The organism is Oryzihumus sp. (assembly GCF_036391795.1).
GTDB lineage: Bacteria > Actinomycetota > Actinomycetes > Actinomycetales > Dermatophilaceae > Oryzihumus.
On sequence record NZ_DASVZH010000137.1, the window covers coordinates 1 to 42,293 of the forward strand.

The 42,293-nt window shown below is 72.5% G+C and carries 48 protein-coding genes; 33 read left to right on the top strand and 15 right to left on the bottom strand.

Translation table 11 applies throughout. The annotated features are described in order from the left end of the window. On the bottom strand, positions 1-647 hold a 647-nt coding region (locus VF825_RS07810), incomplete at its 3' end, for an alcohol dehydrogenase catalytic domain-containing protein (protein ID WP_331111891.1). 44 nt (positions 648-691) lie between these two features. Here VF825_RS07810 and VF825_RS07815 point away from each other — a divergent pair. After that, positions 692-1,084 (top strand): hypothetical protein, encoded by a 393-nt coding sequence (locus VF825_RS07815; protein WP_331111893.1) that lies wholly within the window; start codon positions 692-694, stop codon positions 1,082-1,084. 51 nt (positions 1,085-1,135) lie between these two features. Continuing rightward, positions 1,136-1,843 carry a class I SAM-dependent methyltransferase gene (locus tag VF825_RS07820; RefSeq protein WP_331111895.1) on the top strand — a complete coding sequence of 236 codons (708 nt, stop codon included), beginning with the start codon at positions 1,136-1,138 and terminating at the stop codon, positions 1,841-1,843. 13 nt (positions 1,844-1,856) lie between these two features. Here the strand turns inward: VF825_RS07820 and VF825_RS07825 are convergent, their stop codons facing one another. Then, positions 1,857-2,252 carry a VOC family protein gene (locus VF825_RS07825; RefSeq protein ID WP_331111897.1) on the bottom strand — a complete coding sequence of 132 codons (396 nt, stop codon included), beginning with the start codon at positions 2,250-2,252 and terminating at the stop codon, positions 1,857-1,859. Positions 2,253-2,323: 71 nt separating this feature from the next. Next, on the bottom strand, positions 2,324-3,004 hold the full coding sequence (locus tag VF825_RS07830) for a TIGR02206 family membrane protein (RefSeq protein WP_331111899.1): 681 nt from the start codon (positions 3,002-3,004) through the stop codon (positions 2,324-2,326). A gap of 174 nt (positions 3,005-3,178) precedes the next feature. On the opposite strand from VF825_RS07830, the gene VF825_RS07835 reads away from it, so the two are divergent. From VF825_RS07835 to VF825_RS07850, 4 genes are all read left to right on the top strand, one after another. Beyond that, complete coding sequence (locus tag VF825_RS07835) at positions 3,179-3,820, top strand: CDP-alcohol phosphatidyltransferase family protein (RefSeq protein WP_331111901.1); 642 nt, start codon at positions 3,179-3,181, stop codon at positions 3,818-3,820. Then, positions 3,817-4,710, top strand: coding sequence for a phosphatidate cytidylyltransferase (locus VF825_RS07840; protein ID WP_331111903.1), 894 nt, complete (start codon positions 3,817-3,819; stop codon positions 4,708-4,710). Before VF825_RS07835 ends, VF825_RS07840 begins: the two co-directional genes overlap by 4 nt. Further along, positions 4,704-5,933 (top strand): lysophospholipid acyltransferase family protein, encoded by a 1,230-nt coding sequence (locus VF825_RS07845; RefSeq protein ID WP_331111905.1) that lies wholly within the window; start codon positions 4,704-4,706, stop codon positions 5,931-5,933. The genes VF825_RS07840 and VF825_RS07845 overlap by 7 nt, the downstream gene beginning before the upstream one ends. Positions 5,934-6,051: 118 nt before the next feature. Continuing rightward, positions 6,052-6,546 (top strand): DUF427 domain-containing protein, encoded by a 495-nt coding sequence (locus VF825_RS07850; protein WP_331111907.1) that lies wholly within the window; start codon positions 6,052-6,054, stop codon positions 6,544-6,546. 6 nt (positions 6,547-6,552) lie between these two features. Here the strand turns inward: VF825_RS07850 and VF825_RS07855 are convergent, their stop codons facing one another. From VF825_RS07855 to VF825_RS07870, 4 genes are all read right to left on the bottom strand, one after another. Next, positions 6,553-7,281 (bottom strand): VIT family protein, encoded by a 729-nt coding sequence (locus tag VF825_RS07855; RefSeq protein WP_331111909.1) that lies wholly within the window; start codon positions 7,279-7,281, stop codon positions 6,553-6,555. A gap of 45 nt (positions 7,282-7,326) precedes the next feature. After that, positions 7,327-7,632: a 4a-hydroxytetrahydrobiopterin dehydratase gene (locus VF825_RS07860; protein WP_331111911.1), complete on the bottom strand. Its 306-nt coding sequence runs from the start codon at positions 7,630-7,632 to the stop codon at positions 7,327-7,329. Positions 7,633-7,703: 71 nt separating this feature from the next. Continuing rightward, positions 7,704-9,197: a hypothetical protein gene (locus tag VF825_RS07865; RefSeq protein WP_331111913.1), complete on the bottom strand. Its 1,494-nt coding sequence runs from the start codon at positions 9,195-9,197 to the stop codon at positions 7,704-7,706. Then, positions 9,194-9,505, bottom strand: a complete 312-nt coding sequence (locus VF825_RS07870) for a hypothetical protein (RefSeq protein WP_331111915.1) — start codon at positions 9,503-9,505, stop codon at positions 9,194-9,196. Before VF825_RS07870 ends, VF825_RS07865 begins: the two co-directional genes overlap by 4 nt. Positions 9,506-9,623: 118 nt before the next feature. Here VF825_RS07870 and VF825_RS07875 point away from each other — a divergent pair, with 118 nt between their 5' ends. From VF825_RS07875 to VF825_RS07920, 10 genes are all read left to right on the top strand, one after another. Then, positions 9,624-10,049: a (deoxy)nucleoside triphosphate pyrophosphohydrolase gene (locus tag VF825_RS07875; RefSeq protein ID WP_331111917.1), complete on the top strand. Its 426-nt coding sequence runs from the start codon at positions 9,624-9,626 to the stop codon at positions 10,047-10,049. 60 nt (positions 10,050-10,109) lie between these two features. After that, on the top strand, positions 10,110-11,990 hold the full coding sequence (gene typA / locus VF825_RS07880; RefSeq protein ID WP_331111919.1) for a translational GTPase TypA: 1,881 nt from the start codon (positions 10,110-10,112) through the stop codon (positions 11,988-11,990). Between the two features lie 243 nt (positions 11,991-12,233). Continuing rightward, on the top strand, positions 12,234-13,250 hold the full coding sequence (locus VF825_RS07885) for an ABC transporter permease (protein ID WP_331111921.1): 1,017 nt from the start codon (positions 12,234-12,236) through the stop codon (positions 13,248-13,250). 125 nt (positions 13,251-13,375) lie between these two features. Further along, a complete protein-coding gene (locus VF825_RS07890; protein WP_331111923.1) occupies positions 13,376-15,109 on the top strand; it encodes an ABC transporter substrate-binding protein in 1,734 nt (577 codons plus the stop codon). A gap of 161 nt (positions 15,110-15,270) precedes the next feature. Beyond that, positions 15,271-16,284 carry an ABC transporter permease gene (locus VF825_RS07895; protein WP_331111925.1) on the top strand — a complete coding sequence of 338 codons (1,014 nt, stop codon included), beginning with the start codon at positions 15,271-15,273 and terminating at the stop codon, positions 16,282-16,284. Between the two features lie 12 nt (positions 16,285-16,296). Then, positions 16,297-17,334, top strand: coding sequence for an ABC transporter ATP-binding protein (locus VF825_RS07900; protein WP_331111927.1), 1,038 nt, complete (start codon positions 16,297-16,299; stop codon positions 17,332-17,334). 12 nt (positions 17,335-17,346) lie between these two features. After that, positions 17,347-18,396 carry an oligopeptide/dipeptide ABC transporter ATP-binding protein gene (locus tag VF825_RS07905; protein WP_331111929.1) on the top strand — a complete coding sequence of 350 codons (1,050 nt, stop codon included), beginning with the start codon at positions 17,347-17,349 and terminating at the stop codon, positions 18,394-18,396. Next, the gene (mshB, locus tag VF825_RS07910) at positions 18,396-19,298 is read left to right on the top strand and encodes an N-acetyl-1-D-myo-inositol-2-amino-2-deoxy-alpha-D-glucopyranoside deacetylase (RefSeq protein ID WP_331111931.1); all 903 of its coding nucleotides are present in this window, start codon (positions 18,396-18,398) and stop codon (positions 19,296-19,298) included. The genes VF825_RS07905 and mshB overlap by 1 nt, the downstream gene beginning before the upstream one ends. Then, a complete protein-coding gene (locus tag VF825_RS07915) occupies positions 19,295-19,798 on the top strand; it encodes a flavin reductase family protein (RefSeq protein WP_331111933.1) in 504 nt (167 codons plus the stop codon). Before mshB ends, VF825_RS07915 begins: the two co-directional genes overlap by 4 nt. Before the next feature lie 17 nt (positions 19,799-19,815). Then, complete coding sequence (locus VF825_RS07920; RefSeq protein ID WP_331111935.1) at positions 19,816-21,498, top strand: VanW family protein; 1,683 nt, start codon at positions 19,816-19,818, stop codon at positions 21,496-21,498. An 11-nt stretch (positions 21,499-21,509) separates the two neighbouring features. On the opposite strand, the gene VF825_RS07925 is transcribed toward VF825_RS07920, so the two are convergent. Continuing rightward, positions 21,510-22,496 carry a GNAT family N-acetyltransferase gene (locus VF825_RS07925; protein ID WP_331111937.1) on the bottom strand — a complete coding sequence of 329 codons (987 nt, stop codon included), beginning with the start codon at positions 22,494-22,496 and terminating at the stop codon, positions 21,510-21,512. A 106-nt stretch (positions 22,497-22,602) separates the two neighbouring features. Between VF825_RS07925 and fdxA the strand changes: the two genes are divergently transcribed. From fdxA to VF825_RS07940, 3 genes are all read left to right on the top strand, one after another. Further along, on the top strand, positions 22,603-22,929 hold the full coding sequence (gene fdxA / locus VF825_RS07930) for a ferredoxin (protein ID WP_331111939.1): 327 nt from the start codon (positions 22,603-22,605) through the stop codon (positions 22,927-22,929). A 92-nt stretch (positions 22,930-23,021) separates the two neighbouring features. Continuing rightward, the gene (gene dapC / locus VF825_RS07935) at positions 23,022-24,128 is read left to right on the top strand and encodes a succinyldiaminopimelate transaminase (protein ID WP_331111941.1); all 1,107 of its coding nucleotides are present in this window, start codon (positions 23,022-23,024) and stop codon (positions 24,126-24,128) included. Positions 24,129-24,228: 100 nt separating this feature from the next. After that, positions 24,229-25,524 (top strand): citrate synthase, encoded by a 1,296-nt coding sequence (locus VF825_RS07940; protein ID WP_331111943.1) that lies wholly within the window; start codon positions 24,229-24,231, stop codon positions 25,522-25,524. Positions 25,525-25,645: 121 nt separating this feature from the next. On the opposite strand, the gene VF825_RS07945 is transcribed toward VF825_RS07940, so the two are convergent. From VF825_RS07945 to dapD, 3 genes are all read right to left on the bottom strand, one after another. Beyond that, complete coding sequence (locus VF825_RS07945; protein WP_331111946.1) at positions 25,646-26,806, bottom strand: alpha/beta hydrolase; 1,161 nt, start codon at positions 26,804-26,806, stop codon at positions 25,646-25,648. A gap of 79 nt (positions 26,807-26,885) precedes the next feature. After that, complete coding sequence (locus tag VF825_RS07950) at positions 26,886-27,743, bottom strand: hypothetical protein (RefSeq protein ID WP_331111948.1); 858 nt, start codon at positions 27,741-27,743, stop codon at positions 26,886-26,888. 16 nt (positions 27,744-27,759) lie between these two features. Next, positions 27,760-28,698, bottom strand: a complete 939-nt coding sequence (gene dapD, locus VF825_RS07955) for a 2,3,4,5-tetrahydropyridine-2,6-dicarboxylate N-succinyltransferase (RefSeq protein WP_331111951.1) — start codon at positions 28,696-28,698, stop codon at positions 27,760-27,762. 60 nt (positions 28,699-28,758) lie between these two features. Here dapD and dapE point away from each other — a divergent pair, with 60 nt between their 5' ends. From dapE to VF825_RS07970, 3 genes are read left to right on the top strand one after another with little or no spacing between them, the layout of a single operon-like run. Then, a complete protein-coding gene (gene dapE / locus VF825_RS07960; protein WP_331111953.1) occupies positions 28,759-29,823 on the top strand; it encodes a succinyl-diaminopimelate desuccinylase in 1,065 nt (354 codons plus the stop codon). Between the two features lie 22 nt (positions 29,824-29,845). Next, entirely contained in the window at positions 29,846-30,598 is a 753-nt protein-coding gene (locus tag VF825_RS07965) for a TIGR00730 family Rossman fold protein (RefSeq protein ID WP_331111955.1), read from the top strand. Positions 30,599-30,652: 54 nt separating this feature from the next. Further along, a complete protein-coding gene (locus VF825_RS07970; RefSeq protein WP_141789281.1) occupies positions 30,653-30,892 on the top strand; it encodes a hypothetical protein in 240 nt (79 codons plus the stop codon). Positions 30,893-30,938: 46 nt separating this feature from the next. On the opposite strand, the gene folP is transcribed toward VF825_RS07970, so the two are convergent. Next, positions 30,939-31,829, bottom strand: coding sequence for a dihydropteroate synthase (folP, locus tag VF825_RS07975; RefSeq protein WP_331111958.1), 891 nt, complete (start codon positions 31,827-31,829; stop codon positions 30,939-30,941). A 14-nt stretch (positions 31,830-31,843) separates the two neighbouring features. Here folP and VF825_RS07980 point away from each other — a divergent pair, with 14 nt between their 5' ends. The 5 genes from VF825_RS07980 to VF825_RS08000 are packed head-to-tail and all read left to right on the top strand — an operon-like array spanning position 31,844 to position 35,598. Beyond that, positions 31,844-32,137, top strand: coding sequence for a DivIVA domain-containing protein (locus tag VF825_RS07980; RefSeq protein WP_331111960.1), 294 nt, complete (start codon positions 31,844-31,846; stop codon positions 32,135-32,137). 30 nt (positions 32,138-32,167) lie between these two features. Continuing rightward, positions 32,168-32,632 carry an SRPBCC family protein gene (locus tag VF825_RS07985; protein WP_331111962.1) on the top strand — a complete coding sequence of 155 codons (465 nt, stop codon included), beginning with the start codon at positions 32,168-32,170 and terminating at the stop codon, positions 32,630-32,632. After that, complete coding sequence (locus tag VF825_RS07990; protein WP_331111964.1) at positions 32,622-33,203, top strand: DNA-3-methyladenine glycosylase I; 582 nt, start codon at positions 32,622-32,624, stop codon at positions 33,201-33,203. The genes VF825_RS07985 and VF825_RS07990 overlap by 11 nt, the downstream gene beginning before the upstream one ends. Further along, a complete protein-coding gene (locus tag VF825_RS07995; RefSeq protein WP_331111966.1) occupies positions 33,200-34,381 on the top strand; it encodes a hypothetical protein in 1,182 nt (393 codons plus the stop codon). The genes VF825_RS07990 and VF825_RS07995 overlap by 4 nt, the downstream gene beginning before the upstream one ends. Beyond that, positions 34,378-35,598 carry a hypothetical protein gene (locus VF825_RS08000; protein ID WP_331111968.1) on the top strand — a complete coding sequence of 407 codons (1,221 nt, stop codon included), beginning with the start codon at positions 34,378-34,380 and terminating at the stop codon, positions 35,596-35,598. Before VF825_RS07995 ends, VF825_RS08000 begins: the two co-directional genes overlap by 4 nt. Before the next feature lie 41 nt (positions 35,599-35,639). Here the strand turns inward: VF825_RS08000 and VF825_RS08005 are convergent, their stop codons facing one another. Both VF825_RS08005 and VF825_RS08010 read right to left on the bottom strand, forming a co-directional pair. Continuing rightward, positions 35,640-36,467, bottom strand: coding sequence for an enoyl-CoA hydratase/isomerase family protein (locus VF825_RS08005; protein WP_331111970.1), 828 nt, complete (start codon positions 36,465-36,467; stop codon positions 35,640-35,642). An 8-nt stretch (positions 36,468-36,475) separates the two neighbouring features. Next, on the bottom strand, positions 36,476-37,273 hold the full coding sequence (locus tag VF825_RS08010; protein ID WP_331111972.1) for a PaaX family transcriptional regulator C-terminal domain-containing protein: 798 nt from the start codon (positions 37,271-37,273) through the stop codon (positions 36,476-36,478). 144 nt (positions 37,274-37,417) lie between these two features. On the opposite strand from VF825_RS08010, the gene VF825_RS08015 reads away from it, so the two are divergent. From VF825_RS08015 to VF825_RS08030, 4 genes are all read left to right on the top strand, one after another. Then, positions 37,418-37,591 (top strand): DUF3117 domain-containing protein, encoded by a 174-nt coding sequence (locus VF825_RS08015; RefSeq protein WP_141789273.1) that lies wholly within the window; start codon positions 37,418-37,420, stop codon positions 37,589-37,591. Between the two features lie 98 nt (positions 37,592-37,689). Beyond that, on the top strand, positions 37,690-39,201 hold the full coding sequence (locus VF825_RS08020; protein WP_331111975.1) for a leucyl aminopeptidase family protein: 1,512 nt from the start codon (positions 37,690-37,692) through the stop codon (positions 39,199-39,201). Beyond that, positions 39,198-39,554 carry a hypothetical protein gene (locus VF825_RS08025; protein ID WP_331111977.1) on the top strand — a complete coding sequence of 119 codons (357 nt, stop codon included), beginning with the start codon at positions 39,198-39,200 and terminating at the stop codon, positions 39,552-39,554. Before VF825_RS08020 ends, VF825_RS08025 begins: the two co-directional genes overlap by 4 nt. Before the next feature lie 37 nt (positions 39,555-39,591). Beyond that, positions 39,592-40,539 carry a phosphotransferase family protein gene (locus VF825_RS08030; RefSeq protein ID WP_331111979.1) on the top strand — a complete coding sequence of 316 codons (948 nt, stop codon included), beginning with the start codon at positions 39,592-39,594 and terminating at the stop codon, positions 40,537-40,539. 14 nt (positions 40,540-40,553) lie between these two features. Here VF825_RS08030 and VF825_RS08035 read toward each other — a convergent pair whose 3' ends face one another. Continuing rightward, entirely contained in the window at positions 40,554-41,186 is a 633-nt protein-coding gene (locus VF825_RS08035; RefSeq protein ID WP_331111982.1) for an O-methyltransferase, read from the bottom strand. A gap of 172 nt (positions 41,187-41,358) precedes the next feature. Between VF825_RS08035 and sigE the strand changes: the two genes are divergently transcribed. Both sigE and VF825_RS08045 read left to right on the top strand, forming a co-directional pair. Then, the gene (gene sigE / locus VF825_RS08040) at positions 41,359-42,051 is read left to right on the top strand and encodes an RNA polymerase sigma factor SigE (RefSeq protein WP_331111985.1); all 693 of its coding nucleotides are present in this window, start codon (positions 41,359-41,361) and stop codon (positions 42,049-42,051) included. Further along, positions 42,048-42,293 (top strand): zf-HC2 domain-containing protein (locus VF825_RS08045; RefSeq protein ID WP_331111984.1); only part of this gene is annotated, 246 nt, incomplete at its 3' end. The genes sigE and VF825_RS08045, both read left to right, overlap by 4 nt.

Below are 42,293 nucleotides of genomic sequence, written 5' to 3' on the forward strand. Positions count from 1 at the left end.
CAGACGGCCACGACCCTGGCCCCACGGGCGTGCGCCAGCTGGACCGCTGCCAGCCCGACGCCGCCCGAGGCGCCCGTGACGAGCACCGTGTGGCCCTGCCGGACCGAGCCCCGGTCGAGCATCCCCAGCGCGGTCCCGTAGGCGATCGGCAACGCGGCCAGCTCGACGTCGCTGAGAGGCGTCCCGTCGACGGGATGGGCCCGGGCCGCCGGCACCACGACGTACTCGGCGAAGCCGCCGTCCCGCTCGCTGCCCAGCACGTCGACCACCGGGGCGTCCGGACCCGGATCGCCGTAGTCGGCCGGGTCCACCAGCACCCGGGACCCGACCAGCCCGGCCGACGCGGAGTCGCCGGTGGCCACGACGGTGCCGGCCACGTCCGCACCCTGGATGCGCGGGAAGTCGAGCGGGCCGAGCCACCCTGCCCTGGCGTCCGGGTCGTCGGCCGTGCCGTAGGAGCCTTCTCGGGTCCACAGGTCGGTGTTGTTGCACCCGGCCGCGCCGACGCGGACGAGCACCTCGCCCGGTCCCGGGCGGGGCACGGGCACCTCGCGCAGCTCGATCGCGTCGAGCCCCCCGTGATGCGTGATGACGGCGGCGCGCATGGTGCTCGGCAGCGGTGGCGAGGGGTCGGCTGTCGAGGGCATGCAGGCAGGATCGCACCGCAGCGCGGGCTGGCACACTCAGCCGCATGGCGGCCACCGGGCTGGAGCGCGACCCCTCCGACGGGTGGCTCGTGGTGCCGTTCCCCACCCCCGGGGATCTCGAGGCGTGGCTCGACCACCACCACGCCACCGAGCCCGGCCTCTGGGTGAAGCTCGCGAAGAAGCGGACCGGCATACCGTCGGTGACGCTGCCGGAGGCGATCGAGGTGGCCCTGTGCTTCGGCTGGGTCGACTCGAAGACGCACGGGGTGGACGAGACGTGGTACGTCCTGCGGGTCCAGCCACGGCGGCCCCACTCGTCGTGGTCACCGGGCAACAGGGAGCTCGCCGAACGGCTCATCGCCGACGGGCGGATGCGCCCGACCGGGCTGGCGCAGGTGGCGGCCGCGCGGGCAGACGGGCGTTGGGCGACGGCCTGACCCGGATCGTCCGCGGGGCGCTGGCGCGCCGGGGCCTCTAGGGTTCCCGCCATGGAGCACATGACGCAGCCGGGGCGGGTGGCGGAGCAGTACCGGGACGAGTCGCGGCTGCAGACGCGTCGGTCGGTATGGCGCAACTCGGCTGACGGGCGCAACCCCCAGGACAGCGCCGCGGCGGCCGTCCGGGCGGCGTCACCCGCCCGCATCCTCGAGGTGGGTTGCGGCACCGGCGTCTTCGCGGCCCGTCTGGCCGCAGAGAACCCGCACGCCACCGTCACCGCCACCGACCTGTCGGAACGGTTCGTCGCGTTGACGGCCGAGCGCGGCGTGGGCGCCCAGCGGGCCGACGTCCAAGAGCTGCCGTTCCCCGACGGCTACGCCGACGTGGTGGTGGCGATGTGGATGCTCTACCACGTGCCCGACCTCGACCAGGGCCTCCGCGAGATCCGGCGGGTGCTCCGCCCCGGCGGCACGTTCGTCGCGGTGACCAACGGCGATGCCCACCTGGCCGGCCTCCTGCGGGCGGCCGGAGGGGAGCCGCTGGTCACGCAGTTCAGCGCCGAGAACGGCGCGGCGGTCCTGCGCCGCCACTTCGGCGAGGTCACCCAGGAGCACATCACCACGCGGGCCCAGTTCGACGACCACGCCCAAGCGGTCGCCTACCTGGCGTCGTTCGACGAGGCGCTCGCGAACCGACTCCCGCCGTTCGACGGCGTGCTGGAGGACGCCGGCTCGACTGCCGTGTTCGTCGCCCGCTGACCTGGCGGGACTCCTAGGCCGCGTTCGGGTCTGGCTGGTGGATCCCGAAGGTGTTGCCCTCGGGGTCGAGGTAGTAGCCCTGCCAGGCCATGCCCGTCAGCGCCATCTTCGGCAGGGCGACCCGGCCGCCGGCGTCGAGGATCCGGCGCTCGGTCGCGTCGTAGTCCTCGACGCCGATGGTGCACACGAAGGCGTTGGTGCCCTGCTCAGGAGCGGGCGCCGCGGCCGGGCGTTGCAGCAGCCCGCCGTTGATGCCCGGCTCGTCCTCCGGTCCGGAGATGATGCCCCAGTACGCCGAGCCGGTGGTCCCGCTCCAGTCCTGGAACTCCCAGTCGAACGCCGCGGCGTAGAAGGCCTTGGCCCGCTCCACGTCGTCGGCCTGGATCTCGAAGTGCACCACACGGGACATGCAGGACCTCCTCGGTCGGCGTCATCACTCCCAGTGTCAACGCCACCCGGGCACGACGCCACCGGATCGCGTCAGCGCCGCGACCGCGAGCCGTGCAGGCGGAACGGGGCGTCGAGGAGCAGCAGCATCACCAGGGCGACCACCGCGGCGCTGAGGATGTACCACGGCCAGGGGCCCAGGAGCGAGAGCAGCGAGGTGTGCTCGGGCACCGCCGCGAGGAACATGTAGTTGGAGCCGGTGACCCAGTCGAAGATCCCGACGACGGCGGTCCACGCCACCGTGATCGCGAAGACGCGGCCCACCGCGCCCCGACGGGGGGTGTGTCGCAGCCCGACGACGAGGTAGAGCGCCGCGACGACGATCCCGACGTGTCCGACGACGAACTCGAAGAACTCCAGCTGGGGGAACGTGGCCGTCAGGTCCGGGGTCAGCACCGCCTGCAGCGTGCCGGTCAGCCCCCAGAACCAGGTCAGCTCGACCGCCAGCGCCCACTGCGGGAACCAGCAGGCGACCGCGGCGACGATGAGGGCCACGTCGCACAGGGCCAGCGGGAGTGACGTCTGCACGGACCACCGTCCGGTGACGACCGGCGAGACCACGAACGTCACCGCGTCGACGGCCAGCAGCGCTGCGATGCCGCGCCCGGCCCAGCGGGTCCAGGGTCCGGGCCACCGGCGGCACGCGACGCACAGCGCGGTGCACCCGACGGCCCCGAGGGCCACGCCGACCCAGTAGGCGAGCGGACTGCTCACCCGCTCATCATCCGTCGCGCCGTGCCGTCGCGGGCTCCTCCGAGCCTGGCAGCGACGGTGCGTCTCCTGCGCAGGGGTGATGCCGAATGGGGGCGCGTACTCATCCGTTCGGCCCTGTCGGCCGTCAGAGTGATGACGCGGCGGCGTGCCCGCCGCTGATCTCTGGAGGCATCGATGACCGGTCTCTATGCGCTGAAGCCGTGGTACACGGCCCGGCTGTCGTCCGTGGTCGCCGCAGCAGCCCGTCGACGGGTCGGCCCGGACGTGTTCACGGCTCTGGGCGTGGCCTGTGCGGCTGCGGCGGCCGGAGCGATCGCGGCCGGCTGGTGGCTGGCCGCGGGGCTGCTCCTCGCCGGGCGTCTGGCGGGGGCGAACCTCGACGGCGCCGTTGCCCGGGCCCGCGGAGTCTCCCGCCCATGGGGGTTCGTCCTCAACGAGCTCGGGGACCGGACCAGCGACCTGCTCATGTTCGCCGGGCTCGCGGGGCTGGCCATCGGGCACACCCCGCCCGCCCTGCCCGTCGGCCCCTGGCGGGTCGCCCCGCTGGTCCTGGTCCTGGCCGCCGCGGCTGCGGCGAGCCTGCCCACCTTCGTCTCACTGGCCGCCGCGGCAGCCGGCGGGCCCCGTCTCAACGGAGGGCCGTGCGGCAAGACCGAGCGCTGTGCCCTGGCAGTCCTGGCCACCGCGCTGCCGGGCTGGCTCGGCGTGGTCGCCGTGCTGGTAGCCCTGGCCTCGCTCGTCACATCGGTGCACCGGCTCCGGGTGGCGCGGAGCGAGCTGACGACGCCTGTCCTCTGCGTGGAGACGGCGCGATGACCGTGCCCTGGGCCGACTGGTCCGCATGGCACCTCTCCCTCGACCTCGGACCGGTCCATGTCGCCACGACCGGCAGGGGCGTGTTCCTGTTCTGGCTGACCGTGTCTGCCCTGGTGCTCGCCGGGGTGGGGGTGACCATCGCGAGGCGGGCCGAGCTGCGCCGCCGGTGGGTGACCTGGGCCTTGATCGCCCCCGTCGTGGGCCTGCCGATCTGGCTGGGGCCGCTGCCGACCGCAGCCCTCGCCGCGCTCCTGGCCGTGCAGGCGGTCCGTGAGTATGCCGCGCTCGCGGCGTTGCCCCGCCGGGACCGGCGGGTGCTGGCCGTGCTCGGCGTGGCCTTCCCGCTGGTGGCGCTCCTGGCGCCGGGATACCTCTCGCTCACCCCGTTGGTCGCCCTGGCCTGCGCGCTGGTGCCGTTGCTGGACGGGGACACCAGCGGTGGTTTCCGACGCGCCAGCCTGGGCGCCTTCGGGGTGATCTGGCTCTGCTGGTCCCTGGCCCACCTCGTGGTGCTGTGGCACGACGCCTACCTCGTCTGCTTCGCCGCCGCTGCGGCCGATGTGGCGGCGTGGTGCGGGGGCCAAGGTCTGCGCGGCATGCGGTGGGCCCGGCGCCCCCTCTCCCCACTGTCGCCGAACAAGACCGTGGGTGGGGTCGTCGGGGCGCTCGCAGGGGCCGCGCTGATCCTGGCCGCCGCCGGCCACCTCAACGTCGGGTGGGTGCTGGCCATCGGAGCCGGAGGGGTGGCCGGCGACCTCCTCGAGTCGATGGTCAAGCGGCAGGCGGGCGTCAAGGACGCCGGCGCCTGGCTCCCGGGGTTCGGTGGCCTGCTGGACCGGGTCGACTCCCTGCTGATCGCCCTGCCCCTGGCGGCGGTGCTCACATGGTGAGCCAGCCGGTGGGTCTGCTCGCCCGTCCGGTGCTGCCGCGGGTCCGCGCCGGGCACCGGGTGGCCGCTCTGTTGCGCCGGGCCCTCTGGCGCTCCGCCTTCACCCTGGGGGGACACGGGGTCAGGGTCACCGGGACGCCGCCGCGTGGTGGCTGCGTCGTCGTGGCCAACCACAGCTCGCACGCCGACACGGCGGCGCTGCTCGCGGCCCTCCGTGCGCGGACCGCGCCGGTGGTCGCGGCGGCGGCGGACCACTGGTTCTCCGTCCCCTGGCGGGCAGGCGTGTGCCGCGCGCTGACAGCCGGGCGACCCGTGCGTCGGGGCGGGGGAGGGTGGGCGGACCTGTGTGCGCTCGGTGCCCAGGCCGGTGCCGGGAGGGTCGTGGTGGTCTTCCCCGAGGGGACCCGTTCCCGCACCGGTCACCTCGCCCGCTTCCACACGGGGGCGTTCCGGTTGGCGGCGCGCGCGGACGTGCCCGTCGTCCCGGTGGCCATCGTCGGTACGCGGGACCTGCTGCCTCCGGACGCGAAACGCACCCGGGCGGTGCCGGTCGAGGTGAGGTTCGGGTCGCCGCTGGACCCGGGGCGCCCCGACGTCGAGGTGGCCGCGCGCAGCGCCGTCGAGGCGCTTCTGGCCCGCGGGCCTGCGGAAGCTGCCCGGGCACGGTCCCATGCGGTCGCCGCGGCGTTGGCCACGAGCCGGTCCGGCGCCGTCGTGGCCTTCGTCTGGGGTGTCGCCGAGGCGCTGTCCTGGCCGCTCATGGCCGAGCTGTTCCTGGCGCTGCTCGTGCCGGCCGTGGGGCTCAGGGCATGGCGTCTGGTGCCCGCGCTCACCGCCGGCACGGTCGTGGGCGTCGTCAGCCATGCCGTCGCCGCCCGGCACGGCGTGGCCCTGCCCGCCCCGCTGACCACTGCCCGGATGCAGGCTGCCGCCAGCGTCCAGGTGGCCGGCCACGGCGCGGCGGCCATGTTCGAGCAGCCGTTCAGCGGGATCCCGGTGAAGGTCTACGCCGCCGAGGCCGGCCGCCAGGGCGTGCCGCTTCCCGTGCTCGCGGCCACGACGGCCGCCGCCCGGGTCGGGCGGATGCTCCTGATCGGAGCCGGCACCGCCCCACTGGCCCACCTGCTGCGCCGGCAGCTCCGCAGCGGCTACGGGGTCTACCTGGCGGCGCTCGTGGCGGGCTTTGCTGTCGGCCTCGCCGTGGTGGTGCGCTCCTGGAGCTGAGCGCCTCACCCCCCCGACCGCGGCGGCACCCCATGGCGTCTTGCGCCATACCGGGTTGTGTTGTCCGGCTGCCCGGGCAACGAGGAGCGCGGCGGGCGGGTGTGCCTACGCTGTGGCGGTGAGGCCTCGACGCGAGCGGCCCGGGCCGGGCCAGGAGTCGGTGTGGGACTACCCGCGCCCGCCGGCCATCGTGCCGACCGACGAGCAGGTGCAGGTCTGGCTCGGGGGACAGCTCGTCGCGGACACCACGAGCGCGCTGCGGGTCCTGGAGACCAGTCACCCGCCGACGTACTACCTGCCCCGCGCGGCCTTCGTCGACGGGGCGCTGCGGCCCGCCCCCGGCAGCAGCTTCTGCGAGTGGAAAGGCACCGCGTCCTACCTCGACGTGCTCGGTGGCGACGTCGTCGCTCCCGCCGCGGCCTGGTTCTATCCCCGGCCCCGGGCACCGTTCGCGGCGGTGGCCGACCACGTGGCGCTGTACCCGGCGGCGGTGGACCGGTGCACCGTGGACGGCGAGCTGGTCCGCCCGCAGCCCGGTGGCTTCTACGGCGGCTGGATCACCTCGCGGGTGGTCGGCCCGTTCAAGGGCGAGCCGGGCACCCGGTTCTGGTGAGGCGGGCTAGACCGCCACGCCCACGAGCGCGCCGATGCCGTAGGTCACGGCCATCGCCACCAGTCCGCCGATCACGTTGCGCCACACCGCCTTGCGGCGATTCGCGCCGCCGAGCCGGGCGCTGAGGAGGCCGGTGATGGCGAGTGCCAGGACGACCGCGACGACGGTCACGGCGACGCGGCCACCGGCCGGGGGGAGCGCGATCGCGAGGAGGGGCAGCAGCGCCCCGACGGTGAAGGCGACGAAGGACGCAACAGCCGCGTGGGTCGGGCTGGTCAGGTTCTCCGGGTCGATCTTCAGCTCGACCTCCGCGTGGGCAGCGAGGGCGTCGTGCTCGGTCAGCTGGACCGCCACCTGGTGGGCCAGCTCCTGGGACAGGCCCTTGTCCGCGTAGAGCTGGGTGAGCTCGGCCAGCTCCTCCTCGGGCGTCTCGTGCAGCTCGCGGCGCTCCTTCTCGAGGAGGGCGTGCTCGGTGTCCCGCTGGGTGCTCACGGAGACGTACTCGCCGACCGCCATGCTCATCGCGCCCGCCGCCAGACCGGCGATACCTGCGGTCATGATCGCCGTCAGCTGGGCCGTCGCCCCGGCCACACCGACCACGATGCCGGCGGTGGACACGATGCCGTCGTTGGCGCCGAGCACGCCCGCGCGCAGCCAGTTGAGCCGGCTGGCGACGTCCTTGCCGTGCGGCTCCTCGTGGCCGTTGTCGGAGGCGTCGACGTGCTCGAGGGTCATGGTGGGTGGACTCCGTTCCGGGACAGACGAACTGGTGGTCGGCGGTCAGCGGGCGCCGGCGCCGACGAGCGCTGCAGCCTGGGCAATCCGGTGGGCCAGCTCGATGTCGAGCTGGGTCACCCCGCCGGCCGAGTGGGTCGACAGGCGCCAGTGGGTGACCTTCCACCGGATGTCGATGTCAGGGTGGTGGTTCATCTGCTCGGCGGCGTCGGCCGCCTCCTCGACGAGCCGGATCGCCGCGGGGAAGTCGGGGGCGTCGTAGGAGGCGGTCAGCGCCTGCCCGTCGCCGGCCCAGCCGGGGAGGTCGGCGAGCTGCCGGGTGATCTCCTCGGACGTCAACAGTCGGCTCACGGCAGGAGCGTTTCAAAGTTCCGCGCCGCTGTCGACGCAGGGTTGCCTCACCAACCGGCAGGTCGGCGCGCTCACCGCACCGTGCGGCTGACCTCCCACCCGGTCGTGGTCACGGTGGCCTCGCCATCGGCCTCCAGGAAGCCGTCCAGGCGCAGGGAGTCGACGAACCCGGCCGCCCCCGGCGCCCCGCGGGCGGCGAGCCGGTCCACCCCGTCCGCGGCCCCCGCGTAGCCGTCGAGGGCGTGGTTGATGCCGATGCCACCCCGGTCGCGGTCGAAGCAGTAGGTGAGGTGCTCCGCCCGGTCGGGGTTCGGTGCGCCGTCGAGCGAGGGGACGATGTCCCCCGACGCCTCCAGGGAGAGCACCCGGACCCCGACCGGGACGGTCATGGTGGCCAGCGGCGACCCGGCGGTGACGACGTGGGTGATGTTGAACGGCTGGCCGTGGCGCAGGCCGGCGGCCCGCAGCCGGCCCTGGTCCGCCGCGATCTGGTAGGCCGTCATGCCGCCCTCGCTGTGGCCGACGAGCATCACGGGGGCGCTCCGGGGCACGCCGGCGCGTTCCATCGCCTCGAGCACCCCGCGCGAGTAGACGGTCGACTGGTCGCCGACCAGCCGCAGGTTGCCTCCGAGGTCGGGCGCCGAGCGGCTGCGCCACTGCGTCGGCGGCGGCAGCCAGGAGTCGGTGCCGGGGATGTTGACGATGTATGCCGTGCGCGCGGCCCCGCCCGGCCCCCGGGTCGTCACCCGGCGGATGTCGATGGCGCCACCGGGCTTCCCGGCCGTGGCGTCCAGGCTTCGCATCAGCGCGCCGACCCCGGTGACGCCGCCGGTGTCGGCCTGCCAGACCGGCTGTCCGAGGCCGCCTCGGGGGCCGGTGGCGCGGACCAGGGGAGTGCCGTCGACGAACAGCTGCTGCAGGCCGCGGGAGGCCTCCCGGGTCGACAGCGGCGGCCTGCCCCCCGGCCACGCGAGCGGAGCGGCCGGGCCGGCCCACAGGGACAGTCCCGCCACCAGGCCGCTCCCGCCATGGACGAGCTGCTCCACCAGCCAGGGGTGGGCGGTGAGGGCGGACTCCAGCGTGTGGGCGGCGACGGTGCAGCCCTCTGACAGGCCGGGCACGGCCCGACCGTAGTGGCAGGTCGCCGCCCCGGTCGCGCCCCACGCCACCAGCGCCGGCGCCAGGAGCCCGACCCGAAGGGCCAGCGCGTCGTCGATCCCGAGCCACAGAGCTTCGGCGGCCTGCTCGGCGTGCTCGTAGACCCCGGCTGCCACCGCCACCGAGGTGCCGAGCCGCGTGGCGTCCGCTGCGAGACCGACTGCCCCGCCGACGGCATGCAGGATCGCGGCCTCGGCCTCCGCCGCGGTCGCCGGGGAGAGTGGGGCGCTGAGGACCAGGCCCGGGTCCGCGCACCAGCCCCGGCACCGCCAGGCCTCCCGGGCCAGGTCCTCCGCCTCCTGGCCGATCACCCTCGCGAGGCGGTGCAGGTCGGCCGCGCGGACGGTCAGGCCGCCGGGGCCACCCCGTGCCCGCAGGGCGGTGGCGTCGCTGCCGTTGTCCCTCACCGAGCCACCCCCAGGCCGGCCAGCAGGTCGCGCGCCCGGGCTTGCGCCCGGTGGATCCGCTCCAGCTGGTGGGCCGTGGCGGTGGCGTGGTGCTGCACCGCCCGCGCCGCCTCGGCGTACCGGTCCGCCACCTGGCGCATCGCCCGGACCTGGTCCGCGGCCTGCCGCTGCATGCGCCCGGCCGCCGTTGACGTCCACGTCACCGACCGCGCGGACCGCTCCAGCCGTGACGCGCCGGCCCGGATGCGCTCGGCCTCCTGCGTCAGGAGGCCGGCCAGGGCGCGGAGGCGCTGCGGATCGCCATACATGAGACTCCCCCAAGTTCATGTGAACGCAAGCCAACGGGTCCAAACTAGGGGTTTCTGGTCACGATCCTGTCGTCGTCCACATGCCGGGCGGGCGGGGCGGGCACACTGTGTGGCCGTCATGACTAGCCACACCCAGCGCGCCCTCGTCGTCGGAGCCGCCATCGTCGACGACCTGCACCGGCCCTCCACCCTGCTCGCCGCCCGGCGCACCGAGCCCGCCGAGCTCGCCGGCGGATGGGAGTTCCCCGGCGGCAAGGTCGAGCCGGGGGAGGACCCCGTCGAGGCGCTGCACCGCGAGATCGCCGAGGAGCTGGGGGTCGAGGTCCGCCTCGGCCGCGTCGTCGAGGGTCCCCTGGAGGGCTCGTGGCCGCTGGGCGATCGCTACGCCATGACGGTCTGGCTGGCCGTCGTCACCTCCGGGGAGCCCGAGCCCCTGGAGGACCACGACGCGCTGCGGGTGCTCGCCGCCGACGAGCTGTATGCCGTGCCCTGGCTGCCCGCGGACCTGCCGGTCGTGGACGCCCTGGCCGCGCTGATGCGCTGAGCACGGTGGCCCCGGGCTCGCTGGTCAAGGCCGACCGGAAAGCCTGAGACACTGGAGCACATGCCCATGCACACCCGCGGCGACATCCGCAATGTCGCCATCGTTGCCCACGTCGACCACGGCAAGACCACTCTTGTCGACAAGATGCTCTGGGAGGCCGGCGCCTTCGGCGAGCACCAGCACGTCGACGAACGCGCCATGGACTCCGGTGACCTCGAGCGGGAGAAGGGCATCACCATCCTCGCCAAGAACACCGCGATCCGGTATGCCGGACCTGCGGCCGTCGCGGCGGGGGAGTCCGGCGGGGTGACCATCAACATCATCGACACCCCCGGCCACGCCGACTTCGGTGGGGAGGTCGAGCGCGGCCTGTCCATGGTCGACGGTGTCGTGCTCCTCGTCGACGCCTCCGAGGGCCCGCTGCCGCAGACCCGCTTCGTGCTGCGCAAGGCGCTCGCCGCGAAGATGCCGGTCATCCTGTGCATCAACAAGGTGGACCGCCCCGACTCGCGCATCGCCGAGGTCGTGGACGAGACCTACGAGCTGTTCATGGACCTCGACGCCACCGAGGAGCAGATCGACTTCCCGATCGTCTACGCCTCGGCCAAGGCCGGCCGCGCCTCCCTGACCCGCCCGGCTGACGGCGGCCTGCCCGACGGCGAGAACCTCGAGGCGCTGTTCTCCACCATCCTGGAGACCATCCCGGCCCCGTCCTACGACCCCGAGGCGCCGCTGCAGGCCCACGTCACCAACCTGGACTCCTCCAACTTCCTGGGCCGCCTCGCGCTGCTGCGCGTCCACAACGGCACCATCAAGAAGGGCCAGCAGGTCGCCTGGTGCAAGACCGACGGCAGCGTCGAGCGGGTCAAGATCACCGAGCTGCTGATGACCGAGGCGCTGGAGCGCAAGCCCGCCGAGGAGGCCGGCCCCGGCGACATCATCGCCATCGCGGGCATCGCCGACATCATGATCGGGGAGACCCTGGCCGACGCCGAGAACCCCGTGCCGCTGCCGGTCATCACCGTGGACGAGCCGGCCATCTCCATGACCATCGGCACCAACACCAGCCCGATGGTCGGCCGTGTGCGTGGCAGCAAGGTCACCGCCCGCATGGTCAAGGACCGCCTCGACCGCGAGCTCATCGGCAACGTCTCCCTGCGGGTCCTGCCGACCGAGCGCCCCGACGCCTGGGAGGTCCAGGGCCGCGGTGAGCTGGCCCTGGCCATCCTCGTGGAGCAGATGCGCCGCGAGGGCTACGAGCTGACCGTCGGCAAGCCGCAGGTGGTCACCAAGCAGGTCGACGGCAAGCTGCACGAGCCGGTCGAGCGCCTGACCATCGACACCCCCGAGGAGCACCTCGGCGCGATCACGCAGATCATGGCTGCCCGCAAGGGCCGCATGGAGCAGATGACCAACCACGGCACCGGCTGGATCCGGATGGAGTTCCTGGTGCCCTCCCGTGGCCTCATCGGCTTCCGCACCGAGTTCCTCACCGAGACCCGGGGCACCGGCATCGCCCACCACGTGTTCGAGGACTACGAGCCGTGGTTCGGAACCATCACGACCCGCACCAGCGGCTCCCTCGTGGCCGACCGCACCGGCGCCGTCACGGCCTACGCCATGGTCAACCTCCAGGAGCGCGGCACGCTGTTCACCGAGCCGGGCACCGAGGTCTACGAGGGCATGATCGTCGGCGAGAACTCCCGCGCCGACGACATGGACGTCAACATCACCAAGGAGAAGAAGCTCACCAACGTGCGCGCCTCCAGCGCGGACAACTTCGAGAAGATCGTGCCGGCGCGCAAGCTCTCCCTCGAGCAGTCCCTGGAGTTCTGCCGCGAGGACGAGTGCGTCGAGGTCACCCCGGAGGCCGTGCGCATCCGCAAGGTCAACCTCGACGCGACCGAGCGCGCCCGCGCGGCCGCGCGGGCCCGCAAGTAGCAGCGGAGCAGCACGCGGCATACCCGCAGGTCAGACGGCGCGACGACGCCCCGGAGCACATGTGCTCCGGGGCGTCAAGCATGTGTCCACGTTCGGTCACGATCCGGAGACAACCTCTCTCCACTGGTTACATCGCCGACATGCTGGTCTAAGGTTTCGCAAGGTCAAGGACAGGCAAAGAGCTGCCTTTCGTCCCGGACCATGGACGCAACATCAGCAAGGCCGGAAAGAGGAACTGCCCGCATGACGATGGCTCCGGGCCAGCCCGACGAAGCACACGCGCAGGTCGACGTCGACACGTCGGCGACTGACGGCGCGGTCGCGATCAAGGGGCGCACTCCTTGGCAGATCGTGCGCAGCCGCATACGTCGCGACAAGGTGACGATGGTCGCGCTCGGCATCTGCATCGTGTTCGCCCTCATCGGCATCCTGTCGCCGGTGCTCGACAGCCTCGGCGTGATCGACCCCTACAAGGGCGACATCAAGCTGGTCCAGGGCGTCGGCTCCCTCCCGACCGGGGCCATGGGCGGCATCAGTGGCTCGCACTGGTTCGGCGTCGAGCCGGGCACCGGTCGTGACCTCTTCTCGCGGATCATGGCCGGTATCACCACGTCGCTGATCGTCGCGGTGCTCGCCACGGTCTTCAGCATCCTCGTGGGCACGGTCCTCGGCCTCGTCTCCGGCTTCGCCGGTGGCTGGCTCGACTGGCTGATCAGCCGCACGATGGACCTGGTCCTCAGCTTCCCGCAGACGCTGATGCTGCTGTCGCTCTCGACGGTCATGCTCGGCGCGATGACCGACGTGCTCGGATTCCCCCGTGGTGCACCGGCGACCATCGCCTACCTGGTCCTCGTCCTGGGCTTCTTCGGCTGGCCGTTCTTCGCCCGCATCATCCGCGGCCAGGTGCTGTCCCTGCGCGAGCGTGAGTTCGTCGAGGCGGCCCGTTCCCTGGGCGCCAAGCGCGGCCGCCTCTACTTCAAGGAGCTGCTGCCGCACCTGTGGGCCCCGATCCTGGTCTACGCGACCCTGATCCTGCCGCAGAACATCGCCGCCGAGGCGTCGCTGGGCTTCCTGGGTGTCGGCATCCAGGCTCCGACGCCGTCGCTGGGCTCGATCCTCAACGACTCCGTGACCTACGCCAACCCGGACCCGGCGTACTTCATCTTCCCGGGCCTGATGCTGAGCATCCTCGTGCTCTCGTTCAACCTCCTCGGTGACGGTTTGCGCGACGCCCTGGACCCGAAGACCGGCCGGTCCTGACCGACTGACCAGATGAGCTTGTCCCCGGCTGCCCGTTGGGCCGGAGATGCAGGAGCTCCTGCAGCACCCGCTGCAGGGCAGGCCACCGCTGACGCGGCGGTGGGGATAGCACTCAAGGAGAGCGCATGATGCGCACAAAGAAGGGCGCGCTGGGCGTGGCCCTCGGCGTGGCTGTTGCCCTCGCCGCCTCAGCTTGTGGGGGCGGAAGCGGCAGCACCGGCAGTTCCGGCAGCACGTCTGCCACCAAGGGCGGCACCCTCTACATGCTCAACCTTGGACCGGTCGACCACTGGGACCCGCAGCGAATCTACGTGGGTGCGGACATCCAGTTCGCCAGCCGCGTGTTCTCGCGGACGCTCACGACCTTCCCTCCGGGCAAGACCATTGAGGACCAGTCGAAGCTGATCCCGGACCTGGCCACCAACACCGGTGACGTGTCCGACGGCGGCAAGACCTGGAAGTTCACCCTCAAGGGCGACGCCAAGTGGCAGGACGGCAAGCCCGTGACCTGCGAGGACCTCAAGTACGGCATCTCCCGCACCTTCGCCGCCGACCAGATCACCGGTGGCCCGAACTACGCGATCGCCTACTTCGACATCCCGAAGAACGCCGATGGCTCCAGCAAGTACGCCGGTCCCTACAAGAAGACCGGCCAGGAGCTCTACGACAAGGCTGTCTCCTGCTCGGGTCAGACGATCACGTTCCACCTGAGCCAGCCGGTCAACGACTTCAACCAGACCGTCACGTTCCCTGCCTTCGGCGCCTTCCGCCAGGACAAGGACCAGGGCGCGAAGTCTGACTACCAGATCTTCTCCGACGGTCCGTACATGCTGCAGGGCAGCTGGGAGACCAACAAGGGTGGCACCTTCGTGCGCAACCCGAACTGGTCCGCCTCGTCCGACCCGTTCCGCAAGGCGTACCCGGACTCGATCGTCTACCAGGAGGGCATCGAGTCGGAGACGATCGTCCAGCGCATCATGGCCGACTCCGGCAACGACAAGTTCGCGGTGACGCAGGCGACGGCCCCGCCGGCCCTGCAGGCCCAGATCGTGTCGAACCCGCAGGTCAAGGACCGTTCGACCAACCCGCCGGCGCCGTACGTCGACTACCTGCTCCCGAACTTCAAGAGCAAGGTCATGTCGAACGCCAAGGCCCGCCAGGCCTTCGCGATGTCGACCAACCGCGACGCCTACGTCACCGCCTACGGTGGCTCGACGGCCGCGACTCCGACCTACGCGATGATCAACAAGGCTCTGAAGGGCTACAAGGACTTCAACCCCTTCGGTGTCCCCACCGCCGGTGACCCGGCCAAGGCCAAGCAGGTCCTGCAGAGCTCGGGCCTGACCCTGCCGGTGCCGATCACGGTGACCTACCGCAAGCGCCCCACCTCGGACAAGGCCCTCGCGGCCCTGCAGTCCGGCTGGGAGCAGGCGGGCTTCAAGGTGACCCTCGACGGCATCTCCGACAAGTACTACTCCACCATCCAGAACCCGGCCTACGCCTCCAAGGCGGACGTCTTCTGGGCCGGCTGGGGTGCTGACTGGCCGTCCGGCTCCACCGTCATCCCGCCGCTGTTCGACTCGCGTCCGAACATCAGCGCCGGTGGCTCGGGCCAGGACTACGGCTACTTCCAGAACGCTGACATCAACAAGAAGATCGACCAGACCTTCCTGATCAGCGACACCGCCGCCCGTGAGAAGGCCTGGGGCGACCTGGACGAGGAGATCGCCAAGATGGGCGGTCACGTGGCTCTGGACAACCAGAAGTTCATGTTCGTCCACGGTTCCGGCGTGAAGAACTACAACGACAACGGCGTGTTCGGCGGCTACGTCGAGCTGGCTGACATCGCTGTCAAGTGATGAACCGGTGATGGTGGCGGTGCCCCGGGTACCGCCACCATCACCTGCGTAGGACAATCTGGGCTGGCGGGGGCGACACAGTCGCCCTCGCCAGCGCAGCGCAACAGGCGAGGCACACGAGAGGTAGGTGAGGGTCAGCGCCCTCCGGGCGGTGACACCCGATGTTCTTCTACATCATCCGACGACTGATTGCGGTCGTCATCATGCTGTTCGTCATCAGCATGACGACGTTCCTCGTCTTCTATGCCGGGCCTGACGACCCGGCGCGACTGACCTGTGCGAAGAACTGCACACCTGCGGTCATCGCGGCGAACCGGCACGCGTTCGGCTTCGACAAGCCGATCAGCACGCAGTACACCGATTTCGTCAAGGGCCTGGTCGCCGAGCGCAAGTTCCCGGACGACCCGGCCCAGGAGAAGGCCGCCCCGCAGACGATCACCCACTGCGCGGCGCCCTGCCTCGGCTACTCCTTCGTCCGGCAGCAACCGGTGACGGCGGTGATCAAACAGGGACTCCCGATCACCGTCTCGCTGGCGGTGGGCGCGTTCGTCATCTGGATCGTCGTCGGCGTGACGAGCGGCTGCATCGCCGCCCTCAACCGCGGTACGTTCATCGACCGGACCATCGTCGGTGCCGCCCTGATCGGGTTCTCCCTACCCAGCTTCTTCATCGGCCTGCTGCTGCTGACCTTCGTGGCCATCCGCTGGCAGCTGGTGCCGATCCCGGAGTTCGTGCCGTTCACGGAGAACCCCGCCCTCTGGGCCCAGAACCTCATCCTGCCGTGGATCACCCTGGCGGCGATCTTCGCCGCGAGCTACGTGCGCCTCACCCGGGCCTACATGCTCGAGACCATGAGCGAGGACTACATCCGCACCGCCCGCGCCAAGGGCGTGAAGGAGGGCAAGGTCATCCGCCGGCACGGCCTGCGCGCCGCGCTGACCCCGATCGTGACCGCCGCCGGCCTCGACCTCGGTGGCCTCCTCGGTGGTGCCGTCATCACCGAGTCGGTGTTCGGGCTCAACGGGCTCGGCCGCATGGCCGTCCAGGCCGTCATCCAGACTGACCTGCCCATGATCGTGGCGCTGGTCCTCGTCGCCGCCGCGTTCGTCGTCATCGCCAACCTGGTCGTGGACGTCCTCTACGGCGTCATCGACCCGCGCGTCCGCCTGAGCTGAGGTTTGCTGAGCATGTCTGACACCCCCCAGAAGCCCTTCCTCGAGGTCAAGGACCTCAAGGTCCACTTCCCGACCGACGACGGCCTGGTCAAGTCCGTCGACGGGCTGAGCTTCGACCTCGAGCGCGGCAAGACCATCGGCATCGTCGGCGAGTCCGGCTCCGGCAAGTCGGTCACCAGCCAGGCCATCCTCGGCCTGCACCGTCGCGGGAAGGCCAAGACGTCGGGGAAGATCATCCTCGACGGCGAGGACCTGATGACGATCGGCAACGAGAGGCTGCGCACGCTCCGTGGCAGCAAGATGGCGATGATCTTCCAGGACCCGCTGTCGGCCCTGCACCCGTACTACACGATCGGGGCCCAGATCGTCGAGGCCATCCAGGTGCACCACGACCTGGACAAGAACAAGGCCCGCACCCGCACCATCGAGATGCTCGACCGGGTCGGCATCCCCAACCCGCAGCGGCGCTTCGACCAGTACCCGCACGAGTTCTCCGGCGGCATGCGCCAGCGCGCCATGATCGCGATGGCCCTGGTCAACAACCCCCAGCTGCTGATCGCCGACGAGCCCACCACGGCGCTCGACGTGACGGTCCAGGCCCAGATCCTGGACCTCATGCGCGACCTGCAGAAGGAGTTCGGCTCGGCGATCATCATGATCACCCACGACCTCGGCGTGGTCGCCGAGATCGCCGACGACGTCCTCGTGATGTACGGCGGCAAGGCGGTCGAGAAGGGCGACGTCAAGGACGTCTTCTACGCCCCCGAGCACCCCTACACCTGGGGCCTGCTCACCTCGATGCCGCGCCTGGACCGTGCGCGCAAGACCCGTCTGGACCCTGTGCCGGGCAACCCGCCGTCGCTGATCAACGTGCCCAGCGGCTGCGCGTTCCATCCCCGCTGTGCCTTCCGTGACCAGGTGCCGGACGATGGCTGCCGGACGATCGTGCCCGGGCTCGACGAGGCCCGCCCGGGTCATCTCGCCCGCTGCCTGATCCCCAGCGACAGGCGCGCTGAGCTGTTCGCCGACGACGTCAAGCCGCGGCTGTAAGGAGCCATACACGTGACCACCGAGCCCCTGGCCACGCCCACCGAGGCACCCGCCGAGCCGACACCTCCCCAGGGTGAGCCGCTGCTGCGGCTCACCGAGATGCAGAAGTACTTCCCGCAGTACAAGCGGGCCCTGATCCGTCGCCCGGACGCCCCGGTCCGCGCCGTTGACGGCATCTCCCTGGAGCTGCGTGCCGGCGAGACCGTCGGCCTGGTCGGCGAGTCCGGCTGCGGCAAGTCCACCGCCGGCCGCACCATGCTGCGCCTGCTCGACCCCACCGGCGGCAAGATCGAGTTCGAGGGCGAGGACATCACCTCGGTCACGGGCGACCACCTGCGCCGGCTGCGCCGCGAGATGCAGATGGTCTTCCAGGACCCCTACGGCTCGCTCAACCCGCGCCAGACGATCGGCTCGATCATCGCCGCGCCGTTCGACATCCAGGGCATCAAGCCCGACGGCGGCACCCGCAAGGCGGTCCAGGGCCTGATGGAGCGCGTCGGGCTGAACCCCGAGCACTACAACCGCTACCCGCACGAGTTCTCCGGCGGCCAGCGCCAGCGCATCGGCGTCGCCCGGGCCATCGCCCTCGAGCCGAAGCTGGTGGTCTGCGACGAGCCGGTGTCCGCGCTGGACGTGTCCATCCAGGCGCAGGTCATCAACCTGCTCGAGGACATCCAGAACGACCAGGGCATGGCCTACGTCTTCGTCGCCCACGACCTGTCCGTGGTCCGGCACATCTCCGACCGTGTCGTGGTGATGTACCTCGGCAAGATCATGGAGGAGGCCGACCGCGACACGCTCTACGAGCACCCGCTGCACCCCTACACGCACGCCCTGATGTCGGCGGTGCCGGTGCCCGACCCCGAGCGGGAGGCCGGCCGCGACCGGATCCTGCTCAAGGGCGACCTGCCCAGCCCGCAGAACCCGCCGTCGGGCTGCGTGTTCCGCACGCGGTGCCCCAAGGCGCAGGAGAAGTGCGCCGTCGAGGTGCCGGTGCCGGTCGAGATCAAGCCCGGCCACCGGGTCGCCTGCCACTTCCCCGAGGAGCGGTCGGTCATCTAGTGCCCGGGTCCTCCCTCCGGCGCCGCCTGCTGTTCGTCCACGCCCATCCGGACGACGAGACCCTCACCACCGGTCTGACGATGGCGCACTACGTGGACGCGGGGCACGACGTCCACGTGCTCACGTGCACGCTGGGCGAGGAGGGAGAGGTCATCCCACCCGACCTGCGTCACCTGGCCGCGGACCGGGAGGACCGGCTCGGGCCGTGGCGCCGCGAGGAGCTGCGCCGGGCCATGGACCGGCTCGGCGTGACCCACAGCGTGCTGGGAGAGGACCCCGACTCCGGGGTCCTCTCCCGCTACCGCGACTCCGGTATGGCGGGCACGCCCAGTGCCGCGCACCCCGACGCCTTCGCGGGGGCTGACCCCGCGGACGCGGCGGGGCTGCTGGCCGCGCACCTGCGCGCGCTAGACCCGGACGTCGTGGTCACCTACGACGAGCACGGGGGCTACGGCCACCCGGACCACATCCAGGCCCACCGGGTCACCCTGGCGGCCCTGGCCGGGCTGGGCGAGCAGGCGCCGGAGGCGTTCTGCATCGTGACCCCGCAGGCGTGGGCGGAGCAGGACCGTGCCTGGCTGGCCGGCCACGTCGGCCCGGCCGAGCCGCCGCTGCACGTGCCGCCCCCGGGGGAGGACTACCCGCCCTCGGTCGTGCCGGACGACGTGCCGACCCACGTCGTCGAGGCGCCGGAGCTGGTGCCGGTCCAGGCTGCGGCCCTGGCCGAGCACGCCACCCAGGTGCGCGTGTTCGACGGCTACTACGCCCTGTCCAACGACATCGCCGCGCGACTGTCCGGTCGTGAGGCGTTCGTCCGGGTCGACCCGCGCACCGGGCGGCCGCTGGCCGCGGCCGGTGCCGCCCGGCATACCGGCCTGCTGCCGCAGGAGGGGGAGCGATGAGCGCCCAGGAGTCCCTGCCCGACGTGGGCCTGTTCCGGCGGGCGATGGGACGTTTCGCCACCGGGGTGACGGTCGTGAGCACCCTTGCCGGCGGGCACGACCACGCCATGACCGCCAACGCGGTCACGTCCGTGTCGCTGGACCCGATGCTGCTGCTGGTGTGCGTCGAGCGCGACGCCCGGTTCCACGACGCCGTCATCGAGGCCGGTGTCTGGGGCGTCAGCATCCTGGGAGCCGGCGCGCGTCCCACCGCGGACTGGCTGGCGACCCGGGGGCGGCCACTGCACGGCCAGCTGGACCGCGTCGCCCACCACCGGGGTGAGCGCACCGGCGTGGCGCTGCTCGACGGGGCGCTGGCCTCGTTCGAGTGCCGGACCACCGACGTCCACGCCGGCGGCGACCACAGCATCGTGGTCGGCGAGGTCGTCTCCGTCGTGGCGCACGACCATGCGGGCGACGCCCTGCTGTACTACCGGGGACGCTACGAGACGCTGGCCTGACAGGACAGGGGGCAGGGGTGAGGGAGCAGGAAGGGGCGGGCCGGGCCGTCCTGCGGTCGGGGATCGCCCTGGGTGTCCTCGCCGCCGCCTACCTGGGGCTGGCGGTGTTCCTCGGCCGGCACGTCCCGGCCGGGACGACCGTCGACGGCGTGCCGGTGGGCGGGATGACGCCGTCCCAGGCTGCGGTCACCCTCAAGCACGCCCTGGCCACCAAGGCCTCGATGCCGGTGCACCTGCAGGTCGGCGACGAGGTGCACGACCTCGACCCCAGCGCCGCCGGGCTGTCGCTGGACGTCGACTCCACCCTGGCCGGCCTCACTGGCTTCAGCCTCGACCCCCGAGACGTCTGGCAGCACCTCACCGGCAGCAGTGCCGAGCCGCTGCGGATCCAGACCGACCGGACCAAGCTCACGGACGCGCTGACCGACCTCTCGCGTGGGGTCGACCAGCCGGTCAAGGAGGGCTCGATCTCCTTCGCCGGCGGCAAGGTCAGCACCGTGATGTCGGTGCAGGGCCGCGCCCTCAACGTCGACGAGACCGCCCGGGCCGTGCAGCAGGCCTGGCCGCGCCAGGCGGTCATCCGCGCCGTGGTCGACGTGGCCCAGCCCAGGCTCGGGTCGGCCGAGCTCGCCGACATGGTGCGCACCTTCGCCACGCCGGCCCTGTCTGCGCCGGTGACGGTCAAGGCCGGCGCGCGGACGGTCACGCTCACTCCGGCGCAGTTCTCGGCCGCGCTGGGGGTGCGGGCCGCGGACTCCGGCCAGCTCAGCCCGGTCGTCGACGGCGCCAGGGTCCTGGCGACGCTGCGCGCTGTCGACCCCAAGGTCGAGCAGGCTCCGGTCGACGCCTCGGTGGTCATCCGGGCCGGACGTCCGGTCGTGGTGCCCGCCGTGCCCGGCCGGCGCGTCGACCCCTCGGCGCTGGGCGCGGCGTTCCTCAAGGCCCTGACCGCACCGGCCCGTACCGCCGTGGTCGCCACGTCCGCGGCGATGCCCAAGGTCAGCACCGAGGCGGTCACCGCCCTGGGCATCACCAGCCAGATCTCGACCTTCACCACGCAGTTCCCGTTCAACCCTCCGCGGACCACCAACATCACGGTGGCGGCCCGCGCCCTCGACGGCGTCATCGTGCGCAACGGTGAGACGTTCAGCCTCAACGGCCTGCTCGGCCAGCGCACCCCCGCCAAGGGCTACCAGCAGGCGCCGGTCATCAACGGCGGCCGGCTGGAGAAGGACTACGGCGGCGGGGTCAGCCAGGTGTCCACGACCCTGTTCAACGCCGTCTTCTTCAGCGGTGCCAAGATCCTCGAGCACACCCCGCACTCCTTCTACATCGCCCGCTACCCCGAGGGGCGCGAGGCGACAGTGTCCTGGCCAGGCGTGGACAACAGGTGGCAGAACGACACCGGCCACGCCATCTACATCCAGACGCAGGTGACGAGCGGCTCGATCACCGTCTCCTTCTACGGCACCAAGGTCTGGGACGTCGAGGCGGTCACGGGGCCGCGGCGCAACGTCAGGCAGCCCCGGACGATCGTCGACGGCAAACCCGGTTGCGTGCCGCAGAGCCCCACGCCCGGTTTCGACGTGACCGTGACGCGGGTGTTCAAGCGGGGCGGGGTCACGGTCCGGACCTCGCAGTTCATCACCCACTACATCCCCGAGGACGACGTGCGCTGCACCTACTCCCAGGCGGGGTGACGCCCCGGCCCTCAGCGGTCGAGGTAGGAGTAGCTGTGGTGCGGCGCGAAGCCGAGCGAGGCATAGAGCCGGGTGGCCGGCTCGTTGGCATGCAGGGTCTGCAGGTACACCGAGCGGGTGCCGCGGGCCGCCGCCTGCGCCGCGAGCGCACCGGTGAGGGCACGTGCCAGCCCGCGGCCGCGGTGCTCCGGGTCCACCCACACGCCGTACAGGCCCGCCCAGCCCCCGGCGACGAGACCGAGACGGGCGACCGCCACGACCTGGCCCCCGGCGGAGGCCGAGGCGAACAGCTGCCCCGGTGAGCCGGTGAGGACGGCCTCCGTCGCGCCGGGGACCACCTCACGCTGGCGGGCGTAGGCGTCCAGCCAGCGCGGGCTCAGCTCCTCGGTGACCTCCACGTCACCCGTCCCGGCACTCGCGTCCGCCACGGCCTGCGCCGCCGCGGTCATCACCACGGAGCGGTTGGTCTCGCGGTAGCCCCGCTCGAGCAGGAGGGCCCCGAGCCGGTCCTCGGCCACGGCGAAGCCGACCGGCCCGGCGACCAGGAACCGGGGCGGGAGCCCGCGCGCGGCGTACCAGCCCTCCGCCTGTGCCACCGCCTCCGGCAGCGGCAGGCCCGGGTCGCCAAGGGGCAGCACCGAGTTGGCCCGGCCGGTGAAGCCGCCGGCCGCGCGCAGGACCCAGTCGCCCAGGCCGGCCCGCTCCACCGGGCTCCAGCCCTCGAGCATGACCCGCTGCAGGTCCTCCACCGACAGGGCCAGGTGGGGCGCGCCGCGGCGGGACGGCCGCGGCGGGACGACCTTGGCCGCGACCACGCGGGAGCGCTCGATGGTCACCGGCCCCTGACGGGTGTCCACCACCAGGGCGCCCGCGTCGACGGACACCAGCGTGCCCACGGCGTCGGTCAGCGAGGGGCCGCCGGCGGGGTCGGCCAGCCGCGAGCGCACCACCACGCGGGCGCCGAGGGGCAGCCCCTCGACGGGGTCGGGAGCGGTCATCGGCAGGTGCTTTCGTGTCGCAGCATGGGCCCGCGTACTGCAGGAGGTGAGGACTCGGCATACTAGGCCGCGTAGCCAGCCACGTGCGCAGGAGGACCGACCCACCATGACCTACGTCATCGCCCAGCCTTGTGTGGATCTCAAGGACAAGGCCTGCATCGAAGAGTGCCCGGTCGACTGCATCTACGAAGGCGAGCGCTCGCTCTACATCCACCCGGACGAGTGCGTCGACTGCGGCGCCTGCGAGCCGGTGTGCCCGGTGGAGGCCATCTACTACGAGGACGACGTGCCCGAGCAGTGGAAGGACTACTACAAGGCCAACGTCGAGTTCTTCGACGACCTGGGCAGCCCCGGTGGTGCGGCCAAGCTCGGCGTCATCCCCAAGGACCACCCGCTGATCGCGGCGCTGCCCCCGCAGGAGCACGACGAGTGACGACGGGGTCGTGAGGACACGAGCGCAGCGAAGCCCGGAGCGGCCCCGTGGAGTCACGACCATGAAGACGAGTGACGGCCGAGGTCTCATCGATGCAGCTGCCTGACTTCCCCTGGGACTCGCTCGCTTCGTACAAGGAGCGGGCGAGCTCCCATGTCGGGGGCCTGGTCGACCTCTCCGTCGGCACCCCCGTGGATCCCACCCCCGAGGTGGTCCAGCGCGCCCTGTGCGAGGCCGCGGACGCCCCCGGCTACCCGCAGACGTGGGGCACCGCCCCGCTGCGCGAGGCCGTCGCCGGGTGGTTCGCCCGGCGACGCGGGGTGCCGGACCTCGACCCCGACGGTGTGCTGCCGACCGTGGGCAGCAAGGAGCTCGTGGCGTGGCTGCCGACGCTCCTGGGCCTGGGGACCGGCGACGTGGTCGCCTTCCCGGAGGTGGCCTACCCGACGTATGACGTGGGCGCGCGGATCGCGGGCGCCTCGCCGCTGCCGATGCGCAGCCTGACCGGCCTCGGGCCGCTGACCAGTGCCGGCACGCCCCGGCTGATGTGGGTCAACAGCCCGAGCAACCCCACCGGCCAGGTCCTCGGCGTCGAGCACCTCAAGAAGCTCGTCGACTGGGCCCGCGAGCACGGCGTGGTGCTCGCCGGCGACGAGTGCTACGCCGAGCTGGACTGGCGCGAGGGCGCCGGGCCGGGGTCGGTGCCCAGCATCCTGGACCCGCGGGTCACCGGCGGCAGCCACGAGGGCCTGCTCGCGGTCTACTCGCTGTCCAAGCAGAGCAACCTCGCCGGCTACCGCGCCGCCTTCGTGGCCGGCGACGTGGCCCTCGTGCGCGCGCTGCTCGAGGTGCGCAAGCACGCCGGCATGATCGTCCCCTGGCCGGTCCAGCAGGCCATGCTCGCGGCGCTGACCGACGACGGCCACGTGGCCGCCCAGAAGGAGCGCTACCGCCTGCGCCGGGACCGGTTGTGCGCCGCACTGGAGGGCTTCGGGCTGCGGGTCGACCACTCCGAGGCGGGCCTGTACCTATGGAGCACGCGAGAGCAGGACTGCTGGGAAACCGTTGCGGCGCTTGCGGATCGGGGCATCCTGGTGGCGCCGGGCAGCTTCTACGGCAGCGCCGGCGCCCGGCACGTCCGGGTGGCGCTCACCGCCACCGACGAGCGCATCGACGCGGCCGTCGCCCGCCTGGGTTGAGCCGGGGGGCCGTTTACCCGCCGGTAGGACCGCTGGGGTACCGTCGTTGGCGACTGTGTGCCCCGGCAACGAGGCCGGGCGATGAGGAGGACGGGACTTCATGACGACGGACGCAACGGGGGCGGTACTCCGCGCGGGCGACAAGGAGCTCGCCTTCCCACTGGTCCAGGCCACCGAGGGCAACGACGCCTACGACATCTCCAAGCTGATGAAGGAGACGGGCAACGTCACCCTCGACTCGGGGTTCGTCAACACGGCCTCCTGCCGGTCGGCGATCACCTACATCGACGGCGACGCCGGCATCCTGCGCTACCGGGGCTACCCCATCGAGCAGCTCGCCGAGAAGTCGACCTTCGTCGAGACCTCGTTCCTGCTGATCTACGGCCACCTGCCCTCCGAGGCCGAGCTGGAGGACTTCACCTCCCGCATCCGGCGGCACACCCTGCTGCACGAGGACCTCAAGCGCTTCTTCGAGGGCTTCCCGCGTGACGCCCACCCGATGCCGGTGCTGTCCTCGGCCGTCTCGGCGCTGTCGACCTTCTACCAGGACAGCCTCAACCCCTTCGACCCCGAGCAGGTCGAGATCTCCACGGTCCGCCTCCTGGCCAAGCTGCCGACCATCGCGGCCTACGCCTACAAGAAGTCGGTCGGCCAGCCGTTCCTCTACCCCGACAACTCCCTGTCGCTGGTGGAGAACTACCTGCGGATGACCTTCGGCTTCCCGGCCGAGCCCTACGACCTCGACCCGGTCATGGTCAAGGCGCTCGACCAGCTGCTGATCCTGCACGCCGACCACGAGCAGAACTGCTCCACCTCCACGGTGCGCCTGGTCGGCTCCTCGCACGCCAACCTCTTCGCCTCGGTCTCGGCCGGCATCAACGCCCTGTTCGGCCCGTTGCACGGCGGCGCCAACCAGGCCGTGCTGGAGATGCTGGAGCAGATCCGTGACAACGGCGGCAACGTCGACGAGTTCGTGCGCAAGGTCAAGAACAAGGAAGACGGTGTGAAGCTCATGGGCTTCGGGCACCGCGTCTACAAGAACTACGACCCGCGCGCGGCGATCATCAAGAAGACCGCCGACGAGATCCTCGAGAAGCTCGGCAAGCGCGACGAGCTGCTCGACATCGCGATGAAGCTCGAGCAGGTGGCGCTGGAGGACGACTACTTCGTCTCCCGCAAGCTCTACCCGAACGTCGACTTCTACACCGGCCTGATCTACAAGGCCATGGGCTTCCCGACCCGGATGTTCACCGTGCTGTTCGCGCTGGGCCGCCTGCCCGGCTGGATCGCCCAGTGGCGCGAGATGATCGAGGACCCCGAGACCAAGATCGGCCGCCCCCGCCAGCTCTACATCGGCGAGACCGCGCGCGACTACGTCGCGATGACGCAGCGCTGAGCCGGCCCACCCGGCATACCGACGAAGCCCCACCTCCCGCAGCGGGAGGTGGGGCTTCGCGCGTCCGGCGGTATGCCGGGTGCGCGCCGGTGTGCGGGAGGTCGCGCCGGCCCCGGTCCCGTCAGGTCGCGGTGGCGAGGAACGCGCTGGACCAGCGCTGGACCTGGGGCAGGACGAGCCGCCAGGCGTCCACGGTGTGCCCCTGCTCGGGCACGAGGTAGAGCTGCACGCCGGCACTGCGCGCCGCGGCCACGAACGCCCGGCTGGCGTGGAAGGACTGGGGGTCCGTCGAGGAGGTCGTGACGAGGATGTGCGGGGACCGGAGCCGGTGGTGCTCGGCCATCCACAGGGGTGAGCTGGCTTCGGCCAGCGCCGGGTCGCGGCGCAGGACCGAGGCAAGGGTGCCGGTGGTGCCGTCCAGCTCGGGTGCGAAGAAGCCCTCGACGGCGACCGCCGAGCCGAACTGCTGCGGGTCCAGCAGCTGCAGCTTGACGGCGCAGTAGCCCCCGAGGGACCACCCCGAGGCATCCCACGCCCGCGCCGAGGTGCTGACCCGGAACGTGGCTTGCACCCACGCCGGCACGTCGTGCGCCAGCCAGGTGAACGCCTGCACCCCGTGTGGGTTGTCGATGCACTCGGTGTCCTGAGGCCACGCGACGTTGTCCTCGGGGAAGACGGCGATGAACGGCGGCACCGCGCCCGAGGCCACCTCAGGGCCGAAGACCGAGCCGATGGCGAGGTCGTGGACCATCCGGTCCACGTGCGAGTACGCGCCGGCCATCATCATCTCGACGGGGAACACGTGGTGTCGCCAGCGCGGGGAGTCGTAGCCCGGCGGCAGCCAGACGGCCACCCGGCCGGTGACGTGGGAGGACGCACCGGTCACCAGGTAGTGGCGCACGGTGCCCGTCGTCCTGGCCGTCGCCGTCGTCGTGGCCGTCGCGGTCGTGGCCGCCTGTCGCGGGCGTTCGCCCCGGAGTGACGCGGGACGCAGCAACAGGCCGGCGGCGCGCCCGACGTGCGGCTCGGCCGGCAGCGGGGCCGGGGGAGCCGGGCTCACCTGGCCCACGAGGCTTCCCCACGTGGGGTAGAACCCGTACACCCGGTTGACGCCCACCCCCACCGTGGCCACGGCGAGGACCTGGGCCGCCACGATGCCGACCACCATGGCCGGGGTTCGCCACGGTGCGGACAGGTGCCGCCACGACCACACCAGGATCAGGGGAGCGGTGGCGGTCAACGTGATGAGCACCGTGAGAAGGGTCGCCGAGGTCAACCCCACGACGCGCCTCCTTCGGCCTGGCGGAACAGCACCACCAGAGTGCCGCAGGCGGCTGGGAGCAGCCTGAAGGCCGCCCGCGTCAGTGCCGGGTGATGACGACCGTGGTGGCCGGCGCGGGCTGGTGGGCCCGGGACCACGACCAGGCAGGTGTGTCGCGGTCGCGGGTCCACGTGCGGTCCCCGACGGTGACGCTGGTGAAGCCGTCGGCATCGGCGTGGGAGACCGCCCAGGAGGCCAACGCCCACGCCTGCTGCGCCGAGGTGGCCGGCACGGTCACCAGCTTGCCCTGGGCCGTGGGCCTGACCGCGAACTCCCGGGCCAGGGCGGTCACCACGGCCGCCGCCGGTCGGGCCGTCGTCGCCGCGTCGAGCCGGCAGCCGAGGCCGCCGGGGGAGTGGCCGGCCAGGGTGGAGGCCAGGACGCGCCCCTCCAGCTCATGGTCGGCGTAGGCCTCGGGGTAGGCGCTCTTCTGCACCCGCTGGGCGACCTTGGTGATCTCCATGTCCTGGTAGCCGGGCACCTTGACCAGCTCGTCGTAGAACCGGTTGGAGGCGTAGACCGGGTCGAGGATCTGCTCCTCGGTGCCCCAGCCCTGCGAGGGGCGCTGCTGGAAGAGCCCCAGCGAGTCCCGGTCACCGAAGCGGATGTTGCGCAGCTTGGACTCCTGGATCGCGGTGGCCAGCGCGATCGTCGCGGCCCGTGCGGGCAGGCCCCGGCGCACGGCCACGGCGGTGATGGTCGCCGCGTTGGCCATCTGCTCGGGGCTGAAGGTCACCTCCTGCCCGGAGGCCACCGCTCGGCAGCTCGGGCCGCCGAAGTTCTTCACGACACCCTGGACGCCGAGGTAGCCGCCGATGCCGACGGCCACCACCAGCACCAGGAGGATGCTGCGACCGATCCAGCGGCGGCGACGGCGGTGTGGTCGCACGGTGACCATCGGTGGGGTCAGCTCCTCAGGTGTTGGCGTGCAGCACGCTGTTCAGCGTGATGCCCTGGCCTGTGCGGGAACGGGCCTCGACGGCACCGGTGACCGAGTTGCGGATGAACAGCAGGCCGGGGGCCCCGGAGAGCTCCTTGGCCTTGACCACGCGGCCGTCCTCGAGGGTGACCTTGGTGCCGGCGGTGACGTAGAGGCCGGCCTCGACGACGCAGTCGTCGCCCAGGGCGATCCCGATGCCGGCGTTGGCCCCGAGCAGGCAGCGCTCGCCGATGCTGACCCGCTCGCTGCCGCCGCCGGACAAGGTGCCCATGATCGAGGCCCCGGCGCCGACGTCGGAGCCGTTGCCCACCACCACGCCCTGCACGATGCGGCCCTCGACCATGGAGGTGCCCAGCGTGCCCGCGTTGAAGTTGCAGAAGCCCTCGTGCATGACGGTGGTGCCCTCGGCCAGGTGGGCGCCCAGTCGCACGCGGTCGGCGTCGGCGATCCGCACCCCGTCGGGGACGACGTAGTCGGTCATCCGGGGGAACTTGTCGACGCCGAAGACCTGCACCGGGCCCTGCTCGCGCAGCCGCAGGCGGGTCCGCTCGAAGCCCTCGACCGGGCACGGCCCGTAGTTGGTCCACACGACGTTGGAGAGGGCGCCGAAGATGCCGTCGAGGTTGACCGTGTTGGGCTGCACCAGCCGGTGGGAGAGCAGGTGCAGGCGCAGGTACGCGTCGGAGGCGTCCTTGGGGGCCTCGTCGAGGTCGATGACGACGTGTACCACGCGCAGCGTCACCCCGCGGCGCGGGTCCTCCTTGGCCAGCGCGGCCAGCTCCGGCGGGGCGCCGTAGGGGTCGTTGGTCTCGGCGGCTCCGAGCGCCGGGCTCGGGAACCAGGTGTCCAGCACCTTTCCCTCGCTCGTGACGGTGGCCAGTCCCCAGCCCCAGGCGGTGCGTGTGTCGGTCATGGCGGACAGCCTAGAAGAGGTCACCGGGCGGGCGCCCACCCGCCGGATACGCTGCGGGGCATGAGCCGCCTGGACCTGAGCACCGACGTCGTCAGCCTCACCGCCGCACTGTGCGACCTGGAGTCGGTGAGCGGCAACGAACAGGCGCTGGCCGACGCCGTCGAGGAGGCGCTGACCGCCCTGCCGCACCTGAGCGTCACCCGCGACGGCAACACGGTCATCGCCCGCACCAACCTGGGGCGCCCCGAGCGGGTCGTCCTCGCCGGCCACCTCGACACGGTGCCGCTGACCACGCCGCCGAACCTGCCCACGCGACGTGAGGGCGACGAGCTCGTCGGGCGCGGCACCGTCGACATGAAGGGCGGGGTCGCCGTGCAGCTGCGCATCGCCGCCGCGGTGGCCGAGCCCAGCCGCGACGTCACCTTCGTGTTCTACGACTGCGAGGAGGTCGAGAGCGAGCGCAACGGCCTGGCCCGCGTCGGCCGCCACCGCCCCGAGCTGCTCGAGGCCGACTTCGCGGTGCTGCTCGAGCCCACCGGCGGCGGTATCGAGGGTGGCTGCAAGGGCACCATCCGGGTCGAGGTGACCGCCCGGGGCAAGGCCGCGCACTCGGCCCGGCCGTGGAACGGCATCAACGCCATCCACGAGGCGCACGCCATCCTGGGCCGGCTGACGGCCTACGAGGCGCAGACCGTCGACGTGGACGGGCTGGAGTACCACGAGGCGCTCAACGCGGTCGGGATCCGCGGCGGCATCGCCGGCAACGTCATCCCCGACGAGTGCGTGGTGGTCGTCAACTACCGGTTCGCCCCGAGCATGACCAGCGCCGAGGCCGAGGAGCACCTGCGCGAGCTGTTCGAGGGGTTTGACGTGCGGGTCACCGACGCGGCCGACGGCGCGCGCCCCGGGCTGCAGCTGCCGGCCGCCAAGGCCTTCGTCGACGCGCTCGCCGTGTCGGTGACCGCCAAGGAGGGCTGGACCGACGTGGCGCGCTTCTCCGCCCTCGACATCCCGGCGGTCAACTTCGGCCCCGGCGACCCCAACCTCGCCCACCACGACGACGAGCGGGTGCCGGTGCAGCAGCTGGTCGACGCCGAGGCGGCCCTGCTGCGCTGGCTCGCGTGAGCGCCTCCCGTAGGTTGAGCGTGTGAGCGAGAACCTCGAGTACCACACCGGTCCGGTCACCCTCCGGGGCAGCCAGGTCCCGCCGACCACGACCGACCAGCGCCTGCTCGACAGCCGTGGCCCCGTCGACTGGCTGCACGCCGACCCGTGGCGGGTCATGCGCATCCAGAGCGAGTTCGTCGAGGGCTTCGGCGCCCTGGCCGAGCTCGGCCCGGCCGTGAGCGTCTTCGGTTCGGCGCGCACCCGGCCGGACGACCCGGCATACGCCCTCGGGGTGAAGGTGGGCCGCACGCTCGTCGAGGCGGGCTACGCGGTCATCACCGGTGGCGGCCCCGGCGCCATGGAGGCGGCCAACAAGGGCGCCCTGGAGGCCGGTGGCACCAGCGTGGGGCTGGGCATCGAGCTGCCCTTCGAGCAGGGCCTGAACCGCTACGTCGACCTGGGCGTCAACTTCCGCTACTTCTTCGCCCGCAAGACGATGTTCGTCAAGTACGCGCAGGGGTTCATCGTCCTGCCCGGCGGGTTCGGCACCCTCGACGAGCTCTTCGAGGCGCTCACCCTGGTGCAGACCCGCAAGGTGACCTCGTTCCCGCTGGTGCTCATGGGCCGCGACTACTGGAGCGGCCTGCTCGACTGGCTGCGCGGCACCGCCGGCGCCGCGGGCACGATCAACGTCAAGGACATCGACCTGCTGCACCTGACCGACGACGCCGACGAGGCGGTCGACATCATCCTGCGCGCCGAGAACGGCCACGTGCCGCAGCGCCCCGAGTAGCCCTTCCGCCGGAAGCAGTGGCGCGCCCGCTCATCCGTCCCGCATAGTGAGCACGTGACCATGGTCTCCCCGCTGCCACGCCGCGGCAGCACCATCGCCGGGCGTGACGCCGCCGGGCGCCGGCTGCGGATCTCCTCCCACCCGGACGCCGGTCGCGTGGTGCTCTCGATCTGGCAGGACGAGATCTGCCGCGCCACGCTGCGCCTCGCCGAGGAGGACGTGCCCGAGCTGGTCCGCATGCTCACCGGCACCCTGGTCGACCAGCACGTCGTCGAGGACGACCGCACCGCCTGACGCCCCGCGGCGACGGGTCGGGCCCGACGCGTCGGGGATGGGCGCGTCAGGCCAGGGCGCGCCGGGCCAGCGCCGGCACCCCCGAGCGCAGTCCCGCCACCATGTCCAGCACCTGCCGGGTCGCCGCGACGTCGTGCGCCCGGACGAGCCGCACCCCCTCCCAGGCGGCGACGGCCGTGGTCGTCAGCGTGCCGGTCACGCGGTCGGACTTCTTGCCGTCCAGCCCCAGGGTCTCGGCGATGAACTTCTTGTTGGACACCGCCAGCAGCACCGGCCAGCCGGTCTCCACCAGGGTCGCCACGCCGCCGGTGAGCCGCAGCGAGTGGTAGGAGTTCTTGCCGAAGTCCTGCGCGGCGTCGATGAGCAGGCCGTCCTCGCGCACCCCGGCCTGAAGGGCACGGTCGGCCTGGTCGAGCAGGTCGGCCACGGCCTGCGCGAGCACGTCGGTGTAGCGCACCCGGTGCGGGTCGGTCCGCGGCGGGTGACCGCCGGTGTGCGCGCAGATGTATGCCGCGCCCCACCGGGCCGCGACCGAGGTCAGCTCCGGGTCGTGCCCGGCCCAGGCGTCGTTGACGATGTCCGCGCCGGCGGCGCACGAGGCGTCGGCGACCGAGGCCCGCCACGTGTCCACGCTGATGATCAGGTCGGGGTAGCGCTCGCGCACCGCGCGCAGGAACGGCACGACCCGGCGCTCCTCCTCGGCGGCGCTGACCTCGGGCCCCGGCCCGGCCCGCACCCCGCCGAGGTCGACCGCGTCGGCACCGTCGTGGACCGCCCGGTCGACTGCTTCCAGGGCCACGTCGTCGTCGAGGAACATGCCCTGGTCGTAGAAGGAGTCGGGGGTGCGGTTGATGATCGCCATCAGTCCGGTCTCGCCCGGGACGAAGACGCGGCCACGCAGACGCAGGTCACGACCGGGGGGCACATGGTGGGGCATGGCACGATCATCCCGTGATCGTGTTCTTTCTGCTCGTGGTGGTCCTGCTCATCGGGTTGACCGCGGCCGTGGTGACCGGCCGGATCGGTGGCGTCATGGCCGACCCGGTGTCCACGTCGCCGTTCGAGGGGCTGGCGCCGGGCCGGCTCGCGGCGGAGGACGTCACAGGCCTGCGCTTCGACCTGGGGCTGCGCGGCTACCGTATGGACCAGGTCGACGCTGTGCTCGACCGGCTCGCCGACGAGCTCGCGGCGCGCGACGAGGAGCTGGCCGTGCTGCGAGCTGCCCGCACGGCAACCGAGGGCTGACCACCAACCGCGAGCAGACACGGGCAGGGCATGGGAACGTTCGAGATCACGCGGTCGGTGCACGCCGACCCGGCCACGCTGTGGCGGGTGGTGACCGACTGGGCGGGCTACGCCGAGTGGATGCCGCTCACCCGGATGCGCCTCGACGACGGGCCGACCCGGGTGGGCTTCGGCTTCGCCGGCGTCTCCGGCGTCGGCCCGCTGTCGTTCACCGACTCGATGGTGGTCACCCACTGGCAGCCGCCCGCCGACGCGGCGGCAGGGGAGTTCCGGGTGCGCAAGACCGGACGGGTCCTCGCCGGCTGGGCCGCGGTCACCGTCGCGCCCGGGCCGGACGGGGCCTCGCTGCGCTGGGTCGAGGACATCATCGTGCGCCCGCGCCCGGTCGGCCGGCTCCTGGCCCCGGTGGCGGACCGCGCCAACCGCGTCATGTTCGGCCGGGCCGTCGACGCGATGGTCGCCCGCGCCGAGAGGGAGGCCGGCGGTGAGCGGTGACGGCGCCGTCGTCGGGCCGGACGGGCTGGCCCGCTGCGGGTGGGCCGGGAGCACCCCCGACTACACGGCATACCACGACACGGAGTGGGGCGTGCCGGTCCACGGCGAGGCGGCCCTGTTCGAACGGCTCACCCTCGAGGCGTTCCAGTCCGGTCTGTCCTGGCTGACCATCCTGCGCAAGCGTGAGGCGTTCCGGGCCGCGTTCGCCGGGTTCGACGCCGAGGCGGTCGCCGGCTTCGGGGACGCCGACGTCGCCCGGCTCATGGCCGACACGGGCATCGTGCGCAACCGGCTCAAGGTCAACGCCGCGCTGACCAACGCGCGCGCCGTGGTCGCCCTGCGCGAGCGGGGCGGTCTCGACGAGCTGGTCTGGTCGCACGCGCCCGAGCGGCACCAGCGGCCGCTGACCATGGCCGAGGTGCCGGCCACGTCGCCGGAGTCGGTGGCGCTGGCCAAGGCGCTCAAGCGGCACGGCTTCGTCTTCGTCGGGCCCACGACGATGTATGCCGCGATGCAGGCTTGCGGGCTGGTCGACGACCACGTCCGCGGCTGCCACCGGGGCGGCGCATGAGGCGCCTCCGCCAGCGCCCCTTCCTGGCCGTCGTGATCGGGGTCTACCTGCTGTGCCGCGTGTTCTCGACGGTGGTCATCGCCGTCGTCGCGCACTACCAGGCGCCGGTGAGCTGGACCGGGCCGCACCCCGACTACTTCTCGATGACCGTTCTCTGGGACGGCAGCTGGTACCGCCACATCGCCGAGGTCGGCTACCCCGACCGGCTGCCGGTCATCAACGGCGACATCCAGCAGAACGACTGGGCGTTCTACCCCGCCTTCCCGATGATCGCCCGGTGCCTGATGTGGGTGACCGGGCTGGGCTTCCCGGTGGTCGCCTCGACGCTGTCCCTGGTGTGCGGCACGGGGGCGGCGGCGCTCATGGGTGTGCTCCTGCGCGACCGGGTCGGCCGCCGGGCGGCGATCGCCGGCGTGGCCGTGTTCGCCGCCTTCCTCTCCGCGCCCGTCCTGCAGCTGGCCTACACCGAGAGCCTGGCGATGCTGCTGCTGTGCGGCTACCTGCTCGCCATCGGCCGGGAGCGGTGGCTCACCGCGACGTCCCTGGCCCTCGCCATCGGGCTGACCCGGCCCATCGCCGCCCCGCTGGCGGTGGTGACGCTCGTGGCGGTGTGGCTGCGGTGGCGCCGGCGTGCCACGGAGCGGGTCAGCCTGCGGGAGGGAGCGGCCGCGCTGTCCGCGCTCGCCGGGTGCGGGGTGGCCGGGCTGATGTGGCCGGCCATCGCCGGCTGGGCCACCGGCGACCCCACGGCCTACACCGACACCATGGCGACCTGGCGCTCCGGCGGCGAGATCGTCCCGGTGAAGCCGTGGTGGGACATGGCGCACTACCTCGCCGGCGACACCTGGGGCCCGATCTGGCTGGCGGTCATCGCGGTGCTCCTGCTGGCGATGATGCTGGGGCCCTGGGCTCGCGCCCTGGGGCCGGAGCTGCGGGTGTGGACCCTGTCCTACGCCGCCTACCTGGTGCTGGTCCTCGACCCGTGGACGAGCATCTACCGCTACCTGCTGCCGATGTTCCCGCTGGGCGTCGTCGCGGTGGGCGGCGGCTGGACCGACCGCCGGGAACGTCTGCTGCCCTGGCGCGCCGCGCTGCTCGTCGCCCTCGGCCTGGCCGGTGAGGTCTGGTGGGTCTGGGAGCTGCTGCGGTTCGTGCCCCCGACGGACTTCCCGCCGTGATCCGGGCGCTGCGTGACCGGCTGCTCGCGAAGCCGACGTGGGTGGTGCTGCTGTGGGCCTGGGCCGTCAGCCGGGTCGTCACGGCCCTGGTCGTCCAGGCCGCCGCGATGTGGGTCCAGGAGCCGGCGGGGGTGCACTCCTCGCACCCGGGCTACCTCGACATGGTGCCCATCTGGGACGGGGCGTGGTACCGCGAGGTGGTCGTCTACGGCTACCCGCTGCCCCTGCCACTCGACGCGTTCAGCGGCCAGGTGACCTTCAGCGCGTGGGCGTTCTACCCCGGCTTCCCGCTGCTGGTGCGCCTGCTGACCTCGGTCGGGATCCCGTTCACCGGGGCCGCGCTGGTCGTCAACCTCGCCGCAGGGGCGGCGGCGGTCGTCCTGATGTGGCACGTCCTGCAGGACGGCGCGACGACGGTCCTGGCCCGGCGGATGGCCCTGCTGGCGACGATGCTGTGGTGCCTGTACCCGGCCACGGCCGTGCTGCAGGTGGCCTACACCGAGGCGCTCGCCGTGGCGCTGCTGCTGGCCTTGTTCTTCCTCCTGCTGCGCCGGCGCTACCTGTGGGCGTCCGTGGCCGTGCTGGCGCTGGGCTTCACCCGCGCCGTGGCGCCTCCTGTCGGCCTGGTCGTGGCGCTGCACCTGTTCCTGCGCTGGCGCCGCGAGGGCCGGACGTTCCTGCCCGGCCAGCGCGTCAGCGCCCTCGTGCTGCTGGTCTCGACGGCCGTCTCGGCGGTGGCGTGGCCGCTCATCGTCGGCGTGTCCACCGGGCGGATGAGCGCGTTCTTCGAGGTGCAGGCGGCGTGGGGTCAGCGCCCCGACAAGGGCCCGTTCGTGGCCTGGCTGACGTGGGCGTGGGACCACATGGGCCTCGCGGGTGTGCTGCTGCTCATCGGCATCGTCGTGTCGTACCTGTCGCTGGTCCTGGGCCGGCACGGCCGCTGGCTGGCGCCGGAGGTGCGCGCCTGGGCCGTGGTCTACCCGCTGTACCTGCTCGCCGTGGTGCGCCCGATCACCAGCATGTGGCGCTTCCTCATCCTGGACTTCCCGCTCGCCGCGATCGTGGTGAGCATGACGGTGCGCGGCGCCGACGGAGGCCACGTGCTCGACACCTGGCCGCGACGCCTGGGCCTGGTGACCCTGGCGCTGCTCCTGGGTGTGGTGGTGTGGACGGTGACCCTTCTGACCTACACCCCGTGGGCCGACAGCCCGCCCTGACCCGCCGCGGTCACCATGACGCACGTGCGGGGTAACTGGGCTCAGCGGCCGTGGAAGACCGGCTTCTCCTTCGCGAGGAACGCCGCCACCGCAGCCTGGTGGTCCTCGCTCTGACCGGTGAGCGTCATCAGCTCGCTCTCGTGCGCCAGCGAGGAGGTCAGGTCGTGCCCGGCCGAGTAGGCCACCGCGCGCCGGATCGAGCCGTAGGCCAGGGTCGGCCCGTCGGCGAGGGTCCGGGCCAGCTCCGCGACCACACCCGGCAGCTCCTCGGCGCTGACGACCCTGGTCACCAGCCCGAGCTGCAGCGCCTCGCTGGCCGGCACCGTGCGGGGGAGCAGCAGCAGCTCCTTGGCCCGGGCGGTCCCGACCAGGCGCGGCAGCGACCACGAGGACCCGGAGTCGCAGGACAGGGCGATCCCGGCGAAGGCCAGGTTGAAGCCGCCCCCGTCGACGATGACGCGCAGGTCGGCCGCGAACGCGAACGCCGCGCCGGCTCCGGCCGCCACTCCGTTGATCGCGGCGATGACCGGCTTGTTCATCGTCGCGATGAGCTCGGTGATCGGGTTGTAGTGCCTGGGCACCGTCTCCCACAGTGCCGCGTCCTGCGACTGCAGCAGGGAGATGTGCTCGCGCAGGTCCTGGCCCACGCAGAAGGCCCGGCCGGTGCCGGTCAGGACCACGCAGCGCACCTCCGGGTCGTCGGCGACCCGCTGCAGGGTGGCCAGCAGGGCGTCCTTGGTGGCGATGTCGAGCGCGTTCATCGCCCCCGCCCGGTTGAGGGTGACGGTGGCGACACCGTCCGAGACGTCCAGCAGCACCGGGGCGTCCGACTCCGGGTGCGGTGCGGCAGTCGACGGGGTCTCGGACATGGCGCGGGTCAGCTCCTCGGCTTGGGGTCGGGTGCGAGGCAACTGTCCACGAATTCGCGGGCCAGCGGGAGTAGCGCGCTGGCGGTTGTGTCGAACAACACGGCTGCCTCGTGCCCGGGCCAGTCGGGCGGCAGGACCTGAGCCGGCAGACCGGGGTCGCGGAACAGGAACTTGCGCCACTCGTGGACCAGCAGGGTGCGGGCGGCGAAAGCCGCCTCCGGGCCCTGGTCCGCGGGCCGGTCCACCTGCGCGGTCCGGGCCTGGGCGACGAACTCCCGGTATGCCGCGGCGAGACCCTGCAGGTCCCACAGGGAGGCCGCCAGCTCGGCCCCCCCGGCCGCGTAGCGCGCACTGAACGCCCGCGCCTGCAGGCCCTCGGCGGCCAAGGTCCCGGCCAGCTCGGCGTTCTCGCGGGGGGCGATCCACGTGTCCGGCGCCATCCGGGCGTAGCCCAGGTAGCCCAGCGCCGCGGTCACCCGGCCGCGGCGGGCGCGCTCGCTGGCGTGGTCGACGACGACGACGTGCCAGCAGCCGTCCCAGGACTCGTCGCGGGTGCGGTAGATCCGGGCGTGCGCCTCGGCGAGGCGCGCCCGGGCCCGCGGCGTCGCGGCATACCCGCGTTGTCCCTGCCGTTCGACCGGCTCGAGCCACCCCTCGCGCACCATGCGGGACACGGCGGTGCGGACCGCCGGCGGGGCCACGTCGACGGCGCCCAGCAGGCGCACGATCCCGGCGATCGGCGCCCAGCCGTCGCGGTCGCGCAGGTGGTCGCCATAGAGGTCGAACAGCGCGGAACGGGCATGCACGCGCACAGTCTGTCCCAAACGGATTTCGCCTTGCGGGACCTTGACGCGATAATGGTCACAAGAGTGTGTGCATTCGTGGGGGAAGCCCCGGCGTGGACGAGGCGCACAAGAGGATTTCCACGCACCCGAGGAAGGGGTTCACCCATGGCGGCGATGAAGCCGAGGACCGGAGACGGCCCGCTCGAGGTCACCAAGGAGGGGCGCGGCATCGTGCTTCGCATGCCCCTCGAGGGTGGCGGTCGCCTGGTTGTCGAGATGACCCCTGACGAGGCGGCAGCCCTCGGTGAGGCCATCAAGGGCTGTGAGGGTGTCGGCTGAGCCCGACCACTGACTGAGGAACCCCCGTCCGGTGCCACCGGGCGGGGGTTTCGTCACGCCCAGGGACGGCCCTCAGGGCACTGGGTAGGCTCGCGGCCGTGCCGGACCTGCTGACTCCCGCCCTGCCCGAGATCGACGTGCGCCCCGGGGCGCTGACCGACGTGCTGGTCGACGTCGACGACCCCGACCTGGTGCTGGCACTGCCGGTCGGTCCGGACGCCCCGCTGCCCACGGCCGGCCCTGTGGCTGCGGCGCTCTCGGCGCTGGGTCTGGACCCTGCGGCGCTGACCGCCGCCTGGGAGCCGTCCCCGAAGGCGGGCAGCCTCACCCGGGTCCCGCTCGTGCCCGGCGAGCGCGGCGTGCGCACCTTGCTGCTGGTCGGCACCGGGGCCGGCACGCCCCAGGACCTGCGCGCCGCCGGCGCCGCCGTCGGTCGCGCGGTCAAGGACCGCTCGCACCTGGTCACCACGCTCGGCTCGGGCGCCGGTGTGGGCGCCACCGCAGCCGTCGTGGAGGGCCTGGTCCTCGGCGGCTACTCCACGCCGCGGTGGGGGGCCACCGAGGCGACCGCGCCGGTGCGTTCGCTGACCTTCGCCGGCCGGTATGACGAGCGCGTCCTCACGCGGTCCGCGCTGCGGTGCCGCGCCACCATGCTCGCGCGCAACCTCGCGGTCACGCCCTCCAACATCAAGAACCCCGCCTGGATGGCCGCCCAGGCCCGCACCCTCGGGCGCCGCCACGGGCTCGAGGTGCACGTGCGCAGCGACGCCGACCTGCGCCGCGAGGGCTTCGGTGGCCTGATCGCGGTCGGCGGCGGCAGCGCCACCCCGCCGCGCCTGGTCGAGCTCACCTGGACCCCCGAGGGCGCCGGCGACGACACCCCGCACGTCGTCCTCGTCGGCAAGGGCATCACCTTCGACACCGGCGGCCTGGACATCAAGCCCGCCGAGGCGATGCTGGCCATGAAGACCGACATGTCCGGCTCGGCGATCGTGCTGGCCGTGCTGGCTGCCTGCCGCGACCTGGAGGTGCCGGTTCGGGTGACCGGCCTGCTGGCGCTGGCCGAGAACGCCGTCAGCGGCTCCAGCTACCGCCCCGGTGACGTCATCAGCCAGTACGGCGGCCGGCGGGTGGAGATCGGCAACACCGACGCCGAGGGCCGGCTGGTCATGGCCGACGCCCTGGCCTACGCCGACGCCGAGCTCGACCCCGACGTGCTCATCGACATCGCCACGCTGACCGGCGCCGCGACCCTGGCGCTGGGCCGGGGGATGGCCCCGCTCTACGCCACCGACGAGCGGCTGGGGCGCGCGCTGCAGGCGGCCGCGACCGCGACCGGGGAGCCCTTGTGGCCGTTCCCGCTGGTGGAGGACTACCGTGCCGCCATCGACTCCGAGCTGGCCGACGTCAACCACATCGCGTCCGGCAAGGTCGGGGGAGGCTCGATCACCGCGGCGCTGTTCCTGCGCGAGTTCGTCGGGGGGCGTCGCTGGGCGCACCTCGACATCGCCGGGGCCGGTCGCAGCGACAAGGACAGCGGCCACCTCACCCGGGGGGCCACCGGCTTCGGTGCACGGCTGCTGCTGACCTACCTGGAGGGTGTGCGATGAGTGCGGGTTACGGGTTGAGCGTCCGCTGGTCGCTGGCGCAGGCGCCGGAGGGCGTCGCGGCCGCGCTGCGTGAGTACGTCGTCGGCGAGTCGATGGGCAAGTTCGCCCGGCGCGAGGGGCTCTCGTTCAAGACCTGGCGGATGCGCGAGGGCGAGTGGTTCGAGGGCACCTACGTGTGGGCGACCCAGGCGGCTCGCGACAGCTTCGCGGCCACCTTCGCCGCCGAGGCGGAGACGTCGCCGGGCAGCAAGATCATCGGGTCGGCACCCGAGCTGATCGAGCCTTTCGAGGTCGTCGCCATCGCCGAGGGCCCGTCCGGGTTCAGCTACGGGGCCGGTCCCGGCCAGATGTGAGCCGCGCCGTCCCCGAGACGGTGTGTGAGGGGGAGTGGTGACGGGGCACAGCCACCTGCGCGCCGTCGGGGTGCGCATCGACTACGACGCGGTGCCGCGACGCGTCCGGCACTGGGTCGAGCAGGTGCTCGGCGCGCCCGTCGCCGAGGCCGTGACGCAGCGCGGTGGCATGTCCCCGGGGTGCGCGGCGCGCCTTCGCCTTGCCGACGGCCGCCGCGCCTTCGTCAAGGCGGTCGGGCGCGAGCTCAACGCCGACACGGTCCGCCTGCACCGGCTCGAGGCTGCGGTGCTGGCTGCCCTGCCTGTCGTGTCCTGGCGGCCGCGCCTGCTGGCCGGCTACGACGACGGTGCCTGGGTCGCCCTGGTCCTGGAGGACGTCGAGGGCCACCACCCGGACTGGCGTGACGACGGACAGGTGCGGGCCGTGCTGGCGCAGGTGGAGGCCCAGGCCCTGGAGCTGTCGCCCAGCCCGGTTGGTGCGTCGGTGGTCCCCACACTGCTCGAGAAGCTGGCCACGTGGAGCGCGGTGCTCGAGGGTGACCTGTCCGGGCCGAAGGGTGCCCTGCCGTCGTGGTTCCGGAGCAACCGGGACCTCGTCGAGCGCCACCTGGAGGCGCTGTCCGTGGCTCTGCACGGCACGACGCTGTGCCAGTGGGACCTGCGCAACGACAACATCCTGATCCGGCCCGACGGCAGCGTGGTGCTCATCGACTGGGGTATCTCGCGACTCGGCCCGGTGTGGGCCGACATCGTCGTCCTCGCGATGGAGTGGGCCGAGACGCCTCGTTTCGACGAGATCCTCTCGGCCTCACCGCTGCTGGCAGGCGCCGGCGACGCGGCCACCGGGATCCTGCTGGGGATCGGCGGCTTCCTCACCGTGGCCGGCACGTGGGACGCACCGCCCGGGCTGCCCACCCTGCCGGCGTTCCGGGCCCGGGAGGGCCGCCGCATGCTCGAGGGGGCGCGGCGCCGCCTGGCCGCCTGAGGTGTCGGCCGGCGTCAGCGCTTGACGGCAGCGAGGACGCCGTCGCCCACCGGCAGCAGGGCGGGGAGGAGCTCGTCGTTGTCGCGCAGCTGCTTGCCGAGGTCGCGCAGGGTCGTCGTGACCGCGTCGCGGGCTGCCGGGTCGGCGACCCGGTCGTGCCACAGCATGTTGTCGATGGCCAGGACGCCGCCGGAGCGCAACAGGCGCACGGCCTGCTCGACGTACTGCGGGTACTCGGCCTTGTCGCCGTCCACGACGACCATGTCGTAGGCGCCGTCGGTCAGCCGGGGGAGCACGTCCAGGGCCCGGCCGGTGATGACCCGGGTGCGCTGCGGGGCGATGCCGGCCGCGGCGTAGGCCTCACGGGCGGCGCGTTGGTGCTCGGCCTCGACGTCGATGGTGGTCAGCACGCCGTCGGCCGGCATGCCCTCCATCAGCCAGAGCCCGGAGACGCCGGCGCCGGTGCCGATCTCGACGACGGCCTTGGCCGAGGCCGTCGCGGCGAGCAGGCGCAGGGTCGCCCCGGCGCCGGGGAGCACGGGCACGCAGCCGAGCGACTCACCGCGCAGGCGGGCCTGCTCGATGACGTCACTCTCGGCGACGAACTCCTCCGAATAGGCCCAGCTCGCCGGCTTCTGCGCACTCATGCGCCCAACCCTACTGCCGACACCTGCCCCTGCTGCCTCAACCGTCCCGCTGATCCCAGCACGACGGGGCGGGCTAGTCCATGCGGGCCCCCGCGCCGGGCTTCCCCAGCAATCTCTCAGGTGCTTCAGGAACGATGGAGGACCTGCAACCGTCATGGTTGCTGTGATGTCCCTGACCGCGTCGCCCCGCACGACGCCCCCGGAGGTGGAGACGGTGACCAACGCGACGACCGGACGGCAGCACGACGCAGCCGGGCCGGGCTCCGCGGTGGACCAGGAGGCGTGGGTCCCGCCCACGTGGGAGGAGATCGTCACCCAGCACTCGGCGCGCGTCTACCGGCTGGCCTACCGCCTCACCGGCAACGTCCACGACGCCGAGGACCTCACGCACGACGTGTTCATCCGCGTCTTCCGCTCGCTCGGGTCCTACCAGCCGGGCACCTTCGAGGGCTGGCTGCACCGGATCACGACCAACGTCTTCCTCGACCGGATGCGCCGCAAGCAGCGGATCCGCTTCGACGCCCTGCCCGAGGACGCCGCCGGCCGGCTGGCCAGCCGCGAGGCCGGTCCGGAGCAGCACTACGCCGACACCCACTTCGACGACGACGTGCAGCGCGCGCTCGACGCCCTGTCGCCGGACTTCCGCGCCGCGGTGGTCCTGTGCGACATCGAGGGCCTGTCCTACGAGGAGATCGCCGCCACGCTGGGCATCAAGCTCGGCACGGTCCGCTCCCGCATCCACCGCGGCCGGGCGCAGCTGCGCGAGGCGCTCGCGCACCGCGCCCCGGAGGCGCGTCCGGCTCCGGTCGCCCGTCCCGCCCGTCGGGGCTTCGCGCTCGGACGGGTCGTGCCGGGGACCCGATGAGCTCCCGCCCCGCCGACGGGGTCGGCATGCAGCACCTCGGGACCATGGTCAGCGCCTACGTCGACCGCGTCCTGCCCCCGGCGCTGCAGCACGCGTGCGACCGTCACCTGGTCGCCTGCGCCGTATGCCGTGAGGCCGCCGCCGCGGAGCGGCGGCTCCTGGGCTCGCTGCGCGAGGCGCGGACGCCCGGGCCCCCGAGCCGGCTGCAGGCCTCGCTGCTCGACCTGGCGGCGCAGGCCCCG

Excerpts from the sequence above, each read along its gene's own strand:
- VF825_RS07815 (WP_331111893.1), top strand. The coding sequence starts at position 692 with ATGGCGGCCACCGGGCTGGAGCGCGACCCCTCCGACGGGTGGCTCGTG.
- VF825_RS07820 (WP_331111895.1), top strand. The coding sequence starts at position 1,136 with ATGGAGCACATGACGCAGCCGGGGCGGGTGGCGGAGCAGTACCGGGAC.
- VF825_RS07825 (WP_331111897.1), bottom strand. The coding sequence starts at position 2,252 with ATGTCCCGTGTGGTGCACTTCGAGATCCAGGCCGACGACGTGGAGCGG.
- VF825_RS07835 (WP_331111901.1), top strand. The coding sequence starts at position 3,179 with ATGACCGGTCTCTATGCGCTGAAGCCGTGGTACACGGCCCGGCTGTCG.
- VF825_RS07840 (WP_331111903.1), top strand. The coding sequence starts at position 3,817 with ATGACCGTGCCCTGGGCCGACTGGTCCGCATGGCACCTCTCCCTCGAC.
- VF825_RS07845 (WP_331111905.1), top strand. The coding sequence starts at position 4,704 with ATGGTGAGCCAGCCGGTGGGTCTGCTCGCCCGTCCGGTGCTGCCGCGG.
- VF825_RS07855 (WP_331111909.1), bottom strand. The coding sequence starts at position 7,281 with ATGACCCTCGAGCACGTCGACGCCTCCGACAACGGCCACGAGGAGCCG.
- VF825_RS07870 (WP_331111915.1), bottom strand. The coding sequence starts at position 9,505 with ATGTATGGCGATCCGCAGCGCCTCCGCGCCCTGGCCGGCCTCCTGACG.
- VF825_RS07875 (WP_331111917.1), top strand. The coding sequence starts at position 9,624 with ATGACTAGCCACACCCAGCGCGCCCTCGTCGTCGGAGCCGCCATCGTC.
- typA (WP_331111919.1), top strand. The coding sequence starts at position 10,110 with ATGCCCATGCACACCCGCGGCGACATCCGCAATGTCGCCATCGTTGCC.
- VF825_RS07885 (WP_331111921.1), top strand. The coding sequence starts at position 12,234 with ATGACGATGGCTCCGGGCCAGCCCGACGAAGCACACGCGCAGGTCGAC.
- VF825_RS07890 (WP_331111923.1), top strand. The coding sequence starts at position 13,376 with ATGATGCGCACAAAGAAGGGCGCGCTGGGCGTGGCCCTCGGCGTGGCT.
- VF825_RS07895 (WP_331111925.1), top strand. The coding sequence starts at position 15,271 with ATGTTCTTCTACATCATCCGACGACTGATTGCGGTCGTCATCATGCTG.
- VF825_RS07900 (WP_331111927.1), top strand. The coding sequence starts at position 16,297 with ATGTCTGACACCCCCCAGAAGCCCTTCCTCGAGGTCAAGGACCTCAAG.
- VF825_RS07915 (WP_331111933.1), top strand. The coding sequence starts at position 19,295 with ATGAGCGCCCAGGAGTCCCTGCCCGACGTGGGCCTGTTCCGGCGGGCG.
- VF825_RS07925 (WP_331111937.1), bottom strand. The coding sequence starts at position 22,496 with ATGACCGCTCCCGACCCCGTCGAGGGGCTGCCCCTCGGCGCCCGCGTG.
- fdxA (WP_331111939.1), top strand. The coding sequence starts at position 22,603 with ATGACCTACGTCATCGCCCAGCCTTGTGTGGATCTCAAGGACAAGGCC.
- dapC (WP_331111941.1), top strand. The coding sequence starts at position 23,022 with ATGCAGCTGCCTGACTTCCCCTGGGACTCGCTCGCTTCGTACAAGGAG.
- VF825_RS07940 (WP_331111943.1), top strand. The coding sequence starts at position 24,229 with ATGACGACGGACGCAACGGGGGCGGTACTCCGCGCGGGCGACAAGGAG.
- VF825_RS07950 (WP_331111948.1), bottom strand. The coding sequence starts at position 27,743 with ATGGTCACCGTGCGACCACACCGCCGTCGCCGCCGCTGGATCGGTCGC.
- dapD (WP_331111951.1), bottom strand. The coding sequence starts at position 28,698 with ATGACCGACACACGCACCGCCTGGGGCTGGGGACTGGCCACCGTCACG.
- dapE (WP_331111953.1), top strand. The coding sequence starts at position 28,759 with ATGAGCCGCCTGGACCTGAGCACCGACGTCGTCAGCCTCACCGCCGCA.
- folP (WP_331111958.1), bottom strand. The coding sequence starts at position 31,829 with ATGCCCCACCATGTGCCCCCCGGTCGTGACCTGCGTCTGCGTGGCCGC.
- VF825_RS07985 (WP_331111962.1), top strand. The coding sequence starts at position 32,168 with ATGGGAACGTTCGAGATCACGCGGTCGGTGCACGCCGACCCGGCCACG.
- VF825_RS07995 (WP_331111966.1), top strand. The coding sequence starts at position 33,200 with ATGAGGCGCCTCCGCCAGCGCCCCTTCCTGGCCGTCGTGATCGGGGTC.
- VF825_RS08005 (WP_331111970.1), bottom strand. The coding sequence starts at position 36,467 with ATGTCCGAGACCCCGTCGACTGCCGCACCGCACCCGGAGTCGGACGCC.
- VF825_RS08015 (WP_141789273.1), top strand. The coding sequence starts at position 37,418 with ATGGCGGCGATGAAGCCGAGGACCGGAGACGGCCCGCTCGAGGTCACC.
- VF825_RS08025 (WP_331111977.1), top strand. The coding sequence starts at position 39,198 with ATGAGTGCGGGTTACGGGTTGAGCGTCCGCTGGTCGCTGGCGCAGGCG.
- VF825_RS08035 (WP_331111982.1), bottom strand. The coding sequence starts at position 41,186 with ATGAGTGCGCAGAAGCCGGCGAGCTGGGCCTATTCGGAGGAGTTCGTC.